This is a genomic window from Pseudoalteromonas sp. TP27, assembly GCF_056470645.1.
The window spans coordinates 1-57671 of the sequence record NZ_JARDAK010000021.1 but is presented as its reverse complement, the minus strand read 5'-3'; the positions used below and the strand labels follow the sequence as shown (position 1 = coordinate 57671).

The following is a 57671-nucleotide window of genomic DNA, read 5'->3' as shown; positions in this document are numbered from 1 at the left end:
GAAATTGATGGTCTTGATGAAGAGACTGTAGATTTACTGCGTTCACGCGCAAAAGATGCATTGACAACTAAAGCACTTAAAACGGAAGAAAGCTTAGATGGCGCAGAGCCAGCTGAAGACTTACTTGCGCTTGAAGGCTTAGAGCGTCACTTAGCATTTGTGATGGCAAGCAAGGGTGTTGTTACACTTGAAGACTTGGCAGAACAAGGTATTGACGAATTAGTTGATATCACAGAAGTTTCATCTGAAAAAGCGGGTGAACTGATTATGGCTGCACGAAACATTTGTTGGTTTGCAGACGAGTAATTTATTAACGGAGGTATTACACACTATGGCAGAAGTAAATGTTGAAAAACTAGCCGGCGATATAGGTACGACTGTTGATAAATTGCTACAGCAGTTTTCACAAGCAGGTATCACTAAGCAAGCAACTGATAATGTAACAGAAGCTGAAAAAGCAACGTTACTTGATCATTTAAGTAAGCATCATGGCGGTACAGGTTCAGATGGCCCTGCGCGCATGACTTTACAACGTAAGAGCAAAAGCACGCTAAGTGTGACCGGCTCTACGGGTAAAGCAAAAGATGTTCAAGTTGAAGTTCGCAAAACACGTACTTACGTGAAGAAAAGCGCAATGGAACAAGAGCAAGAGCAAGCTCGCTTAGCTGCTGAAGAAAAAGTGCGCCTTGAAGAGCAGCAAAAAGCTGACCAAGAAGCCGCAGAATTAAAAGCGAAACAAGAGGCAGAACGCAAAGCGAAAGAAGACGCTGACCGTAAAGCCAAAGAAGAAGCTAAACGCAAAGCTGATGCAGAGCGTAAAGCGAAACAAAAGCAGATGACCCCAGAGCAAAGTGCTAAGTCTGAGAAAGATCGCATAGAAGCTGAGCGTCTGCAAAAAGAAGCAGAAGAGGCCGCATTGAAGAAAGCTGAAGAAGAAGCGAAACGTCAAGCAGAAGAAGCAAGAAAGCTAGCTGAAGAAAACTCAGCACGCTGGAAGAAAGAAGAAGAAGAACGTAAGAAACGCGAAGAAACAGCGGATCACCACCTTACGACTTCTACTTATGCACGTGAAGCAGAAGATGTTGCCGATGCTCGTGATGAGCAAGGTACACGCCGTGCTAAGAAAAAGAAAAAAGCGCCAGCAAAAGATAAATTTGCAGCGTCAAGAGGCCGTAATAAGTCTAAGCTAAAAGCGCCAGCATCATTACAACATGGTTTCCAAAAACCAACTGTTGATGTTAAAAATGAAGTGCGTATTAGCGAAACAATTACAGTAGCCGAGCTTGCATCACGCATGGCCGTTAAAGGCGCTGAAGTTGTTAAAACAATGATGAAAATGGGTGACATGGTTACTATTAACCAAGTGATTGACCAAGAAGCTGCACAACTAGTTGCAGAAGAAATGGGTCACAAAGTTATCATTGTTAAAGAAAACGAATTAGAGCAAACAGTACTTAATGACCGCCATGAAGATGGTAAGTCAGAGCCTCGTGCTCCAGTAGTAACTGTAATGGGTCACGTTGACCATGGTAAAACATCTACTCTTGATTACATTCGTTCTGCGAAGGTTGCTTCTGGCGAAGCCGGTGGTATTACACAGCATATTGGTGCATACCATGTTGACGTGAACGGTCACATGATCACGTTCTTAGATACACCAGGACATGCTGCATTTACATCAATGCGTGCTCGTGGTGCTAAAGCGACTGATATCGTAATCCTAGTGGTTGCAGCAGATGATGGTGTTATGCCACAAACTAAAGAAGCGGTACAGCATGCTCGTGCAGCTGGCGTTCCTTTAATTATTGCTGTAAACAAAATGGATAAAGAAGGCGCAGATCCAGATCGTGTTAAAAACGAACTTGCTGTACTAGACGTTATTCCAGAAGAATGGGGCGGCGATACGCAGTACGTTCATATCTCAGCTAAAACTGGCTTAGGTATTGACGACCTTCTTGAAGCAGTATTGAACCAATCTGAGCTTTTAGAGCTTTCGGCACCTACTGTAGGTATGGCGGCTGGTGTTGTTATTGAATCCCGTCTTGATAAAGGCCGTGGTCCAGTAGCATCAGTACTTGTTCAATCTGGTACGCTTAACCAAGGTGACATTGTATTATGTGGTCTTGAGTATGGCCGTGTTCGTGCAATGCGCGATGAAAACGGTAAAGACATTAAGTCTGCTGGTCCATCTATTCCAGTTGAGATTTTAGGTCTTTCTGGTATTCCAGCTGCGGGCGACGAAGCGACTGTAGTTAAAGATGAACGTAAAGCGCGTGAAGTTGCTTTATACCGTCAAGGTAAGTTCCGCGATGTTAAACTAGCACGTCAACAAAAAGCTAAGCTTGAAAACATGTTTACTAACATGACTGAAGGCGATGTTTCTGAAGTTAACGTGGTACTTAAAGCTGACGTTCAAGGTTCTATCGAAGCAATCTCTGATTCACTAACTAAACTTTCTACTGATGAAGTAAAAGTGAAGATTGTTGGTTCAGGTGTTGGTGGTATTACCGAAACTGATGCAACACTAGCTGCAGCGTCTAACGCAATTGTAGTTGGCTTTAACGTTCGTGCTGATGCTTCTGCTCGTAAAGTGATTGATACTGAAAACTTAGACCTTCGTTATTACAGCGTAATTTATGCCTTAATCGAAGAAGTTAAGCAAGCCATGTCAGGTATGCTAGCGCCAGAGTTTAAACAAGAGATCATTGGTCTTGCTCAAGTTCGTGACGTATTCAAGTCTCCAAAAATTGGCGCTATCGCTGGTTGTATGGTTACTGAAGGTGTTATTAAACGTAGCGCTCCAATCCGTGTACTACGTGAAAACGTGGTTATCTATGAAGGTGAACTTGAATCACTTCGTCGCTTTAAAGACGATGTTGCTGATGTTCGTAACGGCATGGAATGTGGTATCGGCGTTAAAAACTACAATGACGTACGTGTTGGTGACCAAATCGAAGTATTTGAAACAGTTGAAGTACAACGTACTCTATAATTGTTACTAGGGTGTATTGAACGCTTAAGGTTAACGCCCGAACGTTCTACACGCTCTACGCTAAGATTTTAAATGGGGGCTTAGCCCCCATTTGCATATCCATTATTTAGTTAACTTATTATTAAAATTCAATAAGTTATTATTTTAGGACAAGTATAATGAGAGAATTTTCTCGCACTGATCGTGTTGCACAGCAAATTCAGAAAGAAATAGCTGTAATTTTACAACGCGAAATTAAAGATCCACGCTTAGGTATGGTGACAGTGTCAGCGGTAGAAGTATCGCGCGATTTATCTTATGCCAAAATTTTCATCACGGTGTTTAACACACAAGATGAAGACGCAGCAAAGCAAAGCGCAAAAGTACTTAATGAAGCAACGGGCTATATTCGCTCGTTACTTGGTAAGCGTATTCGTGCACGTATAATGCCTGAGTTAAAGTTTGTAGTTGATAACTCATTAATGGAAGGTATGCGTATTTCTAACTTAGTGGATTCTATTATCCGCGAAGATAACGCAAAGCATGTAGATGAAGACGTAGAAAGTGTTGATGCTGCTGATGTTTCAGATAGCGAAGAAGGTAATGATCACGTAGACGATACAGATAGCGAAGAAGGCACTGATACAGATGGCAAAGCGCAGTAAAGGCCGTGCAGTTGACGGTATTTTGTTGTTAAACAAACCTGAAGGCATTTCATCAAATAAAGCATTACAGCAAGCAAAAAGTGTTTATTTTGCGCAAAAAGCTGGGCACACAGGTGCTTTAGATCCACTTGCTACAGGTATGCTGCCAATTTGTTTTGGTGAAGCGACTAAGTTTACGCAGTTTTTACTCGATACAGATAAAACCTATATCGTTCGTGCACAGCTGGGTGAACGTACAACAACATCAGATTCTGATGGCGAAATTGTTAGCACTAAAGATGTGAACGTAACGCGCGAACAGCTAACAAAAGAAATAGCTGCTTTTGTTGGTGAGTCTGATCAATATCCGTCAATGTACTCGGCACTTAAGTACCAAGGTAGACCGTTATATAAGTATGCGCGCGAAGGTATTGAAGTGCCTCGTAAATGCAGAAAAATAAACGTGTTTAGCTTATCGTTTGATGAATTTGATGAACAAAGTAACGTATTACAAATGACGGCCCATGTATCTAAAGGGACCTACATTCGTACAATCGTTGATGATTTAGGCGAAAACCTAGGCTGTGGCGCACACGTTATTATGCTTCACAGAACCGCTGTTGGTCAGTATCCGGCAGATAAAATGGTATCGCTTGATGAGATTGAAGCGCTGCTTGCTAAAGCGAAAGAAGAAGAGCTCGCGCCTTCAACTTATTTAGACTCGCTATTGCTACCAATTGATACTGCTTTAACTGATTTACCCGTTGTTGAAATTACAAAAGAACAAGGGGGAATTTTTAGTCACGGGCAAGCTGTAGAATTACCAATCACTTTACCTGATGGAGCTATTAAAGTAGTTGCAGATGGTGTGTTTATTGGTACTGGTGAGCGTAACTCAAACGGTCATTTAAAGGTTAAACGCGGTCTTGCTAGTCAACAAGACGATTACGTAAAGCCTGAATAAGCAACTAATGTGCCTAACCGTGGCTTATTAGTTGTAGATGGGGATAATTAACTTGTAGTTATTCCCACAGTTGGTAGAATACGCCCGCTTAATCGTTTTGGCTGAATTAGTGATCGGCTAAGACACCTTTTAAATTTAATTTTTGGAGTTACTATGTCACTAAGCAATCAAGAAAAAATCGATATCATTGCTAAATTTGCACGTGCAGAAGGCGATACAGGTTCATCAGAAGTACAAGTAGCATTACTTACTTATGATATCAACAAGCTTCAAGGTCACTTTGCTGATCACAAGCATGACTTCCACTCACGTCGTGGTCTGCTTCGTAAAGTAAGCACTCGCCGTAAACTACTTGATTACCTTAAAGGTAAAGACATCACTAGTTATACTGCGTTAATCAAAGAACTTGGCCTACGTCGCTAAGAACTAGATTATAGAAAAAGGAGCTTTTTAGCTCCTTTTTTTGTGCCTTAAATTCCTCACTTACTGCACAAAGCAATTTTAAACTCCTTGAATTTTAAAATAAAACCCCCACTATTTACTAAGTTAAAAATGATTTTAAATACGTATTTACAGCCTTGTTTATCTGTCGGCTAAGCTCGCATTTTAACGGTGCTTTGGTATATACTATGCTCCAAGCTAAAAAGGTTTAGCTTGGTTATTTACGTCATCGCCAATTGTAGTACTTAATTGATTTTAAAATAAATACAATTATGTACTGTAATTGGTACTTTGATGGCAACTTATTAGAATACATTTAAGGAATATTTTAAGTGCAAGCAATTATTAAAGAATTCAAACTAGGTCAACATACAGTGACTCTAGAAACTGGTGCAATCGCTCGTCAAGCTGACGGCGCTGTACTTGCAAGCATTGGCGACACTTCAGTTTTAGTAACTGTTGTTGGTAAGCGTGAAGCACAACCTGGCCAAGACTTTTTCCCACTAACAGTTAACTACCAAGAGCGTATGTACGCTGCTGGTCGTATCCCAGGTGGTTTCTTAAAGCGTGAAGGTCGTCCTAACGATGGCGAAACACTTATTGCACGTCTTATTGACCGTCCAATTCGTCCACTTTTCCCAAGCGGTTTTGTAAACGAAGTACAAGTTATTGCTACTGTTGTTTCTGTTAACCCTGAAATCCAACCTGATATGGTTGCGATGATCGGTACTTCAGCAGCACTTGCTATCTCTGGTATCCCGTTCAGTGGTCCAATTGGTGCATCTCGCGTTGGTTACATCAACGGCGAATACGTACTTAACCCTACATTAAAAGAGCTTGAAGAAAGCCAACTTGATTTAGTGGTAGCCGGTACTGATAAAGCTGTACTTATGGTTGAATCAGAAGCTAACGTACTTGCAGAAGACGTAATGCTTGGCGCTGTTGTATATGGTCATGAGCAATCTCAAGCGATCATCACTGCAATTGAAGAATTTAAAGCAGAAGCAGGCAAGCCTACTTGGGATTGGACTGCACCAGCTAAAAACGTTGCACTTGAAGATAAAGTAGCAGCAATTGCCGCTGATAAAGTAGGCGCAGCTTACTTAATTACTGATAAAGTAGCGCGTAAAGAAGCACTTGGCGTAGCTAAAGATGAAGTTGTTACAGTATTAACAGCTGAACTTGCTGAAGGCGAGTCTTTAGATAAGCAAGAAATTGGTAAAATATTCGGTTCACTTGAGAAGAAAATCGTTCGTGGCCGTATAGCTTCTGGCGAAAAACGTATTGATGGTCGTGAACCAGATATGATTCGTGCACTAGACGTAATGACTGGCGTATTACCGCGTACTCACGGTTCTGCTATCTTTACTCGTGGCGAAACTCAAGCGTTAGTAACAGCTACACTTGGTACAGAACGTGATTCACAGTTAATCGACGATTTAACGGGTACTCATAAAAACCACTTTATGCTTAACTACAACTTCCCTCCATTCTGTGTAGGTGAAACTGGTTTTGTTGGTTCTCCTAAGCGTCGTGAAATCGGCCATGGTAACCTTGCTAAGCGTGGTATTGCTGCTGTAATGCCAACACTGACTGAATTCCCATATTCAATCCGTGTAGTATCTGAAATTACTGAATCAAACGGTTCATCTTCAATGGCTTCTGTGTGTGGTACTTCACTTGCACTTATGAATGCTGGCGTTCCAATTAAAGCGTCTGTTGCGGGTATCGCAATGGGTCTAGTTAAAGAAGACGATAAATTCGTTGTTCTTTCTGACATCTTAGGTGATGAAGATCACTTAGGTGACATGGACTTTAAAGTTGCCGGTACTGCTGCTGGTATTACAGCACTTCAAATGGATATCAAAATCGAAGGTATCACTCAAGAAATCATGCAAATTGCGCTTAAACAAGCAAAAGCTGCACGTTTACATATCTTAGAAGTGATGGACGAAGCGATTTCTGCTCCTTCTGAAGAGCTATCAATGTTTGCTCCTCGTATCTACACAATGAAGATCCCACAGAAGAAAATCGCTGAAGTTATCGGTAAAGGTGGCGCAACTATTCGTCAGCTTACTGAAGAAACTGGTACAACGATTGAAATCGGTGATGACGGTACAATTAAGATTGCCGCTACAGATGGCGAAAGTGCAGCTAATGCAATTAGCCGTATTGAGCAATTAACAGCTGAGCTTGAAGTAGGTACTATCTACGAAGGTAAAGTTGTACGTATCGTAGATTTTGGTGCGTTTGTAAACATTCTTCCTGGTAAAGATGGTCTAGTACATATTTCTCAAATTAGTACTGAGCGCGTTAACAACGTTGCTGATCACCTTTCTGAAGGTCAAGAAGTTAAAGTTAAAGTACTAGAAGTAGATCGCCAAGGCCGTGTACGTCTAAGTATTAAAGAAGCAATGGAATCAGCAGCACCTGCAGCTGACGCGCCAACTGACGCGTAATTGCTAACTTATTAATCTAGTTATATTAGCTAGATAGTAAAAAAGGGGCTGTTTAGCCCCTTTTTTTATGCTTTAATGAAACCTTATTAGACAAGGTCTGTCTTATATTAATCGCGATATATCTTGGTATTAAGGATTTTAATGATACTCAAACATTTAGCTTTGGCATCTTTTGCTATTTTGTCTTTAAGCGCTTGTCAAACTACAACAGAATCAGAACCAACCCCGATTGTTAATGTGCCTTTTACAGCACCGTTAGCTTCTGACTTTAGAAGTGAAATTGCTATTGCTCGTTACTCTGAATTATTAAACAGAGCTGACTTGAGTGAAGAACAACAAGCTAAGCTTTATTACGACCGTGGTGTACTTTTTGATAGCCTAGGTATGACTACTCTTTCGCGTATTGATTTTAATCGTGCAGTAAAACTCAAACCTGACTTAGCCGAAGTGTATAATTTTTTGGGTATTCAACACACGCTAATGCAGCAGTTCGAAAAAGCCTATGAGTTTTTTGATTCAGCACTAGAGCTTGATGAAGAGCATGAATATGCTTATTTAAATAGAGGTATAGCCCTTTATTACGGTGATAGACCAAGCCTTGCTAAAAACGACTTTGATGAATTTTTAGCGCGCTCTCCAAATGATCCATACCGCGTTTTATGGGTTTATTTAGCAAGTGCACAAGAAGATAAAGTAGCAGCAATTGAGTCACTTAAAACGAATGCAACGGCACTTGATGAATCGCAATGGGCGTATCAGTTAATCTCTCTTTATACGGGCGATATGACTGAGCATGCGTTTTTATCAGGCATTAGTGATGGTGTTAGAACTGAGCAAGAATATGCGCAGCGTTTATGTGAAGCTTACTTTTACCTAGCTAAAATGCATCAAGCAGCGGGTGAACTGTATTTAGCATCCGATTATTTTAGGCTTGCGCTTGCGACTAACGTGCACGAGTTTATTGAATACAAATATGCGCGTTTAGAACTTGAGTTGATGGAAGGTGTTGACGCAAGTTAAGCGTTTTAAATTAGTAGGTGTATTACTTTGTTGTTTGTTAATTACAGGCTCGAGTAATCATCTTGGCGCTATTGGCTTTTGGCATGTTTTAAATGCAAAAGCCAATGTGCTACAAAGTTACTGGAATTCATCCGTTTATTTCTCAGCTCATTTAGAGCAGTTACCAAATACCTCTTTAGCTGTACTCGCTCGCAATCAAATTTCTTCAGCACAATATATGTATTCTCTAAGGCTTATTAAAAAAGATCAGAGTGATACTGCAAAACAATTTTGGCTCTCAGGTATAAATGAGTTAACAATTTCAGAGCGTAAAATATTAGCAGCAAAGTTGCTTGAACAATCACGTTGGAGCGATCTAAAACTACTTGCTAGTAAAAATAAATTACCAGCAGGGGATGTGCTAAACCATCTGAAACTACAATTAAAAACACCACAGAGTAAAATATCTACCGCGTTTATTCATGATCTTGGTTTTTCATCTTTAAAAAATATAAGTAAGCCTAATGCGCAATGTATGTTCTACGTGTTGACTATGAGCGACCACCGTAGTGGCTTATATAAACTTACTGGGTTTATTAATGCTTATAATAAACAACCAGAGCCTCGCGAAAATATTTTTTGCTTTTCAAAACCAGTTTACGTTGCAGGTATGCTTGAGTGCAAAAGTAATGTTAATCAGGTAGCAAAATGTGATTGGCAATCATCTAAACTCAATGATCAGCTACCGGAAGGTTTTGATTTTATAGTGATGATGCCCAAAGAGGGAACGGCTAATGTTACTAAGGGAACAATGTTAATAAACTCAAAAGCAAATTACAGTGTGTTTTTGCATGAGCTAATGCACTTTAACGGTTTTGAAGATGAATATGCATTACCTAAAACTAAGCAAGCATGGCTGTGTGCACAAAGTGGTTTTGTTGCACCTAACTTATTTATTTCCCATGGTGAGTCGCCGCCAGCAGATTGGCACAGAGCAAAGAGTTGTCAGCTAGGTGGTATTGCTTATAAGCCTAGTGAAAAGTGGTCTATTATGCAGTATCAGCAGCTAGGGCTCTCGGTGCAGTATAGGGAGCTTTGGTTGAAGCATTTAGATATGACCAATGGTAATCCTTATCGTCACCCCAGCGCGCTTATATTTGCAAATAAGGCTACACTAAATTAAGTGTTATCAGTATTAATTAATTGTTCTTATGAGCTAAATAAAATGTTTGAAGTTGTATGAAAATCAGCCATGTGGAGTCGCTTTTTATAGACAAAATCAGTGTTTTTCAGTATAACTATAGTCATTAATGTCGTTTAAAAACAGGCAGTAAAAGCATCCCCTAGTTACCAAAATAGGGATGCCCTGATAAACTTATAATTATAAAAGGCCCTACACTATGACTTTGCTCTGGATACCCTTGTTATCCTTAATTGGCAGTGTTATTTCTGCATGCACCGGTAAGTTATCTCGTAATCAAAGCGCAGGCCTAACGGCTGTTGCTTCTTTGATTGCTTTGGGTATTACTTTATACCATGCACCTGCAGTTTTAGCGGGCGAAACCATTCGTTACTCTTTATCATGGATCCCGTCATTAGGGCTCGATTTATCCTTGCGCTTAGATGGCCTCAGTTTATTGTTTATGTTTATGATTTTAGGCATAGGCTTGCTTGTCATCCTCTACACGCGTTACTACCTCAGTGCTAACGACTCAATGGCTAAGTTATATAGTTATTTAATGTTGTTTATGACCGCAATGCTCGGCATTGTTATGTCTAACAACGTAATTCAACTTTGGTTGTTTTGGGAATTAACTAGCATCAGCTCATTTTTATTAATTAGTTTTTGGTGGCATAAGTCAGAAGCACGCAAGGGCGCGCGTATGGCTCTGGCGGTTACCGGGGCAGGCGGCTTAGCATTACTTGCAGGCTTGATGCTCCTAGGTGATATTGTTGGTAGTTACGACTTAGATGTAATTTTAGCAAGCAAAGCAATAATTCAATCTCACGATTTATACGAACTTGCCTTGGTACTTGTATTACTCGGTGCGTTTACAAAGTCGGCACAATTTCCGTTCCACTTTTGGCTACCACATGCAATGGCAGCACCTACGCCAGTGAGTGCGTATTTACACTCTGCGACTATGGTAAAAGCCGGTATATTTTTATTAGCGCGCTTTTATCCTGCACTAGCAGGCACCGATACGTGGTTTATTCTTGTTGGATTAACGGGTTTAGCTACATTGTTGTTTGGTGCTTATATAGCCTTATTTAAACACGATTTAAAAGGGCTGCTAGCCTATTCAACAATAAGTCACTTAGGTTTAATAACGCTATTATTAGGGCTTGATACTGAGCTTGCGACTGTTGCCGCTATTTTTCATATAATTAACCATGCAACCTTTAAAGCGTCGCTATTTATGGCTGTGGGTATTATTGACCATGAAACAGGCACCCGAGACATGCGCAAACTTAACGGTATGTGGCGATTTTTACCTTATACGGCCACACTTGCAATGGTCGCGGCTGCATCAATGGCAGGTGTGCCTTTACTTAACGGCTTTTTATCTAAAGAAATGTTTTTTGCAGAAACATTACATCAGCAAGTGTTGGGCTCTATGTCATGGTTAATACCGGTATTGGCTACGATTGCGGGTGCATTTTCGGTCGCGTATTCTGCGCGCTTTATCCATGATGTGTTTTTTAATGGCGACCCAATTGATTTACCGCGTACTCCTCATGAACCTCCGCGTTACATGCGTGTACCGATAGAAATCCTTGTTGTAATTTGTTTGCTTGTGGGTATGTTCCCGCACTTTATCGTCGGCGGTATTTTATCTTCAGCATCTTCAGCTGTATTAGGCAAAGCAATGCCCGATTATGTAGTGGCTTTATGGCATGGCTTTAACTTACCGCTACTGATGAGTGCCATGGCTGTGGCAGGCGGTTTGTTTATTTATATTAATCGTCGATATTTATTTCAGTTCCAAGCTTCGTTACCGCCACTCAATGCTAAAAAAACCTTTGAGCGCGCTGTTTTATCGATGGTCGCGTGGTGCCAATCAAGAATCAGTCACATTGAAAATGGCTCTCTACAACGTTACTTAGTTATTATGTTAGGCGTTGTATTACTGTGTGCAGGTTGGCCATTATTTGAAATGCGAGAACTTGCAGGTACTATGCCGCGCACACCGGTAGATGTTCATAATGCAATTGGCGCAGGTTTATTAATAATAGGTGCAATAGCTACCGTTATTTGGCATCGTTCGCGAGTCGTCGCGCTGCTAATGATTTCAATAGTGGGGTTAATGGTATCGGTGGCGTTTACACGTTTTTCGGCCCCAGATTTAGCCCTTACTCAATTAACAGTAGAAGTTGCTACCGTTATTTTACTTATGTTGGCACTATTCTTTTTGCCGCAACATACCCCAAAAGAGTCAAGTTCATTACGTGTATTGCGCGACTTAGGCATTGCCTCAACATTAGGTGTTGTTATTGCAAGTATTTGCTATGCATTGCTTACTCGCCCACTTGATTCAATTTCTGACTTCTTTATTGCTAACGCTAAAACAGGCGGTGGTGGTACCAATGTGGTAAACGTTATTTTGGTTGATTTTAGGGGCTTTGATACGCTTGGAGAAATTACCGTTTTAGGTATTGCTGCACTGGGTATATTTAAAGTACTTTCGAGAATCCCACTATTTATGCCAGCCAGTGATGGAGAGGGTAGACCTTGGGCACGAGAGCGCCATCCTATTTTGTTAGCCAGTATTTCACACAGCTTATTACCACTTGCATTGTTGGTATCGGCTTATATTTTCTTACGTGGGCACAACCTTCCGGGCGGTGGCTTTATAGCAGGCTTGGTGACGTCTATTGCCTTTATTTTACAATATATGGCACATGGTTCGGCGTGGATCAGCGAACGTTTTGGTGTTAACTATCGAAAAATTATTGCGTCAGGTATTGGTATCGCACTATTTACTGGGGTAGGAAGTTGGTTCTTTGATAAGCCATTTTTAACCACATGGTTTGATTATTTTGATATTCCATTTATAGGTAAAACAGAGCTTGCCAGTGCCATTGTATTTGACCTAGGTGTTTACTTAACCGTGGTAGGTGCTACGTTAATGATTTTAGCAAGCTTAGGTAATATGACAGCAGATACCCAGAAAAAAGAGGTAAATATTTAATGGAATTATTGTACGCATCTTGCGTTGGAGTATTGGTCAGTTGCGGTATATTTTTACTGCTAAGAGCTCGTACGTTTCCTGTTGTACTTGGGCTTACTATGATTTCATACGCTGTTAACTTATTTTTGTTTTCAGCGGGTCGTCTTACTATAAATAAAGCGGTGGTATTGGGTACTGGTACAGATTATGCCGATCCTTTGCCACAAGCCTTAGTACTTACTGCAATAGTAATTGGCTTTGCAATGACCGCCTTTGTGGTTATTTTAGCAATACGTGGGCGTGCCGATTTAGGCAGTGACCATGTTGACGGCCATTTAGTAAAAAGTGCAGCTGAAAGTAAGGAGCAAAAATGATTCAACATTTAGCTTCTCTCCCTATTTTACTGCCTATGTTAGCAGCCGTTATTTTACTGCTACCACCATGTGGAAAAAGTTTACATATTCGTCGTATTGCGTCGTCCATTATGGCAATTATCACATTTGCTATTAGCGTGCTTCTTTTAATACACGTACATAATACGGGTATTAACGTTTATGCCATCGGTAACTGGTCAGCACCATTTGGTATTGTGCTTGTAGCCGACATGCTTTCTACACTTTTGGTTGCACTTACATCGTTACTTGGCCTAGGTGTTATTTTATATAGCTGTGCTGGTGATGATGCTAAGGGGAACTTTTTTCACCCACTTGTTCACTTTTTAGTGTTAGGCGTTAACGGCGCTTTTTTGACCGGTGATTTATTTAACGTATTTGTATTTTTTGAAGTATTACTTATAGCGTCTTATTCACTACTTATGCATGCGGGCGATAAACAAAATACACGCGCGGCTCTGCAATATGTAATATTAAACTTAGTTGGTTCAAGCGTATTTTTAATTGGCTTGGGTATTTTATACGGTGTACTTGGTACATTAAATATTGCAGATATGGCTCAAAAAGTCTCATTATTAACCGGTGACGACGTATATTTAGCTAAAGCAGGTGGTTTATTACTGCTAGTTGTATTTGCACTTAAGAGCGCACTATTACCACTACACTTATGGTTGCCAAATACTTATGCAAGCGCAAAACCTGTTGTCGCTGCGCTGTTTGCAATTATGACTAAGGTAGGCGTTTATGCCATGTTACGTGTATATACCGTAATATTTGGTGAGCAAGCGGGTTCGCTTGAGCACATGGCCCAGCCTTGGTTATGGGGCTTAGCAATTGCGACCATTATTGTAGGTGCTATCGGCGTTGTGGCAGCGCAAGACTTACGTAAGCTCACCGCAAATTTGGTTGTGGTATCGGTAGGAACTTTGGTTGCTCTTGTCGCATTGCAAAACATAAATGCAACAGCTGCGCTTTTATACTATTTAGTACATTCAACTCTTGTATGTGCGGCGCTCTTTTTATTAGCCGATTTAATTGCAACTCAGCGAGGTAAAGCTGCCGACAGACTCGTTGGTGGACGTATGGTAAATCAGCCATTCCTGTTGGGAGGATGTTTTATTATTGCTGCGTTAACCGTAGCTGGCATGCCGCCTCTATCGGGTTTTATAGGCAAAATATGGATTCTTAAAACCACTTTAAATAGTGAGCAAGCCCAGCTGTTTTGGCCTGTTTATTTAATTATGAGCTTTGTATTACTCATTGCACTTTCACGCGCAGGTACTAGCTTGTTTTGGGAGCGTAAAGACAGAAAAAATGAAAATTCAGATGGCGTAAATGCGCATCCACTGCAAGTAATAGTCATTATTGGATTACTGGCTTGCTCGCCATTATTAGTTATTTTCGGTGGTCCAATAAGCGAATACATGCTTGATGCAGCTACGCAGTTACATGATATAAGCGGTGGTATTAACGCTGTAATTAGAGGAGGTGCGTAATGAGATTACAAGCCCGTTATCGTTGGTTACCTACACCGTTTAGAAGTGTATTTTTATTTGTAATATGGTTATTACTAAATAATAGCGTATCGGCAGGGCACTTAGTGCTGGCAACTTTTTTTGCTATATTTATACCGCTACTAAGTTTTTCGCTACGCGACCCTCAGCCACTTATTTTAAAGCCTGGTTTAGCGTTCAAGCAGTTGATTATAGTGCTTTACGATATTGTTGTGGCTAATTTACAAGTTGCTTTATTAATAATCGGGCCTGCAAAAAAGTTACGCCCTGCATTTGTAAAAGTCCCTATAGATTTAATGCATGATATGCCAATTACCATACTCGCTAGCTGTGTTTCATTAACACCTGGTACGGTTAGCGCCGAGGTTTACCCTATTCCAGAATCACTCGCGGAAGGGGAAGAACCGACTCAACGCTATTTATTAATACATGTGCTCGATTTAAAAGATGAAGAAGCGCTTATTAAGCAGATTAAACAACGCTACGAAGCTCCATTAAAGGAGATATTTCAATGTTAGACACCGTATTACTCATTGTTTTTTCAATGATTGGTTTATCGCTATTACTTAATTTATGGCGACTTATTATTGGCCCATCAGTGCCAGATCGTGTTTTAGCGCTCGATACAATGTACATAAATGTAATCGCGTTAATTATTTTGTACAGCATTAGTATGGACACCGGGCTTTATTTTGAAGCAGCACTGCTTATTGCTATGTTAGGTTTTATAAGTACAGTTGCAGTATGTAAGTATTTACTACGTGGCGATATAATTGAATAAGGTGAAAGCATGATCAGCGAATGGGTTGTATCAATATTATTGTTATTTGGTGGTACGTTTATTTTAATTGGCTCAATAGGCTTAATCAAACTACCTGACTTTTTTATGCGTTTGCATGGGCCAACTAAAGCTACTACGCTTGGTATGGCGAGCATGTTAATTGCTGCTATGATTTATTTTGCAAATTCAGAGCATGGACTAAGTGTTAGAGAAATACTCATTACTATATTTTTACTAATTACGGCACCAATTAGTGGTTACATGCTAATAAAGTCAGCTATTCATCATAAGCTGAAAGCCAAAGAAGGCACTAAAGGCCTAGATAATGTAGAAGATGATTAACACGTAGTAAACTTATAAAAAGCCGAATAAATTCATTTTATTCGGCTTTTTTAGTCGTTGCTTGTACCCTTTACAATACTGATAAACCATGTGACTATAAATCGATTATTTATTTTAAAGGATACTATTATGGGTAAGGCATTACTTTTATCATTACTGATTTTCTCTAGCAGTTTATACGCAGATGAAGCGACTAAGCAGCAAAAAATAGATGAACTAATTAATGTAATGAACATGGATGCGATGGTTGATTCTATGTATGGTCAAGTTGAAGGCATGATGAAAGGCATGTCTGATCAAATGGGCGTTAAACCTTCTGAGCAGCCAATTTTTGATAAATACTACGCAGATATGACAGCAGTATTAAAAACGCAAATGAGCTGGGCTAAAATGCAGCCAATGATGGTTAACGTGTACGACAAGCATTTTAATGAACAAGAAATTGCCGATATGTTAGCCTTTTATAAAACAGATACTGGGCAAAAAATACTCGCTAAAATGCCAGTTGTAATGCAAGAATCTATGCAAATGTCACAAAGCTTAATGCAAGATGCAATGCCTAAAATACAAGCTTTAGCGCAGCAACTAAGTGATGAATTAGAGCAAAGCCGTAGCGAATCAAACTAATGAAGTTGATCTTTGTGGATTGAATTTGTTCAATCCAAGGAAGATTAACTTGCGGCGCGAGGTTTACAACTTAGTGGGTTAGGTAACTGCTCCTGCGTTATCGGCTATGACTTGCCTAGATGTTAAAACATATCGATGTAAATTAAACCACCAAAGATTCACACGCCCTAAGATTAATGCGCCTTATTTAGGCGCTTCTTTCCTGAATTACACCACCTACAAATAGTACACGCCTGATATCAGCTCAAGTTAACTATATTTGTGTCATTATTTTATTAGTTTTGAAATAGTCATTGACCTATGTGTTGCACCTAGGTTTATTATGAAACTACTGAAACATGACGGAGCTAAATTATGTATGTTAAACAACTCGCCAAGTTAATGGGCGTGACTGCCGATACTGTTCGTCATTACACGCGTGTCGGGTTACTTAATCCAATACGCAGTGAAGAAAATGGCTATCAAGAATATATAAAGCAAGATCAGCAGCGTTTAAAATTTATTATTAGTGCGCGTCAACTTGGCTTTTCGCTCAAAGATATTCAACAGATTATAGGTGAGTCGGAGCAGGGTAATTGTCCTTGTCCGTTAACGCGTAAACTCATTACTAAACGCCTAGAAGAGACCGAAGCACTATTTCAAGAAACATTAAAACTCCGAAACAGAATGCATGCAGCGCTTGAACAATGGGATACATCAGCCGATGGCGCAAATGCTAGTGACGTATGTAGTTTAATAGAATCTTTTGTTGATCCAATAAACGATTCTGCAAATAAGGAGCAGCGTAATGACGATTAATACAAAAGAGAGTGCGCAAAACTTTATTATTGAAGGCGCTAATTGCGGCAGTTGCGTAGCTAAAATTGAAAAAGCCCTTAATAGCGTGCAAGGCGCGCAAAACGTAGAAATGAACTTTGCACAGCGTACTGTACGTGTAGAAGGTAAAGCCTGCGAAAGCACGCTTATCAAAGCTGTCGAAAACATCGGTTATTCAGCTAAGCCAATGAGTAACGAATCTGATCAAGATGCACTTGATGAAAAAGCAAAGTCAGACGAGGCACATTATAAAAAGCTAATGCGTAATATGATATTAGCGTTAGGAGTCGGTGCACCGTTAATGATATACGGGCTTATTTTTGACATGAATGTAACCACCGACACACAACGAATAGCTTGGTTTTTAGTGGGTATAGTCACGCTTGTAGTTATGGCTATATCAGGTAAACAATTTTACAACGGCGCATGGCAAGCATTTAAAAACCATGCGGCAAATATGGATACATTAATAGCGCTTGGTACAGGTACTGCGTGGTTGTATTCAATGTTTGTGGTAATAGCACCCAATTTATTACCACAAGTCGCAAGACACGTATATTTTGAAGCATCATCGATGATCATCGGTTTAATTAGTTTAGGGCTCGCTTTTGAAGTAAAAGCACGTGGGCGCACCTCACAAGCAATTAAACGCTTAATTGGCCTGCAACCAAAAACTGCACGCGTAATTCGCGATGGGCAAGAGCAAGACATCGACATTAGTGATGTTGTAAAAAATGATGCAGTACGCGTACGCCCGGGTGAAAAAATCCCTGTGGATGGCGATGTTATTGAAGGCAGCAGTACGGTTGATGAGTCAATGCTTACTGGTGAGCCAATGGCTGTAAGCAAAAAAACGGGCGACAAAGTCGTTGCCGGAAGTATTAATAAAAGTGGCACTTTATTATTTAAAGCCACGCACATTGGTAGCGAAACCACACTTGCCAATATTATCAATATGGTAAAGCGTGCACAAAACTCTAAGCCATCAATAGGGCGCTTAGCTGATGTTATATCAGGAATATTTGTACCAACAGTCATGATTATTGCAGTACTTGCGGGTCTTGCATGGTTAAACTTTGGACCTGAGCCATCAATTGCTTATGCCGTTGTTGCAATAACCACTGTACTTATTATTGCTTGTCCTTGTGCGCTAGGACTCGCAACCCCTATGTCGGTTATGGTGGGTATTGGTAAAGCTGCAGAGTCAGGAATATTAATTCGAAATGGTGAGTCGCTGCAAACAACATCTAAAATCACCACCATGATTTTAGATAAAACAGGCACTATTACTCAAGGTACACCGCAAGTTACCGATGTAGTTACGTTTAATAACAGTGATGAAAATACAGTAATGCAACGTGTTGCAAGCCTTGAAAGTAGCTCAGAGCATCCACTGGCAGAAGCAATTACGGCACACGCTAAAAAGCAGGGCTTAGCTTTAAGTAAAGTAGCCGACTTTAACGCAATTACAGGTAAAGGTGTAACCGGCAGTGTTGACGAGCAAACATTGTTGTTTGGTAATAAAGCGCTAATGGATAAATACGATGTAGCCGTTGATGATGCAACCGAGCAAGCTCAAACACTTGCCGGTGATGCTAAAACGCCCATGTATTTTGCAAGTAATAATAAGCTAATGGCTTTAATTGCAGTAGCAGATCCTATTAAAGAGGATTCAGTTGAAGCGATTAAACGCCTGCAAGATAAAGGTATCCACCTAGTTATGCTAACAGGTGACAACAAAGCCACTGCACAAGCTGTTGCTAAGCAAGTCGGTATCGATGACTTTATTGCAGAAGTAATGCCTGATGACAAAGTTGACGAAGTAACAAAACGCCAAGCAAATGGTGAAATAGTCGGTATGACTGGTGACGGTATTAACGATGCTCCCGCACTTGCGCAAGCCGATGTAGGCTTTGCAATTGGTACAGGTACTGATGTAGCAATAGAAAGTGCAGACATTACCCTAATGCGCGGCTCGTTACATGGTCTTGCCGATGCAATTGCCGTGAGCAATGCAACTATTTCAAATATTAAACAAAACCTATTTGGTGCCTTTGTTTATAACGTAGCGGGTATTCCGATTGCAGCCGGTGTGTTGTATCCATTTTTTGGCATATTACTTAACCCCGTTGTAGCAGGAGCTGCTATGGCACTTTCATCGCTTACAGTGGTAAGTAACGCTAATCGCTTACGTTTTTTCAAACCAAATAAATCGTAATTTAAGCTAAGGGGTACAATTATGTTGATGATTAATATAGCTGGTGCATTGTTAATAGCCGCAATTATTTATTGGTTTTGGTTATATAAACCAGAGCAAACACAAAGTGATGATAACAAAGTAACAATAGTCGTTGATAACGGTGTTTATAAGCCAGGACACATTAAAGTGGCAGCCAACAAAGATGTTGTACTTACCTTTGATAGAAAAGACAGCGCGCCGTGCGCCGAAACAGTGGTATTTCCACAGCTTGATATAAGTAAAACTCTGGCAATGGGTGATGGCAATACAGTTAAACTACCTGCGCTTGAAGCTGGTGAATATGACTTTCATTGCCAAATGCAAATGTACAAAGGTAAGCTAGTTGCGCAGTAACCTGAACTAAGTAGGTGTTGGGGTCGTATAGTTGCTTTATATAAGCTGTGATATTAGCAGGAGTCGCTATATTAAATGAATAAATTAAACCCTAAAAAATTATTGAATAGTAAATGGACCGCAACACCTGCTATAAATAAAGAAAAGCACTTTATTATTGTTGAGGTGGAATTTGATGAAGATGGCAACGTAATTGAATGTATTACCGAGGCTGTTATGTCAAAAAATCAATATCCAATTAGTTGGCGAGATTTAAAAGATAACCAAAAGTGGCTACAAGGGTGGAAGTAGTTTAAATCTATATAATTTACCTCCCTCTAATAGTAGCGCTTTTGTAGATGGCTGGCACACGATGTAGGTTTGCTTAACTCAAGCGAACCTATATTTTACGGCGCATTAAGTTATGAACTCAATGCTATAACTTAGCTTTCACACTGCAACCTTCCTAGATAAATTCGCCATTTGGCAACAAAACAGTTAATTTCAAAATATCCTTCCAAAATTTTTATAATAAATCTCAAAAATAATATAACTATCTAATTTTAAATAAGTTAATTTTTTAATAAACTTGAATAAACCCTATGTTATTCCCATGTTCATATTCAGTTTATTTTGAAGACTAACCCAAACGCTCCCCTTATTGGCTTTTTAGCTAAAGTGTGTCTTTTTAATTAAACTTAACTAGTTGATTTATATTGAGTTATTGTTTTTAGTTAAATGGCCGTTGCTAAATAGCAACAACAACACCTCTCCTAATTAAGCTTCTCTCGCTTTATATTATTTAACCCATTGTTTTTAAGCAATAAATAAAAAGTGGCACCGAAGTTGTAATACCTAGAGTGTATTAAGCAAAACGTGATGAAAGCCAAAGGCCTTAATCGCAACAACCCAATGAAGGAATACTATTATGAAAACATTTCAATCAACACTAGTACTAATGGCGCTAGCTTCTTCATCAGCGGCTTTTGCAGCAACAGATTTTGATACGCTAGACGTAGATGGTAATGGCGCAATTAGCCTAGCCGAAGCATCAGTAGATGCAGAACTTTTAGGCCAATTTGAAGAACTCGATACAAACCAAGACGGTGAGTTATCTGAAGATGAGTTTTCTAAGGCCTAAAATTAAAGCCTTAAACAGTTAATGCTCTGTGATGTTATCTAAATTCTGAGTTGCCAAAGACAACCTAAGTAGGCAAGGGAGCCTACTAAAAAGAATAACCAGGAAGTGACTAGAGAGCACTATAGAGCAAATTTATTTGGGACACCGCATACTATTAAAGGATTAAATTATGAAAAAGCTACAATCAACATTTGTACTTATGGCTATTGTTTCTTCGTCAGTAGTATTTGCAAACACACACTTTGAAACACTCGATGCAGACGACAACGCTTTAATTAGCCAAGCTGAAGGATCGGCACAAGTGATAGAGCAATTTGATGAGCTGGACATTCAAAGTAGCGGTGGCCCGACAGAAAACGATTTTTTTGAATATTAATTTATTCAAACTTTACTCCTAAAGGATCTTTGAAAAGGACTTCTTATCCCTAATCAGGCACAAAGCCTAAGGAAACGATTATGAAAACATTACACAAAACTCTAGCTCTTGTAGCCCTTGCTTCTTCTTCAGCTGCGTTTGCTGCGGTAGATTTTGGTTCTTTTGATACTGATGGCGACGGCGTAATTAGCAAATCAGAAGCACAAGTAAACTCGCAACTAGTACAGTTATTTGATCAATTAGATGCAGATGGGAATGGCGAGTTATCTAAAGAAGAGTTTTCAAAGGTTCAATAACAGGCTTTATATTTGAGTTAGTTGTAAAACCTTACCAGTCATACTCACAAAGCAGCTAAGTATTTAATACTTAGCTGCTTTTTTGTGCATTTAATTTAATATATTACTGTTTAGTCACCAAAGTAGTGCAAAACTCGAATTTTAATATCATTAAGCTGCTGATTATTAAGCTATTTTATTATTGGTTTTAAACTTGCAAATCTATTTATAACTTAGGTTAATGAGTATTTAAAATGGCGCGAATGAGTTATATCAGTAGTGTTGAGCGCTACCATGAGTACGAGCACGTGATACACAGTTTGCTTGAATCTATTTTAATGAGCATTGAAGATGGACTGACCAAAGAGCGTGATACACGCTATCTTATTAAGCAATATCCATTTTTAGAATTACAGTATTGCTTAAATGCAGAAGGTTTACAGCAGGGTAATAATGTCTGCTTTAAACGCGCCTATATAAAAAAGTTAGGGGCGAGTGGTAATCAGCAAGATTTAAGTGAGCGACCCTATTTTTTGAACGCTAAAGCAAGTGATAAAGTGTGCTTTACTGATCCCTACATTTCTATAGCGACTAACCATTTATGTATATCGGCAATAAAAGAGCTCAAAAAACCAATTAATAATCAACATTACTTGGTCGTTGATGTGAGTTTAACGCAGCTTATTGAGTTTATAATGGGGGATACAGCACGAGCCAATATGTCTCCTTATTTTAAAGCGGGGTACGGAATTATAGTTGCGTGTTTATTTAGCTTAGTGCTGTTTTTATTAAACATTGTATTTGGCGATATATACGCTTTATTAACCCATGTAGATACCTCCTCAGATCCGCTAGAGCCCTTTAGCATTATTATTTATATCACCTTGGCATTAGCAGTATTCGATTTAGGTAAAACAATACTTGAAGAAGAAATCCTTATGCATAAGGATATTTTTAGGCATTCATCTACGCGGCGTACTATTACACGGTTTATCTCTACTGTGTTGATTGCTATATCAATTGAGGCGTTGTTAACCATGTTTAAGGCAGCACTTGGGCAGGCGGAATATTTAATGCCTGCAATAGCGATGATGCTGGCAGTGGTAGGGCTTTTAATTGCACTGGCTATTTATGTTTATTTAGGTGCAAAGGCCGAAACGTTATTAATGCAAGCTCGTATAAAGCAAAAACCCTCCAAGTAGGAGGGTTTTATATTACTCAGTAATAGCTATTACTACTTATCTTGTGCGCGCTTAGCTTTAAAGTCAGACTCGCTCGTCCACTTTGGCCAATCGCCATTGTTTGCAAGCTGTGTGGCTATATCAACAATAAGATCTATATCTTGCTTAACACCGCCTAACGACCAATCAGCTGAGTAGTCGTCTGCTTCTTTATGGTACTTATGCGCAATGTATTCAGGGTCGGTATCGCCCAGGCTCATAAATAATAAACTAGGCACGCCTTGCTTAGAAAGCGAGAAATGATCAGATCTAAAAAACAAGCCATTTTGCGGGCAAGGCTCCATTTTAACAACACGGCCTTGTGATTTTGCAGCCTTCGCTAAATAGTTTTCCATTGTCGATAAATCTTTACCGTATTGTAAAATGTAGTCAGTGCCATCAAGCACGTTCATGCCATCAATATTTAATAAACCGACCATTTGTTTTGTAGGTACAACCGCACCCGATGCAAACTCTTCAGAACCAATTAACCCTGTTTCTTCTGCTGTAAAGTTAGCAAAAATAATTGAGCGTTTAAATGGTTTTTTCTTGTTCACTTTGCTCATTATGCGTGCAATTTCAAGCGTCGCTGCTGTGCCTGAAGCATTATCTACTGCGCCATTGTAAATTTTAGGACCAGTGTCGGTTTGCTTCGTACCAAAATGATCCCAATGTGCGCTTATAACCACGTACTCGTTTGGTGATTCACTACCCGTAATTTGTGCAACTACATTATGTGATTTGGCATGCGATACTTCGTTTTTAAAGGCAAGGTTTGCTTTTAAGTTAAGTGGCGTCGCTTTAAAGTCATCACTTAATGCTGCTTGCTTTAAATCTTGATAGTTTAGCTTTGCAGCATTAAACATTTGCTCGGTAGCATCAAGTGTTAACCAGCCCATAACCGGTAATTTAGACGCGTTTAAGTTGTTATCCATTAACGTGTATTTAGTACCCGTGTTTGAACTTTCAACTACACCCCAAGGGTATGCCGCAGGTGCTGTTTCATGAACAATAAATACAGCCTTTGCACCTTGGCGAGCCGCTTCTTCATATTTATAAGTCCAGCGACCGTAGTAGGTCATTGCATTACCAGTAAAAAGGGCATCGTTTTGAGTAGCAAAACCTGGGTCGTTAACTAGCACAACCACTGTTTTACCCGTTACATCAATATTTTTATAATCATTCCACTTATATTCTGGCGCATTAATACCATAGCCAACAAATACAACGTCAGAATTGCGTACATCAATTAATGGCTGAAGTTGCTCGGTACGCGCAGTGAAGTCTTTACCTGATTCAAAGCTTAAATCACCTACCTTTAACTGCATATCTTGATTGGCCGTCACCATTGCCATTTTTACAGGCTGTAAGTATTTACCCTTATAAGCTCCGGTTAAACCCAGCGCTTTATATTGCTCACTTAAGTAGCCTACTGTTTTCACTTCACCATGAGTAAGCGGGCCTCGGCCTTCAAAGTCATCCGAGGCTAGCGTTTTAATATGTTGTTTAATATTGCTAAGGCTTACACCGGCTGTATTTTCTAATGGAGTTTTCTCGCTTGCAGGCTCTGAGCAGCCAAAGAGTGCAACTAGCAGGCTTAGGCTAGCGCTTTTTATAAGAGTAGATGCCATAGTCTTCATATTGTTATTTAATTAGGCTTTCAATATAAAGGAAGCACCGCAGCGATGTCGAATTTTTATAGAGAACTTTTCATTCAATTGCAGATTAACTATCAGTCATTAGTAAAAAACCAGCGCAAGCTGGTTCTTTTAACTTTAAGTAATAAATTATTACTTAAGCATCCGCTAATTTCACGCGGATCTTACTTTTATCAACAGTAGATTGGTTAAGTGCAGTAATTGCGCTTTTACTTTCTATGTCGTTTGGCATTTCTACAAAGGCAAAACCTTTAGATTGGCCAGTTTCTTTATCAAGTACCAAGTTACAGGTAGTCACTTTACCGTGCTCTGCAAATAAAGTACGAAGCTCATGCTCAGTGGTAGCACGAGACAAGTTACGAACTAATAGTTTCATAATGAACCTAAATAATTATGTCAGTACTAATTATCTCAACTTAGATGGGTTTAACCTAATTTTATTTGATAAATGGTAAAAAAAATTTATCACATACAAAAATGCCGTTAGTTTAATTTATTAACTAACGGCATTTTTTACTATAAAAGTAGTTTAATACTTAAGTTTATTTATTTCACTTCTTTACCAGCGGCTTGTTGATCTGCGTGGTAGCTTGAGCGTACAAACGGGCCTGAAGCCGCGTGAGTAAAGCCAATTTCGTCTGCATACGCTTTTAAGCCATCAAACTCTACTGGTGGCACGTAGCGCTTAACCGGTAAGTGATGTTTAGAAGGTTGTAGGTATTGGCCAACAGTAAGCATATCTACGTTGTGAGCACGTAAATCGCGAAGTACTTCTTCAATTTCGCTAATCTCTTCACCTAAACCTACCATTAAGCCTGATTTAGTTTTTACTCCTGGGTGAGCTTCTTTAAAGCGACGAAGTAATTCTAATGACCATTTGTAGTCAGCACCTGGACGAGCTAGTTTGTATAAACGTGGCGCAGTTTCAAGATTGTGGTTAAACACATCTGGTGGTGTCTCGATTAATATCTCTAGTGCACGGTCCATACGACCGCGAAAATCTGGTACTAAAATTTCGATAGTGATAGTTGGATTATGTTTACGAATCTCGCGAATACAATCAGCAAAGTGTTGTGCACCACCATCACGTAAATCATCACGGTCAACCGAAGTGATTACAACGTAGCTTAGCTTCATATCTTTAATAGTAAGTGCTAGCTTTTCAGGTTCAGTGGCATCAGGTTTTAATGGGCGACCATGGGCAACATCACAAAATGGGCAACGGCGAGTGCATATTGCACCTAAAATCATAAAGGTAGCGGTACCGTGGTTAAAACATTCTGATAGGTTAGGGCACGAAGCCTCTTCACATACCGAGTGTAAGCCATGTTTACGTAGCGCTTTTTTAATGCCGTCAATGCGATCTGTTGATTTAGGTAAGCGAATTTTTAACCATTCTGGCTTACGTAACATTTCAGTTTTTTCTGTAGGTAAAACTTTTACTGGGATCAACGCCATTTTTTCTGCGTCGCGTAGTTTTACACCTGGTTCCATTTTGACTGGTTTATTCATTCGTTTTCAAACCCTTCAGTATGCTTAACCTGTGTTGCATTAAGCTTCTTGATCATGTGTTTTACCAATCCTTCACCCGCACTTTCTAGGTTTTGAGGACCATCTAATTCTTTAGTTTGCACCATATTCATGCCTGCATAACCACACGGGTTAATGCGTAAAAATGGACTTAGGTCCATATTAACATTTAATGCTAAGCCATGAAACGAGCAACCACGACGAACTCTTAACCCAAGAGATGCAATTTTGCTGTCGTTAACGTAAACACCAGGTGCATCCGCTTTAGCATACGCTTGAATACCGTACTCGGCGAGTGATTCAATAATGCACTCTTCAAGCCACGTAACTAGTTCACGTACACCAATTTTTAAACGACGTAGATTAAATAATACATACATCATTTGTTGGCCTGGACCGTGGTAAGTTACCTGTCCGCCACGGTCAACTTTAATCACCTCAATATCGCCAGGAGCAAGTAAGTGTTCGTCCTTACCTGCTTGACCTTGGGTGAATACACTCTCGTGTTCTACAAGCCAAATTTCATCTGGCGTATTTTCATCACGAGTGTCGGTAAAGTCCTGCATTTTTTGCCAAATTGGCATATAACGCTGGCGACCCAGTTGGCGTACGATCAAAGTATTTTCGTTCACAACAAATCTCAACTATGGATTAAAGCATGTGGCGTACGTCATCAATATTGCTGATCACGTTGTAAATTTCTTCAATGTGTTTGCCACTAGTAACTGTTGCTACAAGGCTTACTGACTCGTAATTACCTTTGCTGCTTGGTTTTACTTTAGGGGCGTAATCGCCAGGTGCTATTGGTTGTAACTTAGCTAAAATTTGATCAGTTAAGTTTACATTAGCTAAACCCATTATTCTGAATGTAAATGGGCAAGGGTACTCTAGGTACTCATCAAATTTAGTATCTTTAACAGGTTGAACCACGACGGTGACTCCTCATACAAAAGTGTGGACTCTATGCAAGCTCGAAGCTTAATACAGATAGGCAATTAGCAGTCTTGCTTATATGGGGCGCATTCTAACATTTTTCAAGCAAAAAAAAACGCCTCACAGTGGAGACGTTTAAATTAGTTACCCACGTTAGTAGGGCAACTGTAAATTACTACATTATCTGTAAACGTAAGTAATCATAAATTTTGCTAAAGAAGCTGCCTTCTTCCACTTCTTCAAGTGTTACTAGCGGGTATTGAGCAATATCTTCGCCCTCTAGTTGTAAGAATAATGTACCTACTTTAGTACCTTTTGCTAGTGGTGCTTCAAGCGTGTTATCTAGCTCAAAGTTAGCTTTAAGGTTTTTATGCTGACCACGTGGGATAGTAATTGGTGTATCTTCTAAAATACCTAAAGATACATTTTCTTTGTTACCCATCCAAATACGTTGTTCTGCAAAGCTATCGCCTGCTTTGTACGGAGTAATTGTTTCATAAAAACGAAAACCATAGTTAAGTAGCTTTTTACTTTCTACTTTACGAGCACGTTCGCTGGTAGTACCCATAACAACAGCAATTAAACGCATATCGTTTTTAGTTGCTGAGGTAACTAGGCTGTAGCCTGCTTCTGATGTATGGCCAGTTTTAATACCGTCAACATCTAAGCTTTCGTCCCACAATAATGAGTTACGGTTATATTGCTTAATGCCGTTATACGTAAATGACTTTTGCTTATAAAGTGCGTATTCGTCTGGTACATCACGAATCAGTGCAGCGCCGAGGGTTGCCATATCGCGCGGAGTTGTGAAGTGCTCGTCAGTATCAAGGCCGTGGCTGTTGATAAAGTGGCTGTTGCTCATACCTAATTTAGCCGCATGTGCATTCATTAAATCAGCAAATGCGCTTTCGCTTCCAGCAATATGCTCAGCCATTGCAACACATGCATCATTACCAGATTGAATAATAATACCGTGGTTAAGCTGATCAACACTAATTTGCTTACCTACTTCAATAAACATTTTAGAAGATTCTGGAAAGTTTTTAGCCCATGCTTTTTCGCTTACCGTTACCATATCGGTATTGGCAATGTTACCGGCTTTAATTTCAGTACCAATTACATAACTGGTCATCATTTTAGTTAAACTTGCAGGTGCTAGCTGTGTATCAGCTTCACCTTCAGCAATAACTTTACCTGTTGTAAAGTCGACTAAAAAATAACCTTTTGCATTAACTTGAGGTGGTGCCGGAATAATTTGGGCGCTGGCTGAGAATACGGCGGCTGTACAAACGAGGCCGCATACACCTTTGAGGATTTTATGTTTAATAGATTTCATCATACTCATTAATGGTTAAAGTTAAAGATTCGCGTTACGCCATTCTAAAGGTCTTACTGAGTGTAAAGCAAGAACGCGTTTTGAAATTGATTTTGTTTTAATTTTTTTAATACTTCGTCTGCATGAGGGGTGTCTTTTATTGGCCCTAAATGCAGTCTGTAAATGTCGTCTTTTTGAACGATATTTGTTGGTAATTTGTATTGATCTCGCAATGTACTGGCAAGTGCTTCAATATTGGCAAGTATACTACCTGCAGCTACTTGAATATAGGTTTGACGCGCAGTTGCGCCCGCAATCGTAACGGCCTCTAGCTTAACCTTTGCTGTACCATGGGTGTAGTAGCCAAGCTTATAAGCGGCTGCGTACGAAAGGTCAATCACTCTATCGTCATGAAACGGGCCACGGTCGTTTACGCGCACTATTACCGATTTACCATTTGCGGTATTGGTTACTTTAACAAAGCTAGGTAGCGGCAGCGTTTTATGCGCTGCGGTCATGGCAAACATATCGTAGGTTTCACCGTTTGAGGTGTGATAACCATGAAATTTACGACCATACCAAGAGGCAATGCCTTCCTCAGAGTAACCTGTTTCATCAAGCATCGGGGAATAGCTTTTACCAAGCACGGTATACGGGCGGCTTGCGCTGGCACTTTTAGTGGTTTCGGTTACTATCGCGTCTTGCATTTCAAGCGTAGTAGGGGCTCTAAGTGGAGCTGCATCGTGGCGCATGCTATAACGGCTACCAGAACCGCTACTACAAGCACTTAAAAGTAAAATTAATAATGTAGTAAATATAAGCTGATTAGTGTGTCGCATTATTTTAAAAGCATCCTTTTATCTGTCGCAATTGACATAATAATGCCAAATCCTGCCATGAGCGTCACCATCGATGTACCACCATAACTTATAAGTGGTAAAGGTACGCCAACAACAGGTAATAAACCAGATACCATACCTATGTTTACAAATACGTACACAAAAAAGGTCAGGGTGAGTGCGCCTGCGAGCAACTTACCAAATGCATCTTGTGCATTAACAGCAATGTATAAACCACGGCCAATAATAAACAAATACAGGCTTAGTAAAACACATACACCAAATAAACCAAACTCTTCGCTTAAAACCGAAAATATAAAGTCGGTGTGGCGCTCTGGCAAAAACTCTAATTGCGATTGTGTACCAAGCAGCCAGCCTTTACCTTCTATACCGCCTGAGCCAATAGCAATTTTAGATTGAATAATATGATAACCCGAACCAAGTGGATCGCTCTCAGGGTCTAAAAAAGTAAGTACACGTTGTTTTTGGTAATCGTGCATACCGTAGTGCCAAAATGGCCATGCGGCAAGCGCTACAATTGAGCTTAAAAAGCCGATTAAACGCCAACTTAATCCAGATAAAAACAATACAAATATACCTGAACTTGCAATAAGTATGGCAGTACCTAAATCGGGCTGTTCTTTAATTAATAATGTGGGAAGCATTACAATCATAAAACCAATAATTAAGTGCAATGGGCGGGGAGGTAGGTGATTACGCCCTATATACCAAGCAACCATCATAGGTACTGCTAATTTCATTAGTTCAGCAGGTTGAAACCGTGTAACGCCTAAATCGAGCCATCGCTGTGCACCTTTTGAGCTTACGCCAAACAAAAGCACACCTACTAGCATTAATAACCCAACACAATAAAGTGGGATTACTAAACGTTTTAATGTGGCAGGTGAAAACTGAGCTAAAACAATCATAGCAGCAATAGCCCCACCCATACGGGTCATATGCCTAATCATCATAGAAGACTCTTGCCCGCTCGCGCTGTACACAACTATTATGCTGCCTGCCATCATTATGAGTAATGCAATAAGCAGTGGCAGGTCTAGGTGCATACGCATCCAAATAGAGCGTTTATCGTGCAAAGCGGTCATGGTGTATCGTTCCTTGCAAGATTAACAGGATTGGCTGCAAAGTAGTAATCCATAAGTTGGCGAGCAATTTGAATACCGCCATGGTTGTTTTCTAATACAACAGAAACCACAATTTTTGGATCGTTATAAGGTGCAAAGCCTATGTAAATTGTATTATCGCGTTGGCGTTCTTTAAGAGATTTTGCATCGTAACGCTCACCTTGTGCAATACTAACTACTTGCGCGGTACCGGTTTTACCAGCCGAGTCGTAGTTAGTCCCTTTAAAAGCTTTATGCGCTGTGCCAGATATTTTTTGCACTGTATTATGCATTGCATCTAACGATACCTGCCAATGGCGCGGATCTTTTAAAATAATAGGGGGTTTTTCTTCGTTATTAATTTGCGTTACGTCATTATCTTTTTTAACCACTTGTACCAAATGGGGTGGGTGGTTAATACCACGATTAACCAATATGTTAGTCGCGTTTGCAATTTGAATCGGTGTAGCAGTCCAGTAACCCTGTCCAATACCTACTGAAATAGTATCGCCGCGCCACCAAGACTCTTTAAAGCGCCCTTCTTTCCATTCTTTTGAAGGTAGTATAGCAGTGGTTTCTTCATGAATATCAATACCCGATAAATCACCGTAACCAAAACGGGCCATAAAGTCGCTTATTTTAGTTATGCCTAATCGATAAGCCGCATCGTAAAAGTAAGTATCACAAGACTCTTCAATCGCTTTGTATACATCAACATGACCATGACCCCACCGTTTCCAGTCTCGCCATTTGTGTTCAACGTTTGGAATTTGAAAAAAGCCAGGATCCCACATCGATGTTGTTTCATTTACTATGTTTTCTTCAAGCGCTAACACAGCCATTAACGGTTTTACTGTCGAGGCCGGTGCGTAACGACCTTGCGTAGTACGGTTTATTAATGGGCGATCTTGATTCAAAAGCGCTTTATAGTTTTTGCTGCTAATGCCATGTACAAATAAATTAGGGTCGTAACTTGGGTTTGAATAAAGCGCAAGCACGCCACCATCTTTGGCGTCCATAACTACCACAGCGCCACGCATATCTTTAAGCCCATGCTGTGCAATTTGTTGTAAGCCAATGTCTAAGGTCAATACTAAATCGCTACCGGGTTGTGGCTGGGTCATGCTTAGGGTACGAATTACGCGGCCACGGTTATTAACTTCTACTCGTTGTGAACCCACCTTACCGTGCAATGTTTCTTCATAGTATTTTTCTAATCCAAGCTTACCAATATCATACGTAGCGCGGTAATTGGTTGCTCGGTCTTCTTGTTCTAATTGGTTTAGCTCTTTTCTATTAAGCTTTGCAACATATCCAAGCGCATGCGTTAGCGTATCGCCAAATGGGTAGTGGCGAGCAAGGCGAGCCTCAATACTAAAACCTGGGAATTTATGTTGATTAACCGAAAATTTCGCCACTTCAGTTTCGTCTAAGCGGGCTTTTAGTACTTGTGATTTAAAACGGCGGGTGTGTTTTATATCTTTTAAAAAGTCTTGTTTATCTTGCTCTGTAATCGCAATTATTTTACTTATTTGATCAAGCGATACGTCAAGGTCATCGACCTCTTCGGGGATGACTTCAAGGTTGTAAACCGGTTTGTTTTCAGCAAGTAGCACACCGTTACGGTCGTAAATTAAACCACGGTTGGGTGCAATAGGAATAACTTTAATGCGGTTGTCGTTAGAGCGGGTTTGGTAGTCTTGGTGATCTTCGACCTGAATAGTATAAAGATTAGAAAGTAATACAGCGACTAATCCTAATACAAAAACAAAACCCACGAATGCTCGCCTAGCAAATAAGTTTGCCTCTGCGGAGTGGTCACGAATAGTGGGTCTATGTTTTAGCATGGCAAGGGGTTACTCGCGATGATAAGGATGGTTGTTATTTAAACTCCAGCCTCGGTAAAGGCTCTCTGCAACAATTATACGCACCAAAGGGTGCGGCAATGTTAAATTAGATAACGACCATTTTTGCTCAGAAGCTGCAATGCACTCTGGAGCAAGTCCTTCAGGTCCGCCAATAAGTAAACTTACATCGCGGCCATCGAGTTGCCATTTTTCCATATTTTTAGCAAGTTGGTGAGTATCCAGCGCTTTCCCTGTTACCTCTAACGTTACAATACGATTGCCTTTTGGAATAGCCGCTAATGTTTTTTCACCTTCAATGTGTAAAATACGCTTTATATCTGCATTTTTACCACGTTTTCCGGCTTGAATTTCAATTAACTCAAGGGCCATATCTTTAGGGAAACGGCGCTGATATTCTGCAAATCCCGTTTCTACCCATGCTGGCATTTTGGTACCAACAGCAATCATTTGTATTTTCACGTATTACTTCCAAGCATTGTCTAAAATGAGTGAGCGTTTAGCCCCACAGTTTTTCTAGATCGTAATAGATACGTGCTTCGCTTTGCATCACGTGTACAACCACATCACCTAAATCAACCAGTGCCCATTCGCCGTCGCCTTCACCTTCATAACCTAGTGGTTCTGAATCTGCATGACGCGCTTCTTTTGCTAAGTGATCAGCAATTGACTGTACGTGACGTTTAGAAGTACCAGAACAAATTACCATGTAATCTGTGATATCTGATGTCTTAGTTACGTCAATATGAACGATGTCACGCGCTTTCATATCGTCAATTTTATCCATTGCAAAGGCGAGTAGTTGTTTTGAATCCAAGGTTTTGTCTCAATTTAAAAATTTAATGGCGCGCATTTTAACACGCTAGGAGTTTTTAAGCATCAATTTGATAGAGCTGATGCATTTGTATGTAATGACTCACTGCATCGGGCAATAGTTCATTCTTTTTATTACTTATTTTTAGCTGCTTACGAATTGTACTTGAGGCCGCATCGAGCATTTCGCCCGGTAAAAAATAAAGTTTACCGGCAAGTGACTGTTTAAGTGTTGCTACTTCGCTGGCATTTGCGTGTTGCATATAGCTTTTAAGCTCGCCATTAACAGTGCAATTTTGAGCAGGGCGTTGATACACCACAATATGACAAAGCTGCGTTATTGCCTTCCACTCAAACCACTTATCTAGGTTGTTAAACGAGTCCATACCAATTAAAAATAAAATAGGTGTAGTGGGGTGCTCTTTACGAAGTTCTTGCAAACTAAGTAGCGAATACGATGGACCGGTTCGATTAAGTTCTCTTAAATCGAGTTTAAAATGAGGATAAGGTGCAATGGCTGCGTTGAGCATATTAATTCGGTGCTGTGTACTAATACCCGGCGCAGCTTTATGTGCAGGGAGTGCACAGGGCATAAAGTAAAGCGTATCTAAATTAAACGCATTTACGCATTGCTGCGCCATATTTATATGGCCTAAATGAACTGGGTCAAAGGTACCACCAAAAATTGCGATCATTTAACACCCATTAGCTATTTATTAATTAGCCGTGTGGCACGGCATAGGAATGTTAAGCGGCTGGCAAAATTTAATGCAAATATGTGCAAGCGCTTGGTAAGGTGCTATTAACTTACCTTGCTTATAACTGGCATCAAACAACGCTACATCACTATTTATTTGCTCTAGTGTGTGCATGTTTAACCGGTTAATAGCATTTTGAACAGGGCCTTGTTGGTTTTTCCAAATAGCCTTTTGTTTAAATAAATTAGCAATAGGCTCGCCATTTAGTAAACCAAGTTGCACGCTTATTAGTGTATTAAGCTCTTTGGTGATCGCCCACAAAATGCTCACCACTTCGGTGTTGTCGCTCGCAAGTTTGTTTAATACTTTTATAGCTTGTTTAGCGTGACCATTTAATAGTGCATCACTTAAATCAAAAATATCAAACTTGGCTTGATTTAAAAGCCCTTGCATCACTAATTGCTGAGTAATTAAAGCATTGCCGTGCAGTAGTGAGAGTTTTTCAAGCTCCTGAAAACACGCTAATAAGTTACCTTCAGTAGCATTAATTAAGCTTATTTTGGCGTCGTTTTGTACATTGAGCGATAAACGTTGGCATTGATCGTCAAGCCATCGTTTTACATGAGTGCCTGTAAGCGGGTAACAAGGAACAAATACGCCTAGTTTATCAAGGGCTTTAAACCACGCACCACGTTGTACTTCTTGGCTGGCTTTAGCGCCTTTAACAATTAAAATAGTATCGGGATTAACCAGTTCAACCACTTTTTTAAAGGTGTTGCTGCCAATAACGCCTGGTTTTTGTTGGTTTAAATCAAGCTCAATAATAGTGCGCGCACTAAACAGCGACATGCTTTGATACTGAGCTATAATTTCTTGCCAATCGAACCCTTGCATTAAAGTAAACTTAATTACCTCATCAAACCCTTGTTGCTTAGCAACGTCACGAATTTGCTGTACGCATTGCGCTTCTTGAAAAGGCTCTTCACCAAATACTAAATAAAAAGGCTTTAGCCCTTTACTTAGTTCACTCGGTAGTTGATTAGCGTAACAGCGCATTATAGTTGCGACAGCTCTCTAACAATACGACGACTGGCTTGCTCACGAATCTCGCTAATGAGTAGCTCAAGCTCTTTTGCTTTTGCTAATGCATGATCCGGATCGTCTTGGTAATTACGGTACAGTTCAAAGCGTTTTTCTATCGCTTTTTCGCCTGGTCGTTTAACTACATACGATACGCCATAAGCGAGCTCGTATTCAGCAACCTGACCATTTTGAAATAACGAAAGAGTTTGGCGTTCGATAGTTTCTTTACGTAAATACAATTGAGCTTTATCTTTAGCTGACGATACTAGCTTTACATTACTCGCTTTAAGTTCTTTTTTAAGCTCAGTAAATAAAGTCGATTTTTCGTCATCGCCTACAAGTGTTAGCTGTTTTAAGTTATCAGGCAAGCTAGAGGCTTTTTTTAAATGAAAGCCACAGCTTGATAACAAAAAACAGACTAGCACTAAGGCTAGTCCATTTTTAATGGCGTTAAATGCAGCCATATTAGTTAGCTACCAAGTTAAGTAGTTTGCCTGGTACGTAAATAATTTTACGAATAGTTGAGCCATCTGTAAATTTAGTGACGTTAGATTCTGCAAACGCAAGGGCTTCTACTTGCTCTTGAGTTGCACCAGCGGCAACGGTTAACTTAGCGCGAAGTTTGCCATTTACTTGCACGATGATTAATTTTTCATCTTCTACAAGAGCCGACTCGTCAACTTTTGGCCACGCAGCATCTAAAATTTCACCTTCTTTACCAAGCTCTTTCCAAAGCTCATGCGATAAATGCGGAGTAATGGGTGCAAGCATAATAATTAATGCTTCAAGTGCTTCGTTGGCAATAGCAACATCTTGTTTGTCGCTCAGTGGTGCTTTTAATAACTTATTAGAAAGCTCCATAATAGCGGCAATAGCGGTGTTAAAGGTTTGACGACGTTCAACATCATCAGTCACTTTAGCGATTGCTTTGTGTAAGTCACGACGTAATACTTTTTGTGGGTTTGTTAGCGCTGATTTATCAAGTGCTTGGTAACCTACGGTTTTAACGTCTACCGCGTATTTCCATACACGTTTTAAGAAGCGATGCGCGCCTTCTACGCCCGAGTCTGACCATTCAAGCGTTTGCTCTGGTGGTGCTGTAAACATCATGAATAAACGCACTGTATCTGCACCATACTGGGCAATTACATGTTGTGGGTCTATACCGTTGTTTTTAGACTTAGACATTTTGCTCATGCCTGATGAAAATACCGGTTCACCATCTTCTTTGTGCCATGCTTTAGTTACGCGGCCTTTATCGTCAGTTTCGGTATTTACATCAGTTGGCGAAATCCAAATGTCGCCGCCTTTTTCATCTTTACGATAAAATGTTTCAGCAAGTACCATACCTTGACAAAGTAAGCGGTCAAACGGCTCGTCTGAGTTTACTAAACCAAAGTCACGTAATAATTTATGGAAAAAGCGCGAGTACAATAAGTGTAAAATTGCATGCTCAATACCACCAATGTATTGGTTTACTGGTAACCAGTAGTTAGCAGCCGCAGGATCTAGCATGCCTTCGTCGTAGCGTGGGCTACAGTAACGTGCGTAGTACCAAGACGATTCCATAAAGGTGTCAAACGTATCAGTTTCGTGAAACGCAGGTGCGCCATTTACTGTTGTTTTAGCCCACTCTGGGTCTGCTTTAAGCGGTGACGTTACACCGTTCATGACTACATCTTCTGGTAAGCGAACAGGTAGCATATCTTCTGTGGCAGCAAGTTCTTTACCATCTTCATCGCTAAGCATTGGAATTGGCGAACCCCAATAACGCTGACGGCTCACACCCCAGTCACGTAGACGGAAGTTTACTTTACGCTCACCAACGCCTAGTGCTTCTAATTTGTCGGCAATAGCTTTAAAACCTGCTTCAAAATCTAGACCGTTAAATTCACCCGAATTTACAAGTACGCCTTTATCAGTAAACGCTTCTTCTTTTAGGTTTACTTCAAGGTCTGAACCTTCAGCAGGTGCAATAACTTGTTTTATATCTAAGCCGTACGCTGTTGCAAACTCAAAGTCGCGTTGATCGTGTGCAGGTACTGCCATTACAGCGCCTGAGCCGTAATGCATTAATACAAAGTTAGCAACCCAAATTGGTACTTGCTCGCCCGTTAATGGGTGAGTGGCGTAAAAACCTGTTGCTATGCCTTTTTTCTCCATTGTTGCCATGTCTGCTTCGGCAACTTTGGTGTTTTTGCATTCTTCAACAAACATTGCAATAGCATCGCTATTTTTAGCGGCTTCTTGTGCAATAGGGTGGCCACCGGCAACAGCAACATATGTAACACCCATAAAGGTGTCTGGACGAGTTGTGTATACGCTAAATGTTTCGTCGTTATCGGTGCGTTTAAATTCAATATCACACCCTTCAGAGCGGCCAATCCAGTTACGCTGCATTGTTTTAACTTGCTCTGGCCAATCTTCTAACTTATCTAAATCGTCAAGTAGCTCTTGTGCGTAGTCGGTAATTTTAATAAACCACTGTGGAATTTCTTTTTGCTCAACTACAGCGCCTGAACGCCAACCGCGACCGTCAATAACTTGCTCGTTAGCGAGTACTGTTTGATCCACTGGATCCCAGTTAACTGTCGACATTTTTTTATACACTAGGCCTTTTTCGTAAAGCTTAGTGAAAAACCACTGCTCCCACTTGTAGTATTCTGGATGACACGTCGCAATTTCACGATCCCAGTCATAACCAAAACCTAATTGCTTAAGTTGGGTGCGCATGTAATCAATATTTTCGTATGTCCACTTAGCGGGTGCTGTTTTGTTTTTAATAGCAGCGTTTTCTGCAGGTAAACCAAACGCATCCCAACCCATAGGTTGCATTACGTTTTTGCCTTGCAGGCGCTGGAAACGAGAAACAACATCACCAATGGTGTAGTTACGCACATGACCCATATGCAGTCGACCACTCGGATAAGGGAACATAGAAAGGCAGTAATACTTTTCTTTGCTCTCATCTTCAGTGACTTTAAATACCTGGTTTTCTTCCCAGTAGCTTTGTACTTTTGACTCTATATCTTGCGGGTTATATTGCTCTTGCATCTATGGTTCCAGACTTCTTGCAAACTAATAAAAAATTGCCGTTAGGATACCCCAAATAAAACACTATTCACAGCGCCAAAAACATGCTTTTATTAAATTGTAACTTTCAGTGCGGGTTAACCTGCTTTTTTATAGTGTGGTTAGCTAAAGACATAAGTTACAGACTGATTTAACAGCAATTTTGAAGGAGTAAAAAATGACTGATTACAAAACATGGCTTAGCAGTTTTACCCATTGGATAAAAGATGTAAAAGAGCATGGTTTAAAAGATGTGGTTTCTGGGTTTGTTGAATCTGAGCAGGCGCTTAAAGATTTAAGTCAAGAAAGATATGAGCTCTACAAAAGCTATTTAAAGAATGATATTGAACATATAGTAGAGAACGAATCACACTATAATTCGCTTGCATGGCAAGAGCTTAAAGAGTCTCTTTGGTTTGAACTTTCGCACATAGAAGATAAAACCCAGCTTGAGTGGCAATCTTTAAGTCAAGATTTTAAGCACAATGGTGTGTATCACGCAGGCGAATGGATAGCCATGGGCACATTAGTATGTAAGAATTGCACCCATAGTTACGATGTTTATCACGCTACACAAATTACACCGTGTATTGAATGTGATGGAATCTATTTTAGTCGTAAGGCACTGCACCCTTAAATATAAGTATTAAGTGGCTGCGGGCCACTTAATACGCCCAAAGGCCAGCGAATATGCTGGTAAAAAAAGAAGTTAGAATGACGAAAAAATTGCTGCCACTATCTGTTTCAAAGCTCGCACCGAGTATATCTACTAATCACGTAAACACGTGCATGAGCAATCCATACCCAGAGCAACTTACGTTTATAGGCCAACAACGCGCCCAAAGTGCTTTAGATTTTTCATTAGGGATGGAACTGCCGGGTTACAACGTTTATGTAATGGGCGAGGCCGCTCACGGGCGTTTTACGCTTGTTAAAGATAAACTTAAGCAACACGCAAAAGACCGCTCAACGCCAAACGAATGGTTATACGTAAATAATTATGATGATCACAGAGAGCCCATTGCATTGTTTATGCAACCAGGGCAAAGCAAACAACTTAGTGACGACATAGATTCATTTTTAGATGAAGTGCTCGACACTTTTCCTGCTGCATTTGATAACCCAGCGTATCAGCGTAAGAAAAAATCAATCGACCGTGAATTTAACGACGCCTACGACAGTGCTATTACCGCAGTAGAAATTGCAGCATTTGAGCAAAGCGTTGCATTAGTAGAAGAAAAAAATTCAGTAGGGTTTGCACCACTTGTAGATGGTAAACAATTAAGCGACAGCGAATTTGGCGAACTTGAAGAAACGTTACGTGAAGAGTTTTTTGAAAAAATTGAAAAGCTAGAAGATGCATTAATAGAAGCGTTAATAGAGCTGCCACGTTGGAAACGCGAATCAAAAGAAAAACAACGCAACCTTAAAAAGTCGACAGCAGAGCAAGCCACTAAACCACTTTTAAAAGACTTAGAACATAAATACGCAACTCATATTGGCGTACTGCGTTATTTAAAAGATATTCGCATCGAAATTATAGACGCGGTACTTGAATGGCTAGATGACGAAGATGAAAGTGAAGAAAGCAAAGAAGACTTTGACCGCAAAGGCATGCTTACCGACTTTTTTGCACCTAACATTTTAGTTGAGTTTAAAGAAGACGACGCAGCGCCGGTTGTGTACGAGCCTAACCCAACGTTTGGCAATATATTTGGCAAAATTGAGTACTCAACATCGCAAGGCTCTTTAATTACTTGTTATCGCTCAATTCAGGCAGGTGCATTACACCGTGCTAATGGCGGCTATTTAATTATGTACGCTGAAAAAATCATGGCAAACCCACAAGTGTGGGATGGTTTAAAGCTCGCGTTAAAAACACACCAAATTAAAAACGATTTACCGTACCAAGACAGCACAGTAGGTACGAGCTTTACACTTCGCCCGCAGCTTATACCGCTTGATGTTAAAATTATTTTATTAGGTTCGCGCGAGTTGTACTACACCATAGGTGAATACGACGAAGAATTTGCAGAGCTATTTAGAGTATTAGCCGATTTTGATTACTACTTGCCAAGTAGCGATAAATTGCAATACCAGTTTATTACTAAAGTAACCGAGTATTGCGAGCAAACATTAAAGTGCACTGCAACGCAGGCTGCTATGGTGCGTTTACTTAAATTTAGTTACCGCCAAGCTGAGCATCAAAATAAATTATCAGCGCGTTTTGCTGATGTACTTGAGCTTATTGCAGAAGCGAGTTACTACGCAAAACAAGATAAATTAACCGTTATTGACGCGCACCATATTGACGAAGCCATTGAAGGTAAGCAATACCGTACCGGCCAAATTAGCGAAAATATGCTCAGTGACATAAAAGAAGGTCACACACTTATTGCAACCGACGGCCAAGCCATAGGTAAAGTAAATGGCTTAACGGTACTGCACATTGGCGATACCTCATTTGGTACTCCAGCGCGTATTACGGCAACGGTTTATGCGGGCGCCGATGGTGTAATAGATGTAGAGCGTGAAGCCGAACTTGGTAAAGCAATTCACTCAAAAGGCGTTATGCTACTTACCGGCTACCTTGGTAATAAATATGCGCAGCACTTTAGCTTAACGCTTAGCGCTAATATTGCTATTGAGCAAAGCTATGGCTACATAGATGGCGATAGCGCATCTTTAGCAGAGTTATGTGCGCTTATTTCGTCTATTACAAGCCTACCAATTAGTCAGTCTATTGCGCTTACAGGCTCTATAAACCAACACGGCGATGTACAAGCCATTGGTGGCGTAAACGAAAAAATAGAAGGCTTTTTTAAACTGTGTAAAATGCGTGGTTTAACAGGTTCGCAAGGCGTTATTATTCCTAAATCAAACCAAGTTAACTTAGTGCTTGATGACGAAATACTTAATGCGGTTGAAGCGGGTAAATTTAATATTTACGCAGTAGAAACCGTAGACCAAGCGCTTAACTTATTAATGGATATAGAAGCTGGCGATATTATTGATGACCAGTATCCAGAAAACTCAGTAAACGGTATTGCACTTGCTCGTCTTAAAGAAATTGCCGACATAGTTAATGGCGATGATGACGACGAAAAAGACGAAGAACTATATAGTGAAAAGCTAAACAACGAAAAAGGTTAATGATGATCAATATAATTTTGGCGGTGGTTATCGCCATTTTTTGTTTTTTAATATTTCAAAATAGTAAAAAAGCAAAACAACAAGCAGGTATAAATGCACAAATAGGGGCAGACTATTTAGCCGCTAACGCAAAAGTAGAGGGCGTGGTCGAAACCGCATCTGGCCTACAGTATAAAGTAATCCATAAAAGCGATAGTGAAAACACACCAACCCCAAAAAGTATGGTTAACGTGCATTACCATGGCACGCTAATCGACGGCACTGTGTTTGACAGCTCAGTAGAGCGTAAAACACCGATTAGCTTTGGTTTACACCAAGTTATTAAAGGTTGGACTGAAGGCTTACAACTGATGAGCCCAGGCGACAAATACACCTTTTATGTACCGCATCAATTAGCGTACGGCGAAAAACGTGTAGGGAGTATTCCTCCTGCTTCAGTACTTATTTTTGAAGTAGAGTTACTGGCTATTGAGTCGTAATTTTATTTGAAGTAATAAGCTGCTAAGGCCCTACTTTAATAAAGTGGGGCTTTTTGCTTCTAGCTAACAATAAAATTTACTTAAGGATTTTAATACGAGGTCGATACCTATAATAGTTGTAAAGCTATTTTAGGGACAAAATAATGAAGATTTCATCGACTCCCATTCCATACCAAGTACACAACCCAAATACTCAACCTTTAGCGCAATCAGATAAACTATCTGTTGAAAAAGCGAGTGAAGAAAAGAGCGAGGAAGAGAATGAAGAAGAGCCAAAATATGTGTTATCTAAGTTTCTAGATACCAAAGCGCAAGAATATAGTGAAGATAACGCTACGTTTAGCAATCAATATAAAAATCTAGAAAAAGTATACAAGCACTTTACTGGGCGAGTTATTGCGCTGCAAGAACAAATTAACAAGCTTAAACAAAGTCCCGTACAACGTAGTTTAACTATAAATACTTCTGCAAGTGAGTTAGATAAAAGTGATGCAAGTTTAACTTTAGATGCAGAGCATCTAGGTGCAAAACAATATAAAAACACGCAACAACAAGAGCAAATAGACATGCTAGAGCTGCAACTTGGAGAGTTGAAATCAGAGCAAGCAGCAATAAAACAACAAATGGTTGAGCTGGTTATTAGTGAAATGAAGAGGCGGGGCGACGACTATACTATTTAGCGCCACCAACATGCTGGTGGGCTAGCTTTTAAACTCAATTTTACCCACTTCAAGTTTAAACTTACCTTCTTGCTTGCCTGCAATCATAAAGCCTAGTTGTTTAATATCATCAAAATCAATAGTTGGTTGTTGCTCAAGCACGCGACCGCGATACGTTAAAGTAAAATCACTCGGAGCAAAGTTTATATCTACCCATTCATTTTTTACTGTTTTAAATGAGTGAGTGTACGCTGCACCATCAAGAGAATTAGTTGTTCTGAGCCTAAGCTGATAAGTTTGCCCGTCACCCTTAACACGCAGCGCTATGGCTTTAGTATTTTGGCTTTGTGTGTTTAGCTCTGTACGTATTGATGCAAAACCGCCGTTATTATCAAGCGAAACATTGCCTGTAAACAGCAAACTTTCTTGAGTTTGTGTGAATTGGCTATTAGATACACCGCCCATTACTGAGTCGTTAACAACGTACCAGCGCTGGTTTGCATTAGCCTGTGCACTTACAACTAATAAATTAAATACAAAAAGTGATGATAGTTGTTTGGTGGTCATGGCTTACTCCTAAGTAATTTAAGCTTATCAATACGGATAAACATATTATTTGCTCACTTATTTAAAGCTAATTATTTTTACGACTCCATTTTTTCATGATTTTTTCAAACATAATTTCTTTATCAGTTTTATCCTCAGGGCAGGGTTTACCGCTACTTTGAGGCATGCCATTACTACCAAATACAGTTGAAGTATCAATTAAATAGCATTTACCATTAAATTTTTCTAATCGTCGTGTGCCTGTTGTATTTTGGCTAATAACTTCTGATTTATCAGACTTTACTGGTGTTTTAATAGTGGGCTTATTGTTTATCTCATCATTTTCAGAGCTTTTATCTTCATCAAAGGAGACCATTTTTTTATTAGACATATTATTTACAGGAGAGCCAAATAGCGGCGCGTATGGATTTAGCTTTTTAAATGTTTGAGAAACTTTTGTTGTAGGCTCTGAAGGCGCGGCTAACTGGGGTTCAACAGGTTTTACAGGCTCTTTTTTAAGCTCTGTTTGTGCCTTTGGTAACGAGGTGGTTTTGGCTTGCGTTTTTTTAGTCTCCTTTACTTTGGCTTTTGTAGAATCTTTTTTTTTAGTCACCTTTACTTTGGCTTTTGTAGAATCTTTTTTTATAGGTGTAGTGTTAGAGGTCACCGCATTTGGTGCATCAGTTTTAGTATTTACAGGTTTTATATCAGGCGCATTAGTTGTTGTAACAACTGAGCTTGGCTTAGGTAGGCTTGCTAAATTAACCGTAACATAGGCCTGTATTATAGCGTTTTTCTCCTCCTTTGGCGGCGCAACTTTAATGGATTGCGAAAACAAAAAGTACAACACAATAGCGTGTATACAAAACGAGATAACCCACGGCCATGCATTCCTTTTATTCACACTTATTCCTCAACGTAATAGTGTTGTTATGAGTTAATAAAATGCATTTAGTTCACCTAAAGTTAATGTGTTTTACTTTGTGGCTTTATTGCAGATACAACAAAACTATTTTGCAGTTTTTGTTATTTTTGCAGGTGCTTGGTTACGTTATTATGAGCGCAATCAAACTTAGGAGGCATTATGACATTACTTTTTGAACCAATAGAACTTGCAGGTAAAACATTAAAAAACCGTATTGTTATGCCCCCAATGACTCGCTCGCGTTCATCACAGCCTGGCGATATAGCTAACGACTTAATGGCAACATATTACGCACAGCGCGCAAGTGCCGGGCTAATTGTAAGCGAAGGCACACAAATTAGTGAACTTGGCAAAGGCTACGCTTGGACTCCGGGTATTTATTCAAATGAGCAAGTTGTAGGTTGGAGTAAAGTAACAAGCGCAGTACATAGCGCTGGTGGCGTGATTTTTGCTCAGCTTTGGCATGTTGGCCGTGTAACTCATAGTGACAACACCGGTGGCGTGCAGCCTATTTCAGCCTCGGCCATTGCTGCAAAAGACGTAAAAGTATTTGTAGATACAAACGGCGCGCCGGGTTTTGTAGACACCCAACTACCACGCGAAATGAGCAAACAAGATATTACGCATGTCATAGGCGAATTTCGTCAAGCTGCTAAAAATGCTGTTAATGCAGGATTTGATGGCATAGAGCTTCATGCTGCAAATGGTTACCTCATTAACCAATTTTTAGACTCAGAATCAAATGCTCGCACCGATGAATATGGTGGCGGCGTGCAAAACCGTATACGCTTTTTAATTGAAGTCGTAAATGCTGTTAGCGACGAAATTGGTAGCAGCAAAGTAGGCGTAAGACTAGCCCCATTAACAACTCTTAATGGCACAGTAGACGAAAACCCTGAGGAAACTTATTTAGCGGTTTCTGAGGCATTAAATAAAGCCGGTGTAGGTTACATGCATATAGCCGAAGCCGATTGGGATGACGCACCTTTAATGAGTGTTGAGTTTAAACACGCTATTCGCAAAGGCTACAGCGGTGTATTAATTTACGCAGGCAAGTACACAAAAGAGCGCGCAGACAAAGCACTTAGCGAAGGCTGGGCCGACATGATTGGCTTTGGTCGCCCGTTTGTATCAAACCCAGACTTACCAGCACGCTTAAAGCAAGGTAAGCCTCTTAACAGCCACAACCCCGACACGTTGTTTGGTGGTGCAGAACAAGGCTATACCGATTATCCAACGGTATAATTACTAGTAAGTAATTAACATTGAGTAAAAACATAAAGGGCTGCATTTTATGCAGCCCTTTTTTGTGCACTGATTCTATTAGCTTTACCTTGAGCAAAAAATAAAAAACGCGTAAGTTAACCGGGTTACCTATTTTAATAACAAGAAAAAAAATGAAAGCCAAAGAGATAGAACAATTAGAATTATCAAATTCTGAAACCCGAGAAGTTATTACACCCTACGCCTTTAAAATTGACAGTGCTTTACTGGGCTTGCCTTTAGCTACACCAAGTAGGCGTGCATTAGCGATTATAATTGATGTTGCACTTATATTTTTAGCAGCCAAACTCAGCGCGGCTTTAATAGCATTTGTCGCTGCAATGGCTTTTTATAAAGGTACTGCGCAACAGTACTTACCTAAAATGTCGTCGTTTTGGCGAAGAACCCTAAAAATTTTTGCAGCAAGTTTTTTATTTGTAAGCGCACTTACTGTGCTTTCAATTGGCATAGATTACTTAGAAGACGATAACGCTGATCAAGGTCTAGCTGTTCAGGGCGTAAAAATACAAGATGAAATTCAGCTTACCGCCACAGAAAAGCAACGGGTAAATACTTATTTAGCGCAAACAGCCGATGAAAGCTGTGATCAACCTTGCCAACAAAATGCGCTTGATAATTTAATTTGGGAAGTTCCCAAATTAGCAGAAATGGATGACCTACAAAACCCACAACTTGCTACCGTATTTTTACAGCTATTAGTGCTCAGTGAAAATAACGAAATAAAGCCTGCACAGTTAATAGAAGAAAAACCAGCACAAACAACTACAAACAGTATTTTGCAGTGGAGCAAAGGCATTATTCAAGACTTAGGCTTAGGGTTTGGCTGGGCTGCTGTTTACTTTACGTTGTTCTCGTTACTTTGGCGCGGCCAAACACCAGGTAAAAAAGTATGTAATATCCGCGTAGTCGCACTGAGCGGTGAGCCATTAGGTTTATTAGATTGCTTTGGTCGCTACGGCGGCTACGGTGCAGGCTTTGCAACCGGGCTATTAGGGTTCCTGCAGATATACTGGGATCCAAACAGACAAGCCATTCAAGATAAAATATCAGCGACTGTGGTTATTAAAGGTAACCTGAATCAACCTGTGAATGTTGAAACCGTTGTAGATGCAGTGAAAGAGTAATAAAAACTAACAAGATTATAAAAAAGAATGGCTATAAATAAAAAAAGGTCTAAAATTAGGGCTTAATTTAGTTCTTTTTAGGTGTTTTATGAGACAAGTTTTAGCTGATTGTTCGGCAAGTATTTCAGAACTTAAAAAAAATCCAACAGCGCTTTTAAATGAAGCGGATGGCGCTGCAATAGCCATATTAAATCATAACAAGCCTGCTGCTTACTTAGTACCTGCAGCAATGTATGAGCTAATTATGGAACAACTGGATGATTATGAACTAACTAAAGTTGTTGAGAGCCGCAGAGGCGATTTATCTCAAGCGGTTGAAGTTAGTATAGGTGACTTATAAGTTAAAGTTTTTGCCTGCGGCGTTAAAGGAATGGGGGAAGCTAGCGGCCCCACTTAAAAGTCAGTTTAAAAAGAAGCTCATTGAACGCTTAGACAACCCACATGTGCCTGCATCCAAGTTGCGAGGCTTTGATAATGTGTACAAAATAAAATTGCGCACGGCAGGGTATCGCCTAGCTTACGAAGTTATTGAAGACGAAATTGTGGTCTATGTACTTGCAATTGGTAAGCGCGATAAGGATGCGATATATAAAAAGTTAGCGTTACGAACTAAGGAATAGCCTAGCAATAAAAGCGGTGTTTTGCTTGTTCAAAGAAAGCCAGACGTTTCTTCTTGGTTTGTTATTAATACAAGGATATGTATGAAAGTCTTATCAATAATATTTTTATATTTATTTTTTACAGTAAATGTAAATGCCTCAGAGTCTATTATTTTAGCCAAAACCTATCAGCTAAAATCTACTATTTTAAATGAACAGCGTAATTATAGTGTTTATTTACCGCTAAGCTACAGTGAAAACCCGAATCAAGTATATCCTGTGATTTACTTGCTTGATGGTGACCCAACCCATTTAAAAGCAGTTGCTGGACTGGTGGAAGCGCTCAGTACAGAGCGGCTAGAGCAGCAAATACAAGAAGCTATTATTGTTGCTATTCCTAACAGTAAAAATACGATAAGAGAGCGCGACTTTACCCCTACAAATGTAGATTGGACATTTAACGGTCAGCTACTCGAAAAGTTTGAAAATATTGGCAACGCCGCAAATTACAGCGCCTTTTTTGAAAAGGAACTCATTCCACTCATTAATAAAAAATATCGCACATCAAATAAACGAGTTTTAATTGGCGAGTCTTTCGGTGGCTTGTTTGCCAGCTATGTATTGCTTACCAACCATGCGCTATTTACAGATTACTTAATTATTGATGCCACGTATCTTTGGGATAATAACTATCTCAATCGTTATTTTGATGAGAAGCAACTAATAAATAAGCTGCTTAAAGGTAATGTGTATTTTACCTTTGCAAATAATGGCAAAGCGTTTGGCGAAATTGGTAAAACAAATTACCGATGGGGTTTAGCATTTGCTGAAAAGTTAAAAGTACACTCAAGCGATAATCTCATTATAAATCAACGTTACTTTGAAGATGAAACGCATGGCACAGTCTCTGCGCTTAGCTGGTATTATGGTTTTAAAAGCTTATTACAAAGATAAATTTAATTTGTAAACTTGGTTAGTACAAAGGAGTGATTTTGGGTATATCGTTAACGAAATTCAGTTATAAAAAATCAAAAGGGAATTAAATGAGTAATAATTTTAATGAAGCTATAAAGGGCTTTTTTTGGGGCGTTGGATTTGTACTTGCATCCCTTGGTGGTATCAGTGTGTATGCGCTAACAATAGCCGCTGAAGTGGATAGTGGATTTAAAGAGCTGGTTTCTAATAAAGCATTAGAGGCTACAGATGGCTTTAATAGTGATTATAAGCTTACTCTTTCTGATATTTTTAAAGAGAATGGACGAGTAAGAATAACTGCCGAGTTAAAAAATATCACCAGTGAAAGCATATATGCAGGTGGTGTTATAGCATCTACATTTGATGAAAATGGTAAATTTGTTGGTAATTGTTTAGGTAAAAGCGATGACATATTTATAGAACCAAATAAGAGTAGCTATATTGATATTCACTGCAATCTACTCAGACCGCAAGCGAGCAGAGTACACTCTGCAGAATTAAAGTTTAAGTGGTTTTAAAACTTTAAAAAAAATTTTCGGAACAAATGAAAGTGTAGTTATGGCGAGAGAATTATTTAGTTGGCAGCGAGGGCGACAAGTGTCGGGCTACGATAAAATGTTATTGTGCCGTATGCTATTCCCTTTAAAATTTGATGCTTACTTAATTAAATTCCCACAAGGGAGTGAAATAAAACCGCATACCGATACAGTTAAGACTGGCAGACACTTTAGGCTCAATATTGTGCTAAAGCATGCAGCTAAGGGTGGTGAGTTTATTTGTGGAAACCCAATTATAAATTATAGTCGGATTAAACTTTTTAGACCCGACATTGAGCAGCACCAAGTATTAAAAATAGAGCAAGGCACTCGTTATATTCTAAGCATAGGCTGCATTAAAAAGTAAATTTGCGTAGGTTGGGTAGAACGAAGCGAAACCCAACAATAAACATCTTTTTTAAATAGCTGTCCACCGACAGCTATCAACCCTATTTTATTTTCTAAACCTAACTCCAAATCCACCAAGACTCAGTAACAATACAAACCCCCACACAAACATGTTTCCATACTGGCTGTACACGCTGTCGCCTTTTATAAGCTTAATATCGGCTTTTAATGTAGTAGCTTCAAACTGAGGCATTGTTTGCTGTGTGTGGCTTATAGGGTCGTATACGGCGCTTACTCCATTGTTGGTAACACGCACTAGAGGGCGCTGTAGTTCGAGCGCGCGCATACGGGCTATTTGCATATGCTGCAAAGGCCCAATAGAGTCGCCAAACCAGGCATCGTTACTTACAGTAAAGAGTAGGTCGGAGTCGCTTTTATAATTACCGCGTACTAAGTCGGCAAAAACAATTTCGTAGCAAATAGCGGGAAGTAAATTAAAGCCATTGGCGCGCAAGTTGTTTTGCACTTTGTCGCCACGCGTAAACGACGACATAGGTAAATCGAATAACGGGGCAATAGGGCGCAGTAAATCTTGAAACGGTACAAACTCGCCAATCGGTAATAGCTGGTGTTTTTGATAGCGGTTTTTATCTAGGTAATGGTAATGCCCATGCTCGTCGTCGCGTTCTTTATTACCGACCACAATAAGTGTATTGAATATGTTTTTAGTGTCGCGTTGGTAGTCAACAATACCGGTTACAAGGGCAGTTTTATTAAATGATGCTGCACTGTCTAAGTTGGCTAGGTAGGAATCTGCAAGCATTTCTATTTCGGGCACTGCGGCTTCGGGCCATACTATTAAGTCGGCATCCCAATGAGGGCGCGTCATGTCTTGGTATTTACTCATGGTGGTCCAAAACTCACTTGGCTCAAAACGCAAGTGTTGTTGTATGTTGCCTTGCACGAGTAATACCGACATGTTTTTATCTGAGTAGTGAATACTGCCAGTGGTACTTGCGGCTGTAAAAATAAGCGCAACAGCAGTGGCCGTAACAGCAGGTGTTTTAAAATCTTTTTGGGTAAGTCTATATAGTGCAAAGCCAATAGCCACACACGTTAGTGTTAAGCCAAACTCGCCAATATATGGGGCAAGCAGCCTGAGTGGGCCATCGGTTTGTGTGTAGCCAAAACTTAACCACGGGAAACCCGTAAGTACTGTTCCGCGTAAATACTCACTAATTGCAAAGCAGGCAATTAGTAATGCGCCAAAGCTTTTAGGGCCAGTGGCAAAGCGTGTGGTTGCCCAAAAAGCAAGTGCGGGAAATAACGCTAAGTAGGAACACAAAAATGCCATTAACGAGAGTGACGCTATAAGCGGCATTCCGCCAAAGGTGGCAATAGAAACATGCACCCAGCTTATACCTGCACCAAACCAACCTAGACCAAATATAAAGCCATATTTAGCAGCAGTTTTTGCGTGTGCTTTACCGGTATTATTAGGGTTAATGCAAAAAATTATGGCACCAAGGCTAATAAATACAATGGGCCAAATTTCAAAGGGGGCATAGCCAAAAGTTAAAACAAGGCCCGCAACCAGTGCGAGCCATGCTTTTTTATCTTTTGCTAATAGGGTAAGTCTAGTTAGCAGTTTCTTCACTGTCGTTATCATCATCCTTAGGAACGGTGACTTGCAGTTGCAAAATACGACGATTGTCGGCGTTGGTTACTTTAAATTGGTAACCTTCTATGTCAATCGTTTCACCACGGCTTGGCATATGGCCAAATGCGTGCAGTACAGTTCCACCAATAGTATCGGCTTCGTCTGTGCTGTAACCTGTTTTAAAATGCTCGTTAAAGTCATCTACAGGTGTGAGTGCTTGCACTACGTGAACATGTTTAGCAAGTCGACGAATATCTTGATGTTCTTCTTCTTCGTCGTGCTCATCTTCGATTTCGCCAACAATTATTTCAAGAATATCTTCAATCGTTACTAAGCCCGATACGCCGCCGTATTCGTCAATAACAACAGCCATATGGTAGCGTTGCTGACGAAATTCGTTTAGCAGTGTATCAACACGTTTGCTTTCAGGTACTACCATTGCTGGGCGTAAATAATCGCGTATTGATGGTAAGTGCTCGTCTTTATTTAAGATCAGTGGCAATAAATCTTTAGCGAGCAAAAAACCTTCTACATGATCTTTATCTTCAATCACCACCGGAAAGCGTGAGTGAGTTGAGTCAACCATCATTGGAATTAGCTCTTCAAGCGGCTTGTCGATCTCAAGAGTGATCATTTGTGAGCGCGGAACCATTATGTCTCGCACTTTAAGCTCAGACACGCCAAGCACACCTTCTATCATCTCTTTTGTTTCTGGATCGATTACGTCTCGTTCTTGCGCATCGGCAATAACTTCGACCAGCTCTTCTCTATTCTGGGGTTCCCCTTGCAACATTTGAGCTATTCTGCCCAACCACGTTTTGCCAGAAGAACCCTGGCTAGATTGCGAGTTACCGTCGCTCATTGCGTCTAATTGCTCCGTTAATTTAAATATCGTCCCGGTATGGGTCTGCTATGTTCAGCTCTGCAAGTAATTGCTTTTCTATGCTTTCCATCTCTAAAGCATCGTCACTCTTTATATGGTCAAATCCAAGCAAATGCAAGCATCCGTGAATAACCATGTGGGCAAAGTGGTCATGAAATGACTTCTCTTGCTCAATTGCTTCAGCTAATACAATGGCTGGGCAAATAATTAAATCACCAACCAAGGGAATATCTATTCCTGGTGGTGCTTCAAATTCGAACGACAGTACGTTGGTCGGTTTATTTTTACCACGATAGTCGTTATTAAGCTGTTGCGATTGCGCTTCGTCGCTAATAACAATACTGAGCTCTGACTCATCACGATATTGGCTAAGGGCTTTGTCGGCCCACAGTGCAAATTGCTCTTCGCTTGGGAGGTTGTCAAACTCACACGCTATTTGTAAATCAAGTTCGGTTGTCAAAGTATTACTCTTTAGTAGTAGGCTGTTGAAGAGCAGCAAGTGCGTCTTTTGCATTTTGCTTTTCAATGCGCTTTAGTCGCTCGCTTTCGTCGTTACGCTCGTAGGCTTCAACAATGCGTGCTACAACAGGGTGGCGTACTACGTCTTGGGCTTTAAAGTAGTTAAAGCTAATTTCGTTTACACCATCAAGTACTTCCATTGCATGGCGAAGGCCTGAGCGTGTACCACGTGGTAAATCAACCTGTGTAATATCGCCTGTAATAACCGCTTTTGAGTTAAACCCTATACGAGTTAAAAACATTTTCATTTGCTCGGCGGTGGTATTTTGGCTTTCATCTAAAATAATAAAGGCATCGTTTAAAGTACGTCCGCGCATGTAAGCAAGCGGGGCGACTTCAATAATGTTTTTTTCGATGAGCTTTTCTACTTTTTCAAAACCTAGCATTTCAAAAAGCGCGTCGTAAAGAGGGCGCAGGTACGGGTCTATTTTTTGACTTAAATCGCCGGGTAAAAAGCCAAGCTTTTCGCCCGCTTCTACAGCAGGACGCGTTAATAATATACGGCGTATTTCTTGGCGCTCAAGGGCGTCAACGGCGGCAGCAACGGCAAGGTAGGTTTTACCAGTACCAGCAGGGCCAATACCAAAGGTAATGTCGTGGTGTAAAATATTAGCCACATAAACACCTTGGTTATCGTTACGTGGTTTAATTACACCACGGCGTGTTTTAATCACCATATCTTTGCCATAAGCGCTGCTTGATGCGTCTTGCTCTAGGGCTTTTGATTCGGTAATAGCTAAATGAACGGCGTCGGGTTCTATTTCGCCTAACACACCACGCACTGGCTGAGTATCAACATAAAGGTTTTTTAAGATTTCTACAGCGCCGGCGCAGTTGTGTAATTTGCCGGTTACTTTAAAAAAGTTGTCACGGTGAATTATTTCAACAGCCAGATGGCGTTCAATTTGTTTGATGTTTTCGTCAAACGGGCCACATAAAGAAGAAAGGCGTTTGTTATCGGCAGGTTCTAAATAAATCTCTAACGTTTTTAACTGATTACTCAAAATTGCTTCCTATAGTACTGCGCCAGTGTTAACTGGCGCTAATAGTGTGACTAAGGAACGAAAGTAGCTACGCCAATTTCGTTAACAGTGTCTGGTTTTGGCTCTGCAGCTGCAGCTTTTGTTAAAATAGCTGAAGGAGCGATTTCACGTCGTAAGTTCATTTCTGATTCTGTACGAATTAAGTCACCACGTAAAGAATTAGGTAGTGCTTCGGTAATACGTACGTCAACAAACTGTCCGATCACTGTGTGCGGGCCAACAAAATTTACTACACGGTTATTTTCGGTACGGCCACGTAATTCCATTGGGTTCTTTTTAGAAGGACCTTCAACAAGTATACGTTGCTCGGTATCGAACATTTGGCGGCTAATTTGCTGCGCCATTTGTGTAATACGGTTTTGTAGTAAGTATAAGCGTTCTTTTTTCTCTTGCTCTGTTACGTCATCTGGCAAATCTGCCGCTGGCGTACCTGGGCGCGCGCTGTAAATAAAGCTAAAGCTCATATCAAAACCAATGTCGCTAATAAGCTTCATGGTTGCTTCAAAGTCTTCTTGGCTTTCGCCTGGGAAACCAATAATGAAATCTGACGACATGCTTAAGTTAGGACGAATTTTACGTAACTTACGAATAGTCGATTTGTATTCAATTGCCGTATGGCCACGTTTCATTAGGTTTAATATACGATCTGAACCACTTTGCACTGGTAGATGTAAGTGATCTACAAGCTCTGGTACATCGGCGTAAACGTCAATGATATCTGGTGTGAATTCTACTGGGTGCGATGTGGTGTAACGAATACGGTCAATACCATCAATAGCAGCAATAAGACGAATTAAATCTGAGAAGTAACAAATTTCGCCATCGTGCGTGTCACCGCGGTATGCATTTACGTTTTGGCCAAGTAGGTTTACTTCACGAACGTTTTGCTCTGCAAGTTGTGCAATTTCAAGTAGTACGTCATCTACCGGGCGGCTAACTTCTTCGCCGCGAGTATACGGTACAACACAAAAAGTACAGTATTTAGAACAGCCTTCCATAATTGATACAAACGCAGATGGGCCATCCGCTTTTGGCTCTGGCAGGCGGTCAAACTTTTCAATCTCTGGGAATGAAATATCAACAACCGATGAGCCTTTATCGCCTTGTACTTGTTTAATCATTTCTGGTAAACGGTGCAGCGTTTGCGGGCCAAAAATAACATCTACAAATGGTGCACGTTGGCGAATAGAGTCACCTTCTTGTGAGGCAACACAACCACCTACACCAATTATTAAGTCTGGCTTGTCGTCTTTTAACAACTTCCAACGACCTAACTGGTGAAATACTTTTTCTTGTGCTTTTTCACGAATTGAACAGGTGTTAAGTAAGATTACGTCGGCATCTGTTGCATCATCAGTTAGCTGGTAGCCGTTGGTGGCATCTAAAAGTTCAGCCATTTTCTGAGAGTCGTATTCGTTCATCTGACAACCCCAGGTTTTAATATGCAGCTTTTTGCTCATTGAAATATTGCCTCGTGTTCAATTCGATAGTGGCACAAAAATGTGCTAGAAACAGGATTAAGGAGCAAGCATGCTCACTTAAAGGAGGCGTATTTTAGCTGGATACCCGCCCAGATCCAAGTATAGTTTTCATGTTTGTGATCTCAAATCAATACAGGGCGAGTTTAATGTGCTGTTAGGGATATCCTCTGGTATAAAACAAATTAATTTTGATACAATCAAAACAGACTCAAGTAATAATAAAATGATGAAAAACATGACTAAAAATAATGTGATAGTAGTGGGCGGAGGCATGGTTGGCGCGGCTATGGCGATAAAGCTGGCTCAACAAGGCTTTGGCGTGCGCATAATTGAAAAACACCTTATAGACCCATCACACATTCTTAGTAGCGATAAGGTGGATATTAGAGTGTCGGCCATTAATCGTTTTTCAGAAAATTTACTTGATGAATTAGGGGCAATGCCGCTTTTAAGGCAAAACCGTATAGCGCCTTATCAACAATTAGAGGCTTTTGAGCGCGGTGGTGACAATTTATTATTTGATTGTGCTGACATAAACACGACCCATTTAGGCCATTTGATTGAAAATAGTTTAATTCAAGCAAGTTTGTGGCAGCAATTTGGGCGGTATAAGATTGAGGTTATTGAGCAATCATTACCGGTTACTAAAATAGAGCAAACGGATGATTTAATTACGCTTGTATATGGAATGCAAACCTATACAGCCGATTTAGTGATTGCAGCCGATGGCGGGCAATCGCAATTGCGCGATAAGGCGAATATTGGTATTACAGGTTGGCAGTACCAACAGCATTGCATGGGGGTATTAATTAAACTCGATGCTCCGCAACAAATTAAAACATGGCAACAGTTTACACCAACCGGGCCATTGGCATTTTTACCAATGCAGGCACCGTACGCTAATTTAATTTGGTACGACGATGCAAATACACTGCAAGCATTTAGAGGGTTAAACCCAGAGCAGTTAAAAACGCACATACTTAATAAGTTTCCAGAGCTTGCTGGAGACTTTGAAGTACAGACCCATGCGATATTTCCGCTTACTCGTCAGCATGCTAATAGCTATTCGCAAGGGCGCTTGGTTTTAGTGGGCGACGCTGCACATACAATTAACCCCCTTGCAGGGCAGGGCGTTAATTTGGGTTTTCAGGATGTTGTGGCACTTGCTGACATTTTAAATGATGCAGATGATGTTGGTTGCCCGCTAAAGCTTAAAGAATATGAGCGATCTCGCCGTAAAGCCAATTTGTTAATGATGAGCATGATGGATGCTTGTTACTTTGGGTTTTCTAATCAAATTACACCACTTAAATGGGCACGTAGCCAGTTTTTAAAAGTGGCGAATAATACGGGGCCAATAAAAAACTGGGTTTTAAAATACGCAATTAGCGGTGATTTAGGCTAAATTTAAAGTAGGTATTAAAAAGGCTCATTTATGAGCCTTTTTTTATGTCTGTTTTTTAGATGGGCAGGTAGTGATTCGCTATATCGAACACGGTGTTAATTTAACGGTGTCACTTCACTAAATTGCAATTAAATAACTTTAAAGAGCCTGTGTGTGGATAATTTTTTTACAGTAATGATTATGTTAGGTGTGCTGCTACTTGTCGCTAGCCTAAAAACAACCTTTAAAGTTTGCAAAAGAACATCGCAAAGAGCGTGGAGTGTACTGTTATGCGCTATTGTCTGTTTTATTTTAGGGTATTGGTGGATACTTTATTACTTTTCAAATTACGATACTGCACCAATAATAAGAAATGCAGTTGCCACAATATTATTTGGTGGTGCAGGATTTGTTTTCTTAGTTGTCAAACTGAGTTTAAAAAGTATTGTTAAAATAGAGCAAGCAACGCAGTATCAAAAATATCAAACTGAGCACGATAACTTAACAACCTTACCCAACCGCAATAACTTTTTTAAATCCTTAAGTAAACAAGTGGAATACCCTTCTTCATTTGCATTGTTCTATATCGACTTAAATAATTTTAAACAAATTAATGATGCGTTTGGTCATCAATGTGGCGATCAACTATTAGCAGCGTTCGCCAATAAACTAAGCAAAGACTTGTGCGGAATTGCTAAATTATATCGAATAGGAGGTGATGAGTTTGCATTTTTACTGCATACCGATGCGGATGAAAGTATGGATTACTGTGTAAACATTATAAATTCAGCTGTTAAAACTCCATTTTGTACGAATGAGCAAATAGTTAAAATACAATTAAGTATAGGCGTAAGTCGTTTTCCTCATGATAGCCGATTACCCGATCAGTTATTGAAAAAAGCCGACTTGGCACTGCATGAAGCTAAAAAAACATTTCAACCTTTAGTAAATTACTCATCTGCAATAGGTAAAAGAGCGGAGGACTTTTTTGATTTATCAGCCAAAATTAAAGTGGCATTACATAAAGGTGAGTTTGAACTTTATTTACAACCCATAATGGACTCTAAAGATTTACAATTACATGGCCTAGAAGCGCTTATCCGATGGCCGCAAGATGATGGTAGCTTTATTAGTCCTGAAAAGTTTATAACCGTAGCTGAGCGTACAGGGCTTATTTTTCCTTTATCGAAATGGGTTGTACAAGAAGCGGTTAACCATATTAGAAAACTCAAACTATTTGGCTTCATCGGTACTATACATGTCAATTTATCGACTAAAGATATTGAGAGTAGTGAGTTTTACGATTTTATAATTAACCTACTTACAACCGATCCTACTTTAAGTGACTCACTAATATTTGAAATTACTGAAGGTGCAATGATGACAAATATTCCGGCTGCAAGAAAAATGATGCAGCAGTTGAGTATGCGCGGGTTTAAATTTAGTGTTGATGATTTTGGTACTGGCTTTTCATCATTGTCGTTATTAAGAGAGCTGCCAATCAATCAAATAAAAATAGATCAGTCGTTTATCAAAGATATGCTCATTAACCCACCAGATTATGCCATTGTTGAGTCTACATTATTTTTAGCGAGTCGATTAAATTGTGATGTAGTAGCTGAAGGAATAGAAACAAAAGAGGTAGAGCAAGCGCTATTAGGTATGAACTGTGATTATTTGCAAGGGTATTTATATAGTAAACCGATAACAATAGATGAATTTATAAGTGTTTATTTAAATGCAGAAAAAGTAAGTTGAATTTAGTAAGTATTGGAGAGTTTTAGAAAAGGGAGTCAAATTGGCTGGGATACCAGGATTTGAACCTGGGAATGCCAGGATCAAAACCTGGTGCCTTACCGCTTGGCGATATCCCAACTGTAAATTTGAATTAGTTTTAGTTCTTAATAAGAACATGGTGCGGAAGGAGAGACTTGAACTCTCACAACCTAAGTTACTGGAACCTAAATCCAGCGCGTCTACCAATTCCGCCACTCCCGCATCACTAATTTGCTAATTTAAACTCTAAGCAGAGCTATTCTTTTATCCAACTTTCCTTGGTAGAAGAAGTTGGCTGGGATACCAGGATTTGAACCTGGGAATGCCAGGATCAAAACCTGGTGCCTTACCGCTTGGCGATATCCCAACAAAGAATTATTTATAATTTTAGTTCTTATAAGAACATGGTGCGGAAGGAGAGACTTGAACTCTCACAACCTAAGTTACTGGAACCTAAATCCAGCGCGTCTACCAATTCCGCCACTCCCGCATCACTAATTTGCCAGTTTAAACTCTAAGCAAGAGTTATTCTTTTATCCAACTTTCCTTGGTAGAAGAAGTTGGCTGGGATACCAGGATTTGAACCTGGGAATGCCAGGATCAAAACCTGGTGCCTTACCGCTTGGCGATATCCCAACAAAGAATTATTTGATGGTTTTAT

The 57671-nt window shown here is 40.0% G+C and carries 58 protein-coding genes and 5 tRNA genes (1 of these 63 running past the window's edge); 36 read left to right on the top strand and 27 right to left on the bottom strand.

The window, feature by feature from the left end; genetic code table 11:
• From nusA to PX700_RS18460, 23 genes are all read left to right on the top strand, one after another.
• Positions 1–306: the final stretch of a transcription termination factor NusA gene (nusA, locus tag PX700_RS18570; RefSeq protein WP_166419166.1), read on the top strand. It extends 1194 nt beyond the left edge of the window; the window shows 306 of its 1500 coding nt (coding positions 1195–1500); its start codon lies beyond the left edge, outside the window; the stop codon is at positions 304–306.
• 25 nt (positions 307–331) lie between these two features.
• Positions 332–2992, top strand: coding sequence for a translation initiation factor IF-2 (gene infB / locus PX700_RS18565; RefSeq protein WP_415637689.1), 2661 nt, complete (start codon positions 332–334; stop codon positions 2990–2992).
• Between the two features lie 158 nt (positions 2993–3150).
• Positions 3151–3636, top strand: a complete 486-nt coding sequence (gene rbfA / locus PX700_RS18560; RefSeq protein WP_479521533.1) for a 30S ribosome-binding factor RbfA — start codon at positions 3151–3153, stop codon at positions 3634–3636.
• Positions 3620–4579, top strand: coding sequence for a tRNA pseudouridine(55) synthase TruB (gene truB, locus PX700_RS18555; protein ID WP_479521532.1), 960 nt, complete (start codon positions 3620–3622; stop codon positions 4577–4579). The genes rbfA and truB overlap by 17 nt, the downstream gene beginning before the upstream one ends.
• A 153-nt stretch (positions 4580–4732) precedes the next feature.
• Positions 4733–5002, top strand: coding sequence for a 30S ribosomal protein S15 (gene rpsO, locus PX700_RS18550; protein ID WP_002958490.1), 270 nt, complete (start codon positions 4733–4735; stop codon positions 5000–5002).
• Positions 5003–5352: 350 nt separating this feature from the next.
• On the top strand, positions 5353–7479 hold the full coding sequence (gene pnp, locus PX700_RS18545; protein ID WP_121954717.1) for a polyribonucleotide nucleotidyltransferase: 2127 nt from the start codon (positions 5353–5355) through the stop codon (positions 7477–7479).
• Between the two features lie 141 nt (positions 7480–7620).
• Positions 7621–8499, top strand: a complete 879-nt coding sequence (gene nlpI / locus PX700_RS18540) for a lipoprotein NlpI (RefSeq protein WP_166419162.1) — start codon at positions 7621–7623, stop codon at positions 8497–8499.
• The gene (locus PX700_RS18535; RefSeq protein WP_479521531.1) at positions 8486–9661 is read left to right on the top strand and encodes a hypothetical protein; all 1176 of its coding nucleotides are present in this window, start codon (positions 8486–8488) and stop codon (positions 9659–9661) included. Before nlpI ends, PX700_RS18535 begins: the two co-directional genes overlap by 14 nt.
• A gap of 217 nt (positions 9662–9878) precedes the next feature.
• Positions 9879–12671 (top strand): monovalent cation/H+ antiporter subunit A, encoded by a 2793-nt coding sequence (locus PX700_RS18530; protein WP_479521530.1) that lies wholly within the window; start codon positions 9879–9881, stop codon positions 12669–12671.
• Positions 12671–13024 (top strand): Na+/H+ antiporter subunit C, encoded by a 354-nt coding sequence (locus tag PX700_RS18525; protein ID WP_149594532.1) that lies wholly within the window; start codon positions 12671–12673, stop codon positions 13022–13024. The genes PX700_RS18530 and PX700_RS18525 overlap by 1 nt, the downstream gene beginning before the upstream one ends.
• Positions 13021–14538 carry a monovalent cation/H+ antiporter subunit D gene (locus PX700_RS18520; protein WP_197239634.1) on the top strand — a complete coding sequence of 506 codons (1518 nt, stop codon included), beginning with the start codon at positions 13021–13023 and terminating at the stop codon, positions 14536–14538. The genes PX700_RS18525 and PX700_RS18520 overlap by 4 nt, the downstream gene beginning before the upstream one ends.
• On the top strand, positions 14538–15074 hold the full coding sequence (locus PX700_RS18515; RefSeq protein WP_479521529.1) for a Na+/H+ antiporter subunit E: 537 nt from the start codon (positions 14538–14540) through the stop codon (positions 15072–15074). The genes PX700_RS18520 and PX700_RS18515 overlap by 1 nt, the downstream gene beginning before the upstream one ends.
• Positions 15068–15337 (top strand): K+/H+ antiporter subunit F, encoded by a 270-nt coding sequence (locus PX700_RS18510; RefSeq protein WP_007378493.1) that lies wholly within the window; start codon positions 15068–15070, stop codon positions 15335–15337. The genes PX700_RS18515 and PX700_RS18510 overlap by 7 nt, the downstream gene beginning before the upstream one ends.
• A gap of 9 nt (positions 15338–15346) precedes the next feature.
• Positions 15347–15679 carry a Na+/H+ antiporter subunit G gene (locus tag PX700_RS18505; protein ID WP_415637682.1) on the top strand — a complete coding sequence of 111 codons (333 nt, stop codon included), beginning with the start codon at positions 15347–15349 and terminating at the stop codon, positions 15677–15679.
• Between the two features lie 129 nt (positions 15680–15808).
• Positions 15809–16306, top strand: a complete 498-nt coding sequence (locus PX700_RS18500; RefSeq protein ID WP_415637681.1) for a DUF2059 domain-containing protein — start codon at positions 15809–15811, stop codon at positions 16304–16306.
• A gap of 354 nt (positions 16307–16660) precedes the next feature.
• Positions 16661–17104, top strand: coding sequence for a MerR family transcriptional regulator (locus tag PX700_RS18495; protein WP_479521528.1), 444 nt, complete (start codon positions 16661–16663; stop codon positions 17102–17104).
• A complete protein-coding gene (locus PX700_RS18490) occupies positions 17094–19340 on the top strand; it encodes a heavy metal translocating P-type ATPase (protein ID WP_479521527.1) in 2247 nt (748 codons plus the stop codon). The genes PX700_RS18495 and PX700_RS18490 overlap by 11 nt, the downstream gene beginning before the upstream one ends.
• Before the next feature lie 21 nt (positions 19341–19361).
• Positions 19362–19715: a cupredoxin domain-containing protein gene (locus tag PX700_RS18485; RefSeq protein ID WP_415637678.1), complete on the top strand. Its 354-nt coding sequence runs from the start codon at positions 19362–19364 to the stop codon at positions 19713–19715.
• Between the two features lie 75 nt (positions 19716–19790).
• Positions 19791–20006, top strand: coding sequence for a TIGR02450 family Trp-rich protein (locus PX700_RS18480; protein WP_002958506.1), 216 nt, complete (start codon positions 19791–19793; stop codon positions 20004–20006).
• Positions 20007–20622: 616 nt separating this feature from the next.
• On the top strand, positions 20623–20835 hold the full coding sequence (locus PX700_RS18475) for a calmodulin (protein WP_479521526.1): 213 nt from the start codon (positions 20623–20625) through the stop codon (positions 20833–20835).
• A gap of 169 nt (positions 20836–21004) precedes the next feature.
• Complete coding sequence (locus tag PX700_RS18470; protein ID WP_479521525.1) at positions 21005–21211, top strand: calmodulin; 207 nt, start codon at positions 21005–21007, stop codon at positions 21209–21211.
• Positions 21212–21291: 80 nt separating this feature from the next.
• Entirely contained in the window at positions 21292–21507 is a 216-nt protein-coding gene (locus PX700_RS18465) for an EF-hand domain-containing protein (protein ID WP_415637675.1), read from the top strand.
• Between the two features lie 233 nt (positions 21508–21740).
• Positions 21741–22688: a PDC sensor domain-containing protein gene (locus tag PX700_RS18460; RefSeq protein WP_197239643.1), complete on the top strand. Its 948-nt coding sequence runs from the start codon at positions 21741–21743 to the stop codon at positions 22686–22688.
• A 32-nt stretch (positions 22689–22720) separates the two neighbouring features.
• Here PX700_RS18460 and PX700_RS18455 read toward each other — a convergent pair whose 3' ends face one another.
• From PX700_RS18455 to leuS, 15 genes are all read right to left on the bottom strand, one after another.
• On the bottom strand, positions 22721–24337 hold the full coding sequence (locus PX700_RS18455; RefSeq protein WP_479521524.1) for a M28 family metallopeptidase: 1617 nt from the start codon (positions 24335–24337) through the stop codon (positions 22721–22723).
• A gap of 163 nt (positions 24338–24500) precedes the next feature.
• Complete coding sequence (locus tag PX700_RS18450) at positions 24501–24740, bottom strand: RNA recognition motif domain-containing protein (protein WP_002958513.1); 240 nt, start codon at positions 24738–24740, stop codon at positions 24501–24503.
• A 170-nt stretch (positions 24741–24910) separates the two neighbouring features.
• Positions 24911–25876, bottom strand: coding sequence for a lipoyl synthase (gene lipA, locus PX700_RS18445; RefSeq protein WP_479521523.1), 966 nt, complete (start codon positions 25874–25876; stop codon positions 24911–24913).
• Positions 25873–26526 (bottom strand): lipoyl(octanoyl) transferase LipB, encoded by a 654-nt coding sequence (gene lipB / locus PX700_RS18440; RefSeq protein ID WP_415637671.1) that lies wholly within the window; start codon positions 26524–26526, stop codon positions 25873–25875. The genes lipA and lipB overlap by 4 nt, the downstream gene beginning before the upstream one ends.
• Before the next feature lie 19 nt (positions 26527–26545).
• A complete protein-coding gene (gene ybeD / locus PX700_RS18435) occupies positions 26546–26824 on the bottom strand; it encodes a DUF493 family protein YbeD (RefSeq protein ID WP_002958517.1) in 279 nt (92 codons plus the stop codon).
• Positions 26825–27002: 178 nt separating this feature from the next.
• Positions 27003–28163 carry a serine hydrolase gene (locus PX700_RS18430; protein WP_415637670.1) on the bottom strand — a complete coding sequence of 387 codons (1161 nt, stop codon included), beginning with the start codon at positions 28161–28163 and terminating at the stop codon, positions 27003–27005.
• Between the two features lie 53 nt (positions 28164–28216).
• The gene (locus tag PX700_RS18425; RefSeq protein ID WP_415637669.1) at positions 28217–28981 is read right to left on the bottom strand and encodes a septal ring lytic transglycosylase RlpA family protein; all 765 of its coding nucleotides are present in this window, start codon (positions 28979–28981) and stop codon (positions 28217–28219) included.
• Positions 28981–30087, bottom strand: coding sequence for a rod shape-determining protein RodA (gene rodA, locus PX700_RS18420; protein WP_479521522.1), 1107 nt, complete (start codon positions 30085–30087; stop codon positions 28981–28983). Before rodA ends, PX700_RS18425 begins: the two co-directional genes overlap by 1 nt.
• Entirely contained in the window at positions 30084–31952 is a 1869-nt protein-coding gene (gene mrdA / locus PX700_RS18415; protein WP_479521521.1) for a penicillin-binding protein 2, read from the bottom strand. The genes rodA and mrdA overlap by 4 nt, the downstream gene beginning before the upstream one ends.
• Positions 31953–31961: 9 nt before the next feature.
• Complete coding sequence (gene rlmH, locus PX700_RS18410; protein ID WP_007585562.1) at positions 31962–32432, bottom strand: 23S rRNA (pseudouridine(1915)-N(3))-methyltransferase RlmH; 471 nt, start codon at positions 32430–32432, stop codon at positions 31962–31964.
• Between the two features lie 37 nt (positions 32433–32469).
• The gene (rsfS, locus tag PX700_RS18405) at positions 32470–32787 is read right to left on the bottom strand and encodes a ribosome silencing factor (RefSeq protein ID WP_165728920.1); all 318 of its coding nucleotides are present in this window, start codon (positions 32785–32787) and stop codon (positions 32470–32472) included.
• A gap of 55 nt (positions 32788–32842) precedes the next feature.
• Entirely contained in the window at positions 32843–33478 is a 636-nt protein-coding gene (gene nadD, locus PX700_RS18400) for a nicotinate-nucleotide adenylyltransferase (protein ID WP_479521520.1), read from the bottom strand.
• Positions 33479–33499: 21 nt separating this feature from the next.
• Positions 33500–34537, bottom strand: a complete 1038-nt coding sequence (gene holA, locus PX700_RS18395; protein WP_479521519.1) for a DNA polymerase III subunit delta — start codon at positions 34535–34537, stop codon at positions 33500–33502.
• Complete coding sequence (locus PX700_RS18390; RefSeq protein ID WP_197159992.1) at positions 34537–35028, bottom strand: LPS-assembly lipoprotein LptE; 492 nt, start codon at positions 35026–35028, stop codon at positions 34537–34539. The genes holA and PX700_RS18390 overlap by 1 nt, the downstream gene beginning before the upstream one ends.
• A gap of 1 nt (position 35029) precedes the next feature.
• A complete protein-coding gene (gene leuS, locus PX700_RS18385; RefSeq protein WP_479521518.1) occupies positions 35030–37618 on the bottom strand; it encodes a leucine--tRNA ligase in 2589 nt (862 codons plus the stop codon).
• Between the two features lie 196 nt (positions 37619–37814).
• On the opposite strand from leuS, the gene PX700_RS18380 reads away from it, so the two are divergent.
• The 4 genes from PX700_RS18380 (at position 37815) to PX700_RS18365 (ending at position 41948) form a co-directional block, all read left to right on the top strand.
• Positions 37815–38273 carry a zinc ribbon-containing protein gene (locus PX700_RS18380; protein ID WP_007585575.1) on the top strand — a complete coding sequence of 153 codons (459 nt, stop codon included), beginning with the start codon at positions 37815–37817 and terminating at the stop codon, positions 38271–38273.
• 77 nt (positions 38274–38350) lie between these two features.
• Positions 38351–40789, top strand: a complete 2439-nt coding sequence (locus tag PX700_RS18375) for a Lon protease family protein (RefSeq protein ID WP_479521517.1) — start codon at positions 38351–38353, stop codon at positions 40787–40789.
• Positions 40790–40791: 2 nt separating this feature from the next.
• Positions 40792–41268, top strand: a complete 477-nt coding sequence (locus PX700_RS18370; protein ID WP_479521536.1) for an FKBP-type peptidyl-prolyl cis-trans isomerase — start codon at positions 40792–40794, stop codon at positions 41266–41268.
• A 143-nt stretch (positions 41269–41411) separates the two neighbouring features.
• A complete protein-coding gene (locus PX700_RS18365; RefSeq protein ID WP_479521516.1) occupies positions 41412–41948 on the top strand; it encodes a hypothetical protein in 537 nt (178 codons plus the stop codon).
• A gap of 21 nt (positions 41949–41969) precedes the next feature.
• Here the strand turns inward: PX700_RS18365 and PX700_RS18360 are convergent, their stop codons facing one another.
• Positions 41970–42494, bottom strand: a complete 525-nt coding sequence (locus tag PX700_RS18360) for a CIA30 family protein (RefSeq protein ID WP_479521515.1) — start codon at positions 42492–42494, stop codon at positions 41970–41972.
• A gap of 67 nt (positions 42495–42561) precedes the next feature.
• A complete protein-coding gene (locus PX700_RS18355) occupies positions 42562–43377 on the bottom strand; it encodes a hypothetical protein (RefSeq protein WP_479521514.1) in 816 nt (271 codons plus the stop codon).
• Between the two features lie 180 nt (positions 43378–43557).
• On the opposite strand from PX700_RS18355, the gene PX700_RS18350 reads away from it, so the two are divergent.
• The 7 genes from PX700_RS18350 to PX700_RS18320 all read left to right on the top strand — a co-directional run bounded on the left by PX700_RS18350 (position 43558) and on the right by PX700_RS18320 (position 48283).
• Positions 43558–44643, top strand: a complete 1086-nt coding sequence (locus tag PX700_RS18350; RefSeq protein WP_479521513.1) for an alkene reductase — start codon at positions 43558–43560, stop codon at positions 44641–44643.
• 152 nt (positions 44644–44795) lie between these two features.
• On the top strand, positions 44796–45806 hold the full coding sequence (locus tag PX700_RS18345; protein WP_479521512.1) for an RDD family protein: 1011 nt from the start codon (positions 44796–44798) through the stop codon (positions 45804–45806).
• Between the two features lie 88 nt (positions 45807–45894).
• Positions 45895–46146, top strand: a complete 252-nt coding sequence (locus PX700_RS18340; RefSeq protein ID WP_415637656.1) for a type II toxin-antitoxin system Phd/YefM family antitoxin — start codon at positions 45895–45897, stop codon at positions 46144–46146.
• Positions 46136–46426: a type II toxin-antitoxin system RelE family toxin gene (locus PX700_RS18335; protein WP_415637655.1), complete on the top strand. Its 291-nt coding sequence runs from the start codon at positions 46136–46138 to the stop codon at positions 46424–46426. Before PX700_RS18340 ends, PX700_RS18335 begins: the two co-directional genes overlap by 11 nt.
• Before the next feature lie 81 nt (positions 46427–46507).
• A complete protein-coding gene (locus PX700_RS18330; protein WP_415637654.1) occupies positions 46508–47359 on the top strand; it encodes an alpha/beta hydrolase in 852 nt (283 codons plus the stop codon).
• Positions 47360–47448: 89 nt separating this feature from the next.
• Positions 47449–47898 (top strand): ATPase, encoded by a 450-nt coding sequence (locus PX700_RS18325; protein ID WP_415637653.1) that lies wholly within the window; start codon positions 47449–47451, stop codon positions 47896–47898.
• 40 nt (positions 47899–47938) lie between these two features.
• A complete protein-coding gene (locus PX700_RS18320; protein WP_415637652.1) occupies positions 47939–48283 on the top strand; it encodes a 2OG-Fe(II) oxygenase in 345 nt (114 codons plus the stop codon).
• Positions 48284–48370: 87 nt separating this feature from the next.
• Here the strand turns inward: PX700_RS18320 and lnt are convergent, their stop codons facing one another.
• From lnt to miaB, 5 genes are read right to left on the bottom strand one after another with little or no spacing between them, the layout of a single operon-like run.
• Positions 48371–49921 (bottom strand): apolipoprotein N-acyltransferase, encoded by a 1551-nt coding sequence (gene lnt, locus PX700_RS18315; protein WP_479521511.1) that lies wholly within the window; start codon positions 49919–49921, stop codon positions 48371–48373.
• Positions 49902–50786 (bottom strand): CNNM family magnesium/cobalt transport protein CorC, encoded by an 885-nt coding sequence (gene corC / locus PX700_RS18310; protein WP_165728904.1) that lies wholly within the window; start codon positions 50784–50786, stop codon positions 49902–49904. Before corC ends, lnt begins: the two co-directional genes overlap by 20 nt.
• Positions 50787–50808: 22 nt before the next feature.
• Entirely contained in the window at positions 50809–51267 is a 459-nt protein-coding gene (gene ybeY / locus PX700_RS18305) for an rRNA maturation RNase YbeY (RefSeq protein ID WP_002958542.1), read from the bottom strand.
• Between the two features lie 4 nt (positions 51268–51271).
• Complete coding sequence (locus PX700_RS18300; RefSeq protein ID WP_165728903.1) at positions 51272–52330, bottom strand: PhoH family protein; 1059 nt, start codon at positions 52328–52330, stop codon at positions 51272–51274.
• Between the two features lie 50 nt (positions 52331–52380).
• Positions 52381–53829: a tRNA (N6-isopentenyl adenosine(37)-C2)-methylthiotransferase MiaB gene (gene miaB / locus PX700_RS18295; RefSeq protein WP_415637650.1), complete on the bottom strand. Its 1449-nt coding sequence runs from the start codon at positions 53827–53829 to the stop codon at positions 52381–52383.
• A gap of 169 nt (positions 53830–53998) precedes the next feature.
• On the opposite strand from miaB, the gene PX700_RS18290 reads away from it, so the two are divergent.
• Entirely contained in the window at positions 53999–55255 is a 1257-nt protein-coding gene (locus tag PX700_RS18290) for an FAD-dependent monooxygenase (RefSeq protein WP_479521510.1), read from the top strand.
• 153 nt (positions 55256–55408) lie between these two features.
• Positions 55409–56992, top strand: coding sequence for a putative bifunctional diguanylate cyclase/phosphodiesterase (locus PX700_RS18285; RefSeq protein WP_479521509.1), 1584 nt, complete (start codon positions 55409–55411; stop codon positions 56990–56992).
• Positions 56993–57033: 41 nt separating this feature from the next.
• Here PX700_RS18285 and PX700_RS18280 read toward each other — a convergent pair.
• From PX700_RS18280 to PX700_RS18260, 5 genes are all read right to left on the bottom strand, one after another.
• Positions 57034–57108 (bottom strand) — tRNA-Gln (locus PX700_RS18280).
• A gap of 39 nt (positions 57109–57147) precedes the next feature.
• Positions 57148–57232, bottom strand: a tRNA-Leu gene (locus PX700_RS18275).
• A gap of 70 nt (positions 57233–57302) precedes the next feature.
• Positions 57303–57377: transfer RNA gene (locus tag PX700_RS18270), tRNA-Gln, on the bottom strand.
• A 38-nt stretch (positions 57378–57415) separates the two neighbouring features.
• Positions 57416–57500 (bottom strand) — tRNA-Leu (locus PX700_RS18265).
• A 71-nt stretch (positions 57501–57571) separates the two neighbouring features.
• Positions 57572–57646, bottom strand: a tRNA-Gln gene (locus PX700_RS18260).
• Between the last annotated feature and the right edge of the window lie 25 nt (positions 57647–57671).

Bases quoted from the DNA above. Each gene is read 5' to 3' on its own strand.
- infB (WP_415637689.1), top strand. From the start codon at position 332: ATGGCAGAAGTAAATGTTGAAAAACTAGCCGGCGATATAGGTACGACT.
- rbfA (WP_479521533.1), top strand. From the start codon at position 3,151: ATGAGAGAATTTTCTCGCACTGATCGTGTTGCACAGCAAATTCAGAAA.
- truB (WP_479521532.1), top strand. From the start codon at position 3,620: ATGGCAAAGCGCAGTAAAGGCCGTGCAGTTGACGGTATTTTGTTGTTA.
- rpsO (WP_002958490.1), top strand. From the start codon at position 4,733: ATGTCACTAAGCAATCAAGAAAAAATCGATATCATTGCTAAATTTGCA.
- nlpI (WP_166419162.1), top strand. From the start codon at position 7,621: ATGATACTCAAACATTTAGCTTTGGCATCTTTTGCTATTTTGTCTTTA.
- PX700_RS18530 (WP_479521530.1), top strand. From the start codon at position 9,879: ATGACTTTGCTCTGGATACCCTTGTTATCCTTAATTGGCAGTGTTATT.
- PX700_RS18525 (WP_149594532.1), top strand. From the start codon at position 12,671: ATGGAATTATTGTACGCATCTTGCGTTGGAGTATTGGTCAGTTGCGGT.
- PX700_RS18520 (WP_197239634.1), top strand. From the start codon at position 13,021: ATGATTCAACATTTAGCTTCTCTCCCTATTTTACTGCCTATGTTAGCA.
- PX700_RS18515 (WP_479521529.1), top strand. From the start codon at position 14,538: ATGAGATTACAAGCCCGTTATCGTTGGTTACCTACACCGTTTAGAAGT.
- PX700_RS18510 (WP_007378493.1), top strand. From the start codon at position 15,068: ATGTTAGACACCGTATTACTCATTGTTTTTTCAATGATTGGTTTATCG.
- PX700_RS18505 (WP_415637682.1), top strand. From the start codon at position 15,347: ATGATCAGCGAATGGGTTGTATCAATATTATTGTTATTTGGTGGTACG.
- PX700_RS18500 (WP_415637681.1), top strand. From the start codon at position 15,809: ATGGGTAAGGCATTACTTTTATCATTACTGATTTTCTCTAGCAGTTTA.
- PX700_RS18495 (WP_479521528.1), top strand. From the start codon at position 16,661: ATGTATGTTAAACAACTCGCCAAGTTAATGGGCGTGACTGCCGATACT.
- PX700_RS18490 (WP_479521527.1), top strand. From the start codon at position 17,094: ATGACGATTAATACAAAAGAGAGTGCGCAAAACTTTATTATTGAAGGC.
- PX700_RS18485 (WP_415637678.1), top strand. From the start codon at position 19,362: ATGTTGATGATTAATATAGCTGGTGCATTGTTAATAGCCGCAATTATT.
- PX700_RS18480 (WP_002958506.1), top strand. From the start codon at position 19,791: ATGAATAAATTAAACCCTAAAAAATTATTGAATAGTAAATGGACCGCA.
- PX700_RS18475 (WP_479521526.1), top strand. From the start codon at position 20,623: ATGAAAACATTTCAATCAACACTAGTACTAATGGCGCTAGCTTCTTCA.
- PX700_RS18470 (WP_479521525.1), top strand. From the start codon at position 21,005: ATGAAAAAGCTACAATCAACATTTGTACTTATGGCTATTGTTTCTTCG.
- PX700_RS18465 (WP_415637675.1), top strand. From the start codon at position 21,292: ATGAAAACATTACACAAAACTCTAGCTCTTGTAGCCCTTGCTTCTTCT.
- PX700_RS18460 (WP_197239643.1), top strand. From the start codon at position 21,741: ATGGCGCGAATGAGTTATATCAGTAGTGTTGAGCGCTACCATGAGTAC.
- PX700_RS18455 (WP_479521524.1), bottom strand. From the start codon at position 24,337: ATGGCATCTACTCTTATAAAAAGCGCTAGCCTAAGCCTGCTAGTTGCA.
- PX700_RS18450 (WP_002958513.1), bottom strand. From the start codon at position 24,740: ATGAAACTATTAGTTCGTAACTTGTCTCGTGCTACCACTGAGCATGAG.
- lipA (WP_479521523.1), bottom strand. From the start codon at position 25,876: ATGAATAAACCAGTCAAAATGGAACCAGGTGTAAAACTACGCGACGCA.
- PX700_RS18430 (WP_415637670.1), bottom strand. From the start codon at position 28,163: ATGAAATCTATTAAACATAAAATCCTCAAAGGTGTATGCGGCCTCGTT.
- PX700_RS18425 (WP_415637669.1), bottom strand. From the start codon at position 28,981: ATGCGACACACTAATCAGCTTATATTTACTACATTATTAATTTTACTT.
- rodA (WP_479521522.1), bottom strand. From the start codon at position 30,087: ATGACCGCTTTGCACGATAAACGCTCTATTTGGATGCGTATGCACCTA.
- mrdA (WP_479521521.1), bottom strand. From the start codon at position 31,952: ATGCTAAAACATAGACCCACTATTCGTGACCACTCCGCAGAGGCAAAC.
- nadD (WP_479521520.1), bottom strand. From the start codon at position 33,478: ATGATCGCAATTTTTGGTGGTACCTTTGACCCAGTTCATTTAGGCCAT.
- holA (WP_479521519.1), bottom strand. From the start codon at position 34,537: ATGCGCTGTTACGCTAATCAACTACCGAGTGAACTAAGTAAAGGGCTA.
- PX700_RS18390 (WP_197159992.1), bottom strand. From the start codon at position 35,028: ATGGCTGCATTTAACGCCATTAAAAATGGACTAGCCTTAGTGCTAGTC.
- leuS (WP_479521518.1), bottom strand. From the start codon at position 37,618: ATGCAAGAGCAATATAACCCGCAAGATATAGAGTCAAAAGTACAAAGC.
- PX700_RS18380 (WP_007585575.1), top strand. From the start codon at position 37,815: ATGACTGATTACAAAACATGGCTTAGCAGTTTTACCCATTGGATAAAA.
- PX700_RS18375 (WP_479521517.1), top strand. From the start codon at position 38,351: ATGACGAAAAAATTGCTGCCACTATCTGTTTCAAAGCTCGCACCGAGT.
- PX700_RS18370 (WP_479521536.1), top strand. From the start codon at position 40,792: ATGATCAATATAATTTTGGCGGTGGTTATCGCCATTTTTTGTTTTTTA.
- PX700_RS18365 (WP_479521516.1), top strand. From the start codon at position 41,412: ATGAAGATTTCATCGACTCCCATTCCATACCAAGTACACAACCCAAAT.
- PX700_RS18360 (WP_479521515.1), bottom strand. From the start codon at position 42,494: ATGACCACCAAACAACTATCATCACTTTTTGTATTTAATTTATTAGTT.
- PX700_RS18350 (WP_479521513.1), top strand. From the start codon at position 43,558: ATGACATTACTTTTTGAACCAATAGAACTTGCAGGTAAAACATTAAAA.
- PX700_RS18345 (WP_479521512.1), top strand. From the start codon at position 44,796: ATGAAAGCCAAAGAGATAGAACAATTAGAATTATCAAATTCTGAAACC.
- PX700_RS18340 (WP_415637656.1), top strand. From the start codon at position 45,895: ATGAGACAAGTTTTAGCTGATTGTTCGGCAAGTATTTCAGAACTTAAA.
- PX700_RS18330 (WP_415637654.1), top strand. From the start codon at position 46,508: ATGAAAGTCTTATCAATAATATTTTTATATTTATTTTTTACAGTAAAT.
- PX700_RS18325 (WP_415637653.1), top strand. From the start codon at position 47,449: ATGAGTAATAATTTTAATGAAGCTATAAAGGGCTTTTTTTGGGGCGTT.
- PX700_RS18320 (WP_415637652.1), top strand. From the start codon at position 47,939: ATGGCGAGAGAATTATTTAGTTGGCAGCGAGGGCGACAAGTGTCGGGC.
- corC (WP_165728904.1), bottom strand. From the start codon at position 50,786: ATGAGCGACGGTAACTCGCAATCTAGCCAGGGTTCTTCTGGCAAAACG.
- miaB (WP_415637650.1), bottom strand. From the start codon at position 53,829: ATGAGCAAAAAGCTGCATATTAAAACCTGGGGTTGTCAGATGAACGAA.